Here is a 56,500-nt window from a genome sequence, read left to right on the forward strand (position 1 = left end):
TACGTCAAACTTACCTAGTCTAAAATCCCGTATTATCTCTACGCGCTCAACCGTATCAACATCCGAATGTAAGTAACGAGCTTTAATACCGTGCTCATCTAAATAATCCGTTAAATCTTCGGCCATACGTTTTGTTAACGTGGTCGCTAAGACTCGTTCATCTAAGGGTAAACGCTTGTGAATTTCTGATAACAAGTCATCTACTTGTGTCTCTACCGGTCGTACTTCTATTTCCGGGTCAAGTAGCCCTGTCGGCCTAACCACTTGCTCAGCGATATCACCCGCAGATTTTTCTATTTCATAATTACTTGGCGTAGCCGAGACATAAATTGTTTGTGGGGAAAGCGCTTCAAATTCCTCAAACTTCATCGGCCGGTTATCTAAAGCCGATGGTAGACGAAAGCCATATTCCACTAAATTTTCTTTACGTGATCTATCACCCTTATACATAGCGCCTATTTGTGGCACAGTAACATGAGATTCATCAATGATTAACAGGCCATCATCAGGTAAGTAATCAAATAACGTCGGTGGGGCGTCACCATGCTCTCTACCTGATAGATAGCGTGAATAATTTTCTATACCAGAACAATAGCCAAGCTCTGTCATCATTTCTATATCAAATTGAGTTCGCTGCGTAAGACGCTGCTCTTCAACTAACTTATTATTATCTTTGAGTTGCTGTGATCTCTGTTTAAGCTCAACTTTGATCTTTTCAACCGCCGATAGTATCTTTTCTCTCGGTGTCGCATAATGCGTTTTAGGGTAGACAGTAACACGTTGCAATGTTCTTTCTACTTGCCCAGTGAGCGGATCAAACTGACTGATACGTTCAACTTCTTCATCAAATAACTCAATACGTAAAGCTAAGCGGTCAGATTCTGCAGGGAAGATATCAATAACATCGCCGCGTACTCTGTAGGTTGCTCGAGCGAAAGCCATATCGTTTCGAGTGTATTGTAATTCAGCAAGACGACGTAAAATATCCCGCTGATTAATAATGTCCCCTTGGCTAATATGTAACATCATCTTCAAATATGAATCGGGATCACCTAAACCATAAATTGCAGACACCGAAGCAATAATAATCACGTCACGTCGCTCTAATAACGCCTTAGTGGCCGATAAACGCATTTGCTCTATATGTTCATTAACTGACGCATCTTTTTCTATAAAAGTATCCGTTGTTGGCATATAAGCTTCTGGCTGATAGTAATCATAATAAGAAACAAAATACTCAACGGCATTATTAGGAAAGAACTCTTTCATCTCGCCGTAAAGTTGTGCCGCTAAGGTTTTATTGGGTGCTAACATCATGGTCGGTCGATTGAGCTTTTCAATGACCTTAGCAATGGTAAAGGTTTTTCCTGAACCCGTTACGCCAAGCAGTGTTTGATAGGCAAGACCCGATTCAATACCCTCAAGAAGCTGTTTTATAGCGCTAGGTTGATCACCATTAGGGGTGTAATCAGAGCAAAGGGTAAAATTCCTCATTTCAGCTGCTCCGCTATTTTGGGCTCACTTTCAGTAAATTGTTTAGTAAATAGTCGGTACGAAATCATCGCCATTAATACATTGCCAAGTAAAGCCCCTGCAAACAGGCCTGGTAACCCGTAAACTAAACTGCCTAAATAGGCTAAAGGTAAATAACATACAAAGAGTCGTACTACACTTAATCCTAGAGCAATCATAGGTTTATGCAAAGCATTGAAGGATGAATTAGTTAAAATGATAATGCCTTGCAAGCCATATCCCAATGGCAGTATCCAAATGAAGAGTTTAATTAAGTCCGCCACTTCAGCATCGCTAGTAAACACACTTGCTATCCAATGTGCGCATAAAGCGAGTAGAACATAGATGAATACTTGCCATACTAAGATGAACTTAATGGCTACTTTATAAGCTTCTTCAACACGGTGTAATTGACCTGCTCCAAAATTTTGGCTAATAAAAGGCGGTAACGTCATTGAAAGCGCTAAGACAATCAAACAAGCAATAGATTCAAGTCTTGAGCCGACACCAAAAGCGGCAACGGCTGATTCACCGTAACTAGCGACGATGGCAGTCATAATAGCCGCGGCAATAGGGGTTAACATATTAGCCCCTGCTGCAGGCAAGCCAATCTTTAAAATCTCGCGACATGCACAGACTAGTTCTTTTATTGGCAGCATCGTGGTATGAATAAGATCAAGTTTCTTTGTCAGGATATAAAGTACAAAGGCTAAACCAAAAAGCCAAGAGATTAAGGTAGCAATTGCCGCACCTTGTATCCCCATCGCAGGAACTGGACCAAAACCAAAAATAAAAATGGGGTCAAGTATCGCGTTAATAAGACCTGCACTACCCATAATTATACTTGGTGTTTTAGTGTCCCCTGATGCGCGTAGCACAGCGTTACCTATCATAGGTCCGATTAAACAAACACTACCTATATACCAAATATCCATATACTGATGGATTAACGGTAATAATGATGGCTGTGCTCCTAATAACATAAACAGCGGGTCGGTAATGAAATACCCCACCGTTGATAAACATGCGACGATAATCGCGGCTAAATACATTGCCGCCGTAGCGGTATTTTTAGCCGACCTTGTATCCTTTTTACCTAAATATCTAGCGATAACGGCAGAGGTCCCTATTCCTAGGCCAATAGTTAAACTCAGTACAGTGAAGGTAACAGGAAAGGTAAAACTGATTGCTGCCAGGGGTTGTGTGCCGAGAAGGCTGACAAAAAATGTATCGACTAAGTTGAATGTCATCAACAGCACCATGCCATAAATCATGGGGATGGTCATACGTTTTAACGTGTTGGCAACAGGATCTTCAAGTAAATTAACTTGCTTGTTATTTTGTTGGACTGTATCTGTTTTAGTCATTTAATTACTATATGGTTCTTTTGGTAAGACAAGATAAATTATTAGCAGCGTAGCATTGTAAAAGATTAAGTTACTTTTACCTAGTTAGATTTAGTCGCTATTTATAAAATGAGTATTTAAAATGGCAATTTACTGCATCCTTGGCAAATAGTTTTAACCATCAGTCATATATAGACGTACAACGAAGGTAATAATAAACTTCCTCAACTATTAAAATAAAGTACCGCTATACCTTATTGATAAATGTATGGTCAAAAATCGCTCTGTTTTATAAAAAAACACGATATCGACATAACCCATTGAATTAAATACTTTTAATTATAAATTATTTTGTATTGACTTACCGCTAAGCCAATACAATCGGTTAAGTAAGATAAACTTACATATTAGCCCACAGAGTTATCCACAGGAACAGTGGATAACTCTAACTTTACCCCCAAGTTAGTTTAAAATAGACTCAAGAACAATGTCGTACAAAAAACGACCTTAAATTGATGTAAAAGCACCTCTTCTGAACACATCTTCAGCAAACAATATTTATTTCAATAATTTATTATTTTTGTGTTGACACTTAGGCCACAGGTCTTTAATATTCCGCCCCGTTAGCCACTGAGGTTAACCGAGATTCCCCAATAGCTCAGTTGGTAGAGCGATGGACTGTTAATCCATGTGTCACTGGTTCGAGCCCAGTTTGGGGAGCCACATTTTACAATTTGTGATATTTATAAGAGAATATGCTTTAACAAGCCATCTTATATAACCATCTATCATTCATTGGCTTTTTAATATTACGTAGAGCGATGGACTGTTAATCCATGTGTCACTGGTTCGAGCCCAGTTTGGGGAGCCACATTTTACAATTTGTGATATTTATAAGAGAATATGCTTTAACAAGCCATCTTATATAACCATCTATCATTCATTGGCTTTTTAATATTACTTAAAAAGCAAAAAGAACTTCATTATAAAGTGAAGTTAAAAGTTTATTCCCCAATAGCTCAGTTGGTAGAGCGATGGACTGTTAATCCATGTGTCACTGGTTCGAGCCCAGTTTGGGGAGCCACATTTTACAATTTGTGATATTTATAAGAGAATATGCTTTAACAAGCCATCTTATATAACCATCTATCATTCATTGGCTTTTTAATATTACTTAAAAAGCAAAAAGAACTTCATTATAAAGTGAAGTTCAAAGTTTATTCCCCAATAGCTCAGTTGGTAGAGCGATGGACTGTTAATCCATGTGTCACTGGTTCGAGCCCAGTTTGGGGAGCCACATAAGAAAAAGCCACGATGATTCGTGGCTTTTTTTTGTCCGTTAAAAAGCGCGTGCCTGCTTCTAAGTTGTAGAGCGATGGACTGTACTCTCGTCATCCTTTATAAATAAGAGCATGTGTTACTGGTTCGAGTCATTATGTTGAAAAGAGCTGGGAGCCATATCAAAACGAAAGAAACCTGCTTTATGCAGGTTTTTTTTCGCCTGTAGAAACCCCCCATAGCTCAATTGATAGAGCGAGGGACTGTACTCTCGTCATCCTTTATAAATAAGAGCATGTGTCACTGGTTCGAGCCATTATGTTGAAAAGAGCTGGGAGCCACATAAGAACGAAAGAAACCTGCTCTATGCAGGTTTTTTTTCGCCTGTAGAAAGCCCCCATAGCTCAATTGATAGAGCGATGGACTGTACTCTCGTCATCCTTTATAAATAAGAGCATGTGTCACTGGTTCGAGCCATTAGTTTGCAAAGAGCTGGGAGCCACATAAGAACGAAAGAAACCTGCTTCATGCAGGTTTTTTTTCGCCTGTAGAAAGCCCCCATAGCTCAATTGATAGAGCGATGGACTGTACTCTCGTCATCCTTTATAAATAAGAGCATGTGTCACTGGTTCGAGCCATTAGTTTGCAAAGAGCTGGGAGCCACATAAGAACGAAAGAAACCTGCTTCATGCAGGTTTTTTTCGCCTGTAGAAACTCCCCATAGCTCAATTGATAGAGCGATGGACTGTACTCTCGTCAAACAAGCATGTGTCACTGGTTCGAGCCATTATGTTGAAAAGAGCTGGGAGCCATATCAGAACGAAAGAAACCTGCTTCATGCAGGTTTTTTTTCGCCTGTAGAAAGCCCCCATAGCTCAATTGATAGAGCGATGGACTGTACTCTCTTCATCCTTTTTAAAATAAGAGCATGTATCACTGGTTCGAGCCATTATGTTGAAAAGAGCTGGGAGCCATATTAAAAGTGAAACTAGCATGTCACCCTCCCCCTCCTTTATTCTCTTGTCTTGTTTATGATAAGTTCTAACAGGAAATTTATGCCTTTTCATCGTTAAACATCAGATATAAAAAAGCCCTACTAAGCTATCTTGTAGGGCTTTTTGGATAATTAAGTGAATACTTATTTCACCGAAGATAATTCCTTTTTGTTTTCATAGTGAATGACAAGCTTATCTTTTTTCACATCAACCTTGGCGACACCACCGTGCGTTAATTCCCCGAAGAGTAATTCATTTGCCAGTGATTTCTTCAGATGCTCTTGAATTAGACGTGACATCGGTCTGGCCCCCATAGACTTATCATAACCATGATCAGCCAACCAAAGCCTAGCCTCCTTCGTAAGCTCAAGTGAAACCCCCTTATCATCTAGCTGCGCTTGTAGCTCAACAATAAATTTATCAACGACTTGTTGAATAACAATATGATCTAAGTGATTAAACCAAACAATATTATCTAAGCGGTTCCTGAATTCTGGTGAAAAAACCTTATTAATTTCATTAAGGGCATCAAGGCTGTGATCTTGTTGTTTAAAACCAATAGATTGGCGTACAGTCTCTTGTACACCCGCATTAGTAGTTAACACTAAAATGATATTCCTAAAATCTGCCTTACGACCATTATTATCGGTCAAGGTACCATGGTCCATCACTTGCAATAAGATGTTGTATACATCCTCATGAGCTTTTTCAATCTCATCAAGCAAGACTACTGCATGAGGGTGTTTTAACACCGCATCGGTAAGTAGGCCACCCTGCTCATAGCCGACATAGCCAGGAGGTGCACCAATAAGACGGCTAACGGCATGTTTCTCCATATATTCAGACATATCAAAACGGAGTAGCTCTATCCCTAAAATTTTAGCTAGTTGCTGGGTAACTTCTGTCTTGCCGACTCCGGTAGGCCCGGCAAATAAGAACGAGCCAACGGGTTTTTCTTCACTGCCTAAACCTGCTCGAGATAAACGAATCACCGATGATAGCTCTTCAATAGCTTTATCTTGACCAAAGACAACAAGCTTCAAATTACGATCAAGATTTTTCAAACTATCTTTTTCAGTGACTGATACCGATTTCTGTGGAATTCTCGCCATCTTAGCGACAATACTTTCGATATCACTATTGTTAATAACTTTTTTACGTTTATTCGGCGCAACAAGTTGCTGTTTAGCTCCTGCTTCATCAATAACATCAATGGCTTTATCAGGAAGAAACCGTTCATTAATATATTTGTCCGATAAATGTGCTGCCGCGTGCAAGGCTTTACTGGTATAACGGATCCCATGGTGATTTTCATATTTTTCTTTCAAACCATGTAATATCTTAGTGGTATCGGCAACGCTAGGTTCAATAATATCAATTTTTTGAAAGCGACGAGCTAAGGCTCGATCTTTTTCAAAAACACTGTGATATTCCTGATACGTGGTAGAGCCTAAGCAGCGAATTTTACCGGCAGATAGTAGGGGTTTTAATAAATTAGAAGCGTCCATCATGCCGCCTGAAGCTGCGCCCGCTCCTATGATGGTATGAATCTCATCAATAAATAAAACAGCGTTCTTATCTTCTTCAAGGTCTTTCAGTAAAGACTTGAAACGTTTTTCAAAGTCTCCTCTATATTTAGTTCCTGCAAGCAAGGCGCCCATATCAAGAGAATAAATAGTCGCATCCGCTAAAAACTCTGGTACCTGTTTATTGACAATCATATTGGCTAACCCTTCAGCAATAGCCGTTTTACCGACCCCTGCTTCGCCAACAAAAAGCGGGTTGTTTTTTCGGCGTCGACTTAATACTTGTAAAGTGCGTTCAAGTTCACTATCACGACCAATTAAAGGGTCGATATTTCCTTTTTTCGCTTCTTCGTTAAGATTAACTGAAAAATTTTCTATGGTGCGCGGCTCTTCTTCGGTTTTTTGCTCACCACCTAAAGCATGAGGCGTGCTTTCATCATCAATTTTTGCAATGCCGTGAGAGAGATAATTAACAATATCTAGGCGACTAATATCTGATTTTTTCAAAATATAAGCGGCTTGTGACTCTTGTTCACTAAAAATAGCAACTAAAACATTTGAACCACTGACTTCATTTTTACCTGAAGACTGCACATGAAAAACGGCTCTTTGTAACACCCGTTGAAAGCCTAAAGTAGGCTGAGTTTCCCGTTCCTCTTCACCAACAGGAATCATGGGTGTTGTTTCGGTGATAAAGTCTAATAGGCTTTTACGCAGTTTTGTTAAATCAGCGCCACAAGCTCCAAGTGCTTCAATAGCTGATGGGTTATCTAATAATGCCAGTAATAAATGCTCAACTGTCATAAATTCGTGGCGAGATTCTTTAGCTTGACGAAAGGCTAAATTAAGTGATATTTCTAAGTCTTTGTTTAGCATAGCTACTCCAATTTATAACTTTAGGCTTTTACCATGACGCACTTTAAGGGGTGCTCATTGTCAAAAGCGTACTGGACAACATGTTCTACTTTTGTCTCTGCTATTTCAGCAGTATATGTGCCACACAGGCCTTTTCCTTTATAGTGAATAGTTAACATAACATCTGTCGCTTGCTCTTCACTCTTATTAAAAAAGTTACACAAAACATCTACAACAAAGTCCATCGGGGTATAGTCATCGTTAAGTAAAAAAACATGGTATTTAGCTGGCTCTTCTAGTTGATCCTTAACTTCCTCTTCAACTATGTCTTGGGTGTCAAATAACTCTTTCCAATTGCTCATATATTTATCTTAGTCTCTACTTTTTACTTTTGCCGTAACTTTTCGAGTAATAAAGCTAAAAAAACGTAAAAAAAACAGTTTTTTAACTTGACTAATCTCATAACTTATCTACGATTCTATAAGTGGCTATTTATTGGTCGCTTAGTTTGTTGTCTATGGACATACTTATCATTTGCTTACGCTTTTAAAAGCTACTTAGCCAAAGGTAAGTTAAACATAATTAAATACTAAAGGAAATAGAAGGAAGTTGAAGTATGGCACACGGTACAGTTAAATGGTTTAATAATGCAAAGGGTTTTGGCTTTATTCGTCCAGATAGTGGGGGAGATGATATCTTCGCACACTATTCAACAATTGAAATGGATGGATACCGTACATTAAAGGCCGGACAAGATGTCAATTATGAACTAAATGAAGGCCCAAAAGGTCACCATGCAGCAAGTATCAAGTTAGCAGAAGGCGAAATAGAATAAAAAAGACTTTGCGCTAACGTTAAATAAACAAACACAGCTATTTAGCTGTGTTTTTTTATTCGCTTTTTCCGTGAACTAGCTATATTGAACAGCTATACCAATTCCAATAAATTCTTTTCCGCTCAGCGAGAGTTAAAAGGCTTAGAGGCAAGGCATTGCTTGTAGATAAGGGTTATTCAGGAGAATATGCTCCTGCATTCTCTAAGAAGCTACATCCATGTAGCGTCCTTCTCAAAAACAATAACGAAGCCTGTAAGGCTTTACCTTTTATTAGGTACTTGCCCTTCGGGAGCTTTCCAGCGATTCGATAACCGCACAGAATTTCTTTCATATAGAGTGACTATATACAAAAAAATCCTATTTGTTCTCAAACCACTGGTAAGCTCTGAGTGGGAACTAACTTAATGGACTTGGTATTACATATGCTCAATAATACAATCACCAAATGCAGAACAAGAGACTAAAGTGGCATCATCCATAAGTCGCTCAAAATCATAGGTTACAGTTTTCGCTTTAATGGCGCCCGACATCCCTTTAAGGAGTAAATCAGCCGCGTCAAGCCAGCCCATATGTCTTAGCATCATTTCCGCTGATAAAATAACCGAGCCAGGGTTTACCTTATTCTTACCGGCATATTTAGGGGCGGTACCATGGGTTGCTTCAAATACCGCAACTTCATCGCCTAAATTGGCCCCAGGCGCAATACCAATACCACCTACTTGAGCGGCAAGCGCATCAGATAAATAATCACCATTTAAGTTTAAAGTAGCAATAACACTGTATTCTGCAGGACGTAATAAAATTTGTTGTAACATGGAATCAGCAATCACATCTTTAATAATGATTTCTTTACCGGTATTTGGATTTTTTAGCGTGCACCAAGGTCCACCATCAATCAAACTAGCACCAAATTCATCTCGCGCCAATTCATAACCCCACTCTTTAAAAGCCCCCTCGGTAAACTTCATAATATTACCTTTGTGAACCAGAGTTACCGAGTCTTTATCATTATCAATTGCGTATTGAATTGCTTGTCTAACCAAACGTTGACTTCCTTCTTTTGATACCGGTTTTATACCGATACCACAATTGTCAGTAAAACGGATATTACTTACGCCCATTTCTTCAGTTAGAAACTTAATCATGGCTTTAGCTTTATCACTACCTGCTTGATACTCAATGCCGGCATAGATATCTTCGGTGTTTTCTCTAAAGATAACCATATCAACTTCAGCAGGTCTTTTTACTGGGCTAGGAACCCCCGTAAACCACTGCACTGGTCGTTGACATACATAAAGATCAAGCATTTGTCGGATAGCGACATTGAGTGAGCTCATACCACCACCTACCGGTGTTGTCAGTGGCCCTTTGATAGAGACTTTATATTCTTGAAGAATATTTAATGTCTCTTCCGGTAGCCACGTTTCACTATCATACATTTTAGTCGCTTTTTCACCTGCATAGACTTCTAGCCAAACAATTTTTCTATCGCCAGCATACGCCTTAGCAACAGCAGCATTGACAACTTTAAGCATAGTAGGTGTAACATCTACCCCTATACCATCACCTTCAATAAAAGGGATTATCGGATTATTGGGTACTGATAATTTACCGTCAATAAAAGTAATTTTATCGCCAGTAGTGGGAATGATGATTTGATTAGTCATAGGACGAGCTCCACATTAAACAAGTATATAGAATACCAAGTGCATTAATTGGTATAAGTTACTCTACTAAACTAATTCAAAAAAGCATAAGTCACTAATCACTATTTAGTGATATCCAATATCACTAAAATGAATAAATAACACTTAGACTAAAGTCTAATGAGCATATTAGCTAAAAAAAGATAAAAAAAAAGCTAAGTATTTCTACTTAGCTTTTGATTAATACCGTGCTATTGCGTAGCAGCTGATCTAATTGTATTACCTATAAAGCAATTAATTAGCTTAAAGTAGTGCCGATAAAATAGTGTTTAATGTTTCACTTGGACGCATCGCTTTTTCTACAAGCTTTGTATCAGCAAAATAATAACCATTAGTATCAATTGCAGGACCTTGAGCAGCATTTAGCTCAGCAACAATTTTTTCTTCTTGCTTTGTCAGTGCTTGTGCAATGCCTGTAAAGTTTTCTTTAAGTTCACTATCTTTTGTTTGCTCTGCTAATGCTTGAGCCCAGAACATTGCAAGGTAGAAGTGACTACCACGGTTATCTAATTCGCCTACTTTACGTGACGGAGATTTATTAGTATCTAAGAACTTACCTGTGGCTGCATCTAAAGTATCCGCTAAGATTTGAGCTTTAGCATTACCCGTCGTTACCGCAACATGCTCTAGTGAAGCAGCAAGTGCTAAAAATTCACCTAAAGAGTCCCAACGTAAATGGTTTTCTTTTTCAAATTGTTGGACATGCTTAGGTGCAGAGCCACCAGCGCCTGTTTCGAATAAACCACCACCGTTCATGAGTGGTACAATAGAAAGCATTTTAGCACTAGTACCAAGCTCTAAGATTGGGAATAAATCGGTTAAGTAATCACGTAATACATTACCAGTAACTGATATTGCATCTTCGCCTTTAGCAACACGGGCAAGGGTATATTGACACGCTTTTACCGGTTCTAGAATTTGGATATCTAAACCGCTAGTATCATGATCAGCTAAATAAGTATTAACTTTTTTGATCATTTGCGCGTCATGGCCACGATTTTCATCTAACCAAAATACCGTAGGAGTTCCCGTTGCTTTAGCACGAGTTACCGCTAATTTAACCCAGTCTTGAATAGGTGCATCTTTAACCTGACACATTCTAAAAATATCACCTTGAGCAACATTTTGCTCAATCAGGGTTTCACCTTTATCATTAACGACACGAACAACACCTGTACCTGACATGGTAAAAGTTTTATCGTGCGAGCCATATTCTTCAGCTTTTTGCGCCATTAAACCAACATTAGGTACAGTGCCCATTGTTGTTGGATCGAAAGCACCATTTTCACGACAGAAATCAACTACCGCTGAGAAAACACCAGCATAGTTACGATCAGGGATCATAAACTTGGTATCTTTTTGCTTACCATCTGGTCCCCACATCATACCAGAGGCACGAATTGCTGCCGGCATTGACGCATCAATAATGACATCACTTGGCACATGTAAGTTGGTAATGCCTTTATCAGAGTCTACCATGGCCATTTCTGGACGAGTGGCATAAACCGCTTGTATATCGGCTTCAATTTCAGCTTTTTGCTCCGCAGGTAAACGGGCTATTTTAGCGTAAACATCACCAATACCGTTATCCGCATCAACACCTAACTGTTCAAAAGTAGCAGCATGCTTAGCAAATACATCTTTATAGAACACTTTCACTGCGTGACCAAACATGATTGGATCTGAAACTTTCATCATGGTTGCTTTTAAATGCAATGATAATAAGACATCTTCTTCTTTGGCTTTATTTATTTCAGTTTCAAAGAACTCTACCAAGGCAGATTTACTCATCACTGAAGTATCAATAATTTCTTTATCAAGTAAAGGTAACTTTGATTTTAACAACGTTACCTCACCGTTTTGAGCAACAAATTCAATATTCACAGTGGTTGAACCATCAAGTGTTACTGATTTTTCACTACCATAAAAATCACCTGATGCCATATGAGCAACATGAGATTTTGATTCTTTAGACCAAGCACCCATTGAGTGAGGGTTATTACGCACGTATTGCTTAACTGAAGCCGGTGCACGTCTGTCAGAGTTACCTTCACGTAATACCGGGTTAACCGCAGAACCCAATACTTTCGCATAAGTTAACTTAATAGATTGTTCTGCTTCGTTTTGTGGCTCAGCGGGGTAATTTGGTAAGTCATAACCTTTTGCTTGTAATTCTTTAATCGCCGCTTCTAATTGTGGGATAGACGCTGAAACGTTTGGTAATTTGATAATATTGGCTTCTGGCATTTTCGCTAATTCACCTAACTCAGCCAAGGCATCATCAACGCGTTGATCGGGTGTTAAGTATTTTGGAAAGTTAGCTAAGATACGAGCTGCTAAAGAAATGTCACGTGTTTCAACGTTAATGCCTGAAGAAGCCGTATAGGCTTGAATAATTGGCAATAAAGAATACGTTGCTAAGGCAGGCGCTTCATCGGTAATAGTATAAATTATTTTTGAGTTATCAGTGCTCATTGAGATTCCTACTTTAATTAGCTAAATACTCAGGTGATTTGCATAAAAATTCATTTGAAATAAATTAAAATTCACCTAAGATAAAATTTATTTTTCGCGCGCATAGTATAGTAATTCAAAGCGTATTAATATAGCCAAGCGAAAAGGCATACATTTTTTTAAAGGAAGTTCAGTCTAAAAATGAAGCAGAACAACGGCTATACAAGACATCACGAGAAAAAGCATCAAAAGGTCCGACCACTGAGTGAAAAGCGAAAAGTTGTGCTCTTCAACAAACCCTTTGATGTTTTATGTCAATTTACCGATGAGAATAATCGTCGGACATTAAAAGACTTTATCAACATACCTGGCATCTATGCCGCAGGTCGACTTGATAGAGATAGTGAAGGTTTATTGCTATTAACCAATGATGGTAAGTTACAACATCAAATAGCCAATCCGGTAAAAAAAACCGAGAAAACTTATTGGGTTCAAGTTGAGGGAGCACCCACAGAGTGTGATTTAGCGAAGTTACGACAAGGCGTTGAATTAAAAGATGGTATGACTAAGCCCGCTAAAGTGGCGGTTATGGTTGAACCTAACGTTTGGCCTCGTGTTCCGCCAATAAGAGAACGTGCCAGTATTCCAACCACTTGGCTAGAAATTACCATCACTGAAGGTCGTAATAGGCAAGTTAGACGCATGACCGCTAATATAGGCTTTCCGACGCTACGACTGATTAGATATCGAATCGGTAACTGGACTCTAGATAATATAACCAGTGGGGAATATAAAATTGAAGCGTAACATCGCTACACCCATAAACATGGCTCACGGTAGCAAACAATTTAAACCAAACACTACAGTGGCCGCCGTTATCCATTACCGGGGTAAGTTCTTGTTTGTTGAAGAGCGAGAAAACAATCAGGTAGTTTTCAATCAACCTGCAGGTCACTTAGAAGAAAATGAAAGTCTCACTACCGCAATTGAGCGAGAAATACTTGAAGAAACTGGTTTAGCCTTAGTGCCCGATTACCTTTGTGGTATTTATTACTTTCATCGTGCGGATCTATACCCGTACCACTTGAAGATGCTCGTTTCAGGAAACCTGAGCGAATCATAATCGAGGCACATTTTATGTTAATGGTTATTCCCTTAAAAACAAATGTAACGACGAGTATGTTTTGCTCAGTTTTCCCCCAAGGGCTGGTTTATAAACGCTTTATGCTACGTTATTGATTTCGACAAGGGAATAACCATTCTCTTCAATCAATGCCTTGCCTAAAGACGTTTATAATTCCAGCTGAATCCTGCATCTTCAGGTGGAACGGGTATAAGCCTCTATTTCTTGCGCTTTTGTTTCGTTATCGAATTAAAGGAATGGCTAAAAGGCCAACCACAAGATAGCGAAATTATCGATACCCATTGGTTTACGTTTGAACAAATAAAGGCTAAAAAACAACAATTACGTAGTTCTATGGTGCTAGAGTGCATTGAAGATTACTTAGCAGGCAATAAAATCCCCTTATCACAACTAAAATCTAATCTTTAATCTATATCCTGTTAGATGTGCGTGTTATAATTTTGCGCCTCTTATATCAGTCTGTATAAGAAAGTGCTCATTAAGCGATAATTTAACACTCGTCTTTGCAACGTATAGCCACCATGCTAGCGGCACACTACATGTTTGAAATAGAATCACTATATTCCACACATGTCTTATTTGCTCTACTGGCCCAACGTTGTGCTAAGAGAACACTTCTTTATGCAGAATGGTATTATTAGTACATTAATTTTTAGTTATATTTAGTACGCTTATTTTTAAAAGTCTATTGGTCAATATATATGTTAACAGCCACAAATAATAAATCCCCTGAGCAAACCAAAGTTATCGTTGGTATGTCTGGTGGTGTCGACTCTTCTGTTTCTGCTTACTTGCTTAAAGAGCAAGGCTATCAAGTAGAAGGTTTGTTTATGAAAAACTGGGAAGAAGATGATACTGATGAGTATTGTGCTGCTGCCCAAGATTTAGAAGATGCTCAAGCTATTTGTGACAAATTAGAGATAAAATTACACACTATCAATTTCGCTACCGAATATTGGGACAATGTTTTTGAGTACTTTCTTGAAGAGTACAAGGCGGGTCGAACGCCTAACCCCGATATCATGTGTAATAAAGAAATAAAATTCAAAGCATTTTTAGAATTTGCTTGTGAAGATTTAGGTGCCGACTATATTGCTACCGGACACTACGTTCAACGTGAGTTTCGTGATAATGCTTGGCAGATGATACGTGGTCTTGATAATAATAAAGATCAAAGCTACTTCCTTTACACGTTAGACGAAAAGCAATTATCTCAAACGTTATTTCCTGTCGGTCATATTGAAAAACCTGAAGTACGCGCTATTGCTGAAAAAGCCGGCTTAGTAACCCATGATAAAAAAGACAGTACCGGTATTTGTTTTATTGGTGAACGAAAATTTAAAGACTTTTTAGGTCAGTATTTACCCGCCAAACCCGGCATAATTGAATCCGCTGAAGGTGTAGCTGTCGGCCATCACGATGGTTTGATGTATCACACTTTGGGACAACGCAAAGGCCTACGTATTGGCGGTTTAGCCGATGCAGGTGAAGCGCCTTGGTACGTTGTTGAAAAAGATTTGTTACGTAATGTCTTAATTGTTGGTCAAGGTCACAACCACCCTCGCCTATTTTCTAAAGGTTTGATTGCCAATCAATTACACTGGGTTGATAGAAAAGCACTAGATAAAAGCATTCAATGCACGGTTAAGACTCGTTATCGCCAAGAAGATGTTTCTTGTACGGTAACCCCTTTACCGCATGACGCAAACAAAAGTGCAGAAAAACAAGAATACCAAATTGATTTTAATGAAGCACAAAGCTCAGTTACCCCTGGACAATCAGTGGTATTTTATCAAGGTGATGTCTGTTTAGGTGGCGGTATTATTGATACCCTCATTCGTTAACGTTTAACATCGCCTAAGCCTATATAAGCCAGAAGCCAGAGACATAATGAAAGATCAAACGATTACCTTTGCTGTTATTTGTCAAGTTGCTTTTCAAGTTCAACAAGTATCACGTACCGGCAAAATCACTGATGAAGAATTCAGTGTGTTATTACAAAGTATTATAGAAACCTCACCAGACAATACCTTAGCGGTTTACGGCGGGCAACTTAGTAATATTAAAAAAGGTCTTGAGTTGCTAATCCGCCATTTAGGTAGTGATAATGAGGCAACAAGTAGCAACAAACAAAAAGACCCTGAATTTACCCGCTATATCATTAGCTTAATTAATTTAGAAAGACGCCTTGCTAAACAACCTAAACAGCTTAATGCCTTGGGTGAGCGTATACACGCCACTGAACGACAACTTGAGCATTACGCCATAACAAGCGAGACATTAATTTCAAGTTTCGCCAGTATTTATAGCGATATTATTAGTCCCTTAGGTCATAAAATTCAAGTCACTGGCGACCCCAGTATTTTAAAGCAAAGCGCAAATCAATATAAAGTAAGAGCGTTATTATTAGCCGGCATACGTGCGGCGGTATTATGGCGCCAAGTGGGCGGTAAAAGGCGTCATATATTGTTTAGTCGCAAAAAAATAGTCGATACCGCTAAAGCATTACTCAATAGAATTTAGTAAAAACTTAATAACAATTTAAACACTATTTAACTCTACAACTTAATATTTTGTCGTAGAGAATATTAATATAACCTATGTACCCATGTTATTTCAAAATGCAGGATTCAGCTGGAATTAGAAGCGCCTTTAGGTAAGGCATTGATTGAAGAGAATAGTTATTCTATTGTCGAGGTCAATAACGTAGCATAAAGCGTTTCTAAACCAGCCCTGCGGGGATGCCTGAACAAACCATGGTCATCGTTACCTCTCTTTTTAAGGGAACAACCCTTAATAAAAAGAGGTGCCTTGAACATGAATCGCTCAGATATCCTGAAACAGGCATTTTGATGTATCATGGGTATATATAACCTAGGAAAAAATATGGAACTTTCAGCATTAAGTGCAATATCACCAGTAGATGGTCGTTATGGCAGCAAAGTAAAATCATTACGCCCTATTTTTAGTGAATTTGGCCTAATAAAATACCGCGTAACGGTAGAAGTACGTTGGTTACAAAAGCTTGCTGCAACAGATGCTATTGCTGAAGTTCCTGCATTTTCAACACAAGCTACTGCTGCTTTAGATGCAATTATCACTGACTTTAGTGAAGAAGATGCTTTAAGCATTAAAAAGATTGAAGCGATAACTAACCATGATGTTAAAGCGGTTGAGTACTTCTTAAAAGATAAAATTGCCGATAACGCTGAATTACACGCAGTAACTGAATTTATTCACTTTGCTTGTACTTCTGAAGACATCAACAACTTATCACACGGTCTAATGTTAAATGACTGTCGTGAAAGTGTACTATTACCAGAAATGGACACAGTTTTAGCGGCAATTAAAGCATTAGCCATTGAATACAAAACTATTCCGATGATGTGTCGTACTCATGGTCAACCAGCATCACCTAGTACACTAGGTAAAGAAATGGCTAACGTTTATGTTCGATTACAACGCCAACGTGAACAAATTGCCAAAGTTGAATTGTTAGGTAAAATTAACGGTGCTGTAGGTAACTATAATGCTCACCTTAGTGCTTATCCTGAAATTGATTGGCATGAATACGCTGAAGAGTTTGTGACTTCATTAGGTTTATCATTTAACCCGTTTACCACCCAAATCGAACCACATGACTACATTGCTGAGCTATTTGATGCTATCGCTCGTTTTAATACCATTTTAATCGATTTTGATCGTGATATCTGGGGTTACATTGCTATGGGTCACTTCAAGCAAAAAACGATTGCCGGTGAAATTGGTTCATCAACTATGCCACATAAAGTTAACCCGATAGATTTTGAAAACTCAGAAGGTAACTTAGGTATTGCTAACGCACTATTCAACCACCTAGCACAGAAATTACCTATTTCTCGCTGGCAACGTGATTTAACTGACTCAACTGTTTTACGTAATTTAGGTGTTGGTTTTGCTCATGCGATGATCGCTTACGGCGCAACCTTAAAAGGTATTAGCAAGTTACAAGTAAACGAAGCAAACTTAGCGGCAGAATTAGACAGTAACTGGGAAGTGTTAGCAGAGCCAGTACAAACGGTCATGCGTCGTTACGGTATTGAGAAGCCATACGAAAAATTAAAAGAGTTAACTCGCGGTAAGCGTGTAAACGGTGATTCAATGCGTAAGTTCATCATGACACTTGAATTACCTGATCATGCTAAAGCACAGTTATGTGAAATGACACCAGCGAGCTACATTGGCCGTGCAGTTGCTTTTATTGATGAGCTAAAGTAATCATCACTTAAATAAATACATAAACTTAAAAAAAGAAGGCCTTGCGCCTAATGCCGTTCACTTAAGGTGAACGGCATTTTTTTGTACTGCTTTCTTGATCGGGTATCTATTTTTAGAACACTTTAATGCCCTGGGGTATTTCCTTTCTCTTCTCGATGGTAAAATAAACTGTTTTGCAGCTTTAGTTATATCCATTACAAACTTGGGAATATTACCTGGTGAGATGAATGGTAACTGAGTTAAATGATGAATAATATGCAGCGAAGCTCCATGAAAACTAAGCTGATTTGGGTGGATGTTTTTAAGCGACTTTGCCATTAAAACCATCTGGTAACGAATTAAATTATAAGCTAACAAAATCCCCCATAACTCTTGCTTTATAAGGTCTGGCTGATTACTTCTAAGCGTAAACCTGTTATCTAACATGTATTGTTTCATTTCTCGAAAGCCAAGTTCTATCTCCCAGCGATGTGAATATAAATCAACAATATCGCTTTTAGGAAATCGCATTGGGTCGACCATTGAAGTTAATATTTCTACCTCTTTATCTTTAACCGTCTTTGTTACTAATCTAGCGACTATTGAATCACCTAAATCATCAAATTTCTTTTTAGACTGTGGTGTTGTTTCTATCTTTACTAAATAATCTTTATTCCCCAGCTTTCGAATAACCTTATACTGAGTATTCTTTTTTAAAGGGATAAGCCAGTGCCTCATTTCACCGGTATTGTGCCAGTGATTTAATAAACCCAATGAATAAAAACCACGATCAAAAATAGTTAAGCTGTTGTCAGGTGTCGTATCAATTAAACCTTCAGCAAGTTTCATTTCATTGACATCGTAGCTATCAAAGGCACTATTAATAAGCATATGGCTTGTTAGCTCCATTTGGCAAACCATCCTTACTTGTGGATAAGCACCAACAGTTTTTTTGTTACTTGCTCTAGAAAAAGATTCACTATTTTCTTTCGTATCAGGAGTTCTCCAGACCACTCCGTCAACACCATACAGGTTTAAGCCGCACCAGTGCGGGTGTTCAGATTTTTCATTCCATTGCAATTGGGTTTGCTCGAAAATGGTTTTAATAACTTCACTTCCAAGTTTTTTTCTAGCTTGAGTTACGGCACTTGGTGCAACAAAAGGCGTACCATTAGGCAGAAGTATATCTAATTGGTTGAGTAATTGACGCATAGAAAAATTACGGAATAAGGCCATACCGATGACAGCCCAAATCATACTTTCCATTGGTAGCTTTCGTTTTCTAATGGTTGCTATGCCGTGTGTACTCAAACCTTGTTCGATAATTTCTGGTGATAAAATATCGGTGAGGTTTTTAAATTCAGTTAAAGTATTTGAAGAAATTTGAGATAAAGCTGTTGAGAATTGCATAAAAAATCCGTACTTAGAAAACTAAGTACGGATTTTGCACTTTCTGCTAGATCGGTCAATGGATCGTTTTATTTATTTGAAAGAACGTTTTCTTAACTGATCGGCATTAGGCCTTGCGCCTTCTTTTTTTATATCTGCGTTTTCATTTTCTGGGCGATGGAATATTCATACCAATTTGATTAAATTTCTTCCCAGCTCAGAGCTGTGTTCAATGTTCAATAACAAGGCAAATTTGTTTAGGTCTAGTCATTCTAAACCAAATAAATTTAACGATGTTAGTGGGCATCGAGTAAGCTCCCAAAGGGCGAGTTTAAAGGGTTCATATACGGCGTTATTGATTTTGACAAGGACGCTACATGGATGTAGCTTCTTAGAGAATGCAGGAGCTTATTCTCCTGAATAACCATTCTCTTCAATCAATGCCTTGCCTCTAAACCCTTTAACTCTCGCTGAGTGGGAAAGAACTTAATCAACTTGGTATCACTAGAATCACATCAATAAAATTCAAAATAAAAAGCAAAATAAAAAACAAAATAAAAAACAAAAAAACACTCATATCTATTGGCAATACTATTACTTATTTACTAGTCTCAATGTAGTTCTAATTTCATCTCTCCGTTCATTTTGGATAAATAAATGTCTTACAGTATCAGTCAAGTAAAATGGCAACAAGCGGCACCACTGCTTAAAAATATTCGTGAAAAAGTATTTGTTTGTGAAAGGCGCATTCCTAAAAATATTGAGTTTGATCATGGTGATCGAACGGCTTACCATATGTTGGTCTGTGACGACAAAAGCCAAGAGCCTATTGCTACGGGTCGTATTTCCCCACAGGGCGAAATAAGCCGTATTGCCGTGGTGATGGGTTATCGCAGTGAAGAAATAGACAAGTTTATCATACAGGGCTTATTTCGTATCGCACGAGAGCTTGCCTTAAAAGAAGTTTTCATCTCAAGTCCGCTTGATAAAGTAGATTACTTCGCCAACCATGATTTTTATCCTATCGGCTCCGTGTATATGGTAGCGGGCATGCCAAAACAACGCATGGCATGCACGATAACTAAAGCGGCTTTACACGCTAAAAAAGCAAAGTACTACTTTACTCATTAGTCATTAGTCTACTTTTACTTCCATAAAGCCTCATCTTCACACAGCTTATGCAAGCCCTCAGCTCGGCTTATTAATAAGTTAGCAAAATTAGTTTGCTCTGCTGTTTTGGCTTGTAATAAGTTTTCAGCTTGCATTTGCCACTTTAAAGAAAAGTGTTTGAGTGCCTCACGAGCATTTTGAGCGACATCAATACTACTATGATCACTCGGTAAATCACCGCATATAACCCAAAAGCTTTTACCCTCTAGTGAGTTTAATTTCCATACTGCGAGTATGGGGACTAAATAACGGCTATCTTCAGCCTTAACACTATTGGTGACAATGCCCTTTTCTGCTAGATATTTAGTCGCAACTTGATACTGCTCCTTGATCCATTGCTGTCGCTGTACTTCTGTCATTGCTGCTACTTCGCTCATATTTATTCTCTAATTAGGCTAATTCGGTTTATAAATGATGTCTATACCCGTTACCATTCAAAGTGCTCGATTTCAGTGGGAGTTAAAAACGATTTAGGCAAGGCGTTAATTTTAGAGAATGGTTGTTCCATTGTTCAAATTAATAACGCGGAATAAATCGTTTTTAAACCCATCAAAGAAGCGCTTGAGCAACATCACTTCATCGTTGCTATGACTTATAATGGAACAACCATTATTTCATAACAGCGCCTTGAATTGAAATAGCTCAAGCACTCTGAAACAAGAATATTGAGTGGTAATGGGTATAGCACCGCTAACGTAGTCAGGATTATTCGCTAAGTTGTAGCTTATCGCTTACAACTTGCGCCTTATTACTAAAGACTTAATTTTGTTCCTGACTAGCTTGGCTATTTTCTAGGTGCTATCGTTCGATTTAAACATTACAACACATTTAAATTGCCTTTTCTAGCAAGAAAAAATGGAGAAACCCAATGGCTTTATTTGATTTACCTGATTTTGATGACCACGAGCAAGTTGTATATTGCAGTGATGACGCCAGTGGCCTAAAAGCCATTATTGCGGTGCATAGTACTAAATTAGGAGCTGCCGTAGGCGGTTGTAGAATGTGGGACTATGCTAGCGATGAGGAGGCCCTTATTGATGTATTACGATTATCTAAAGGCATGACCTATAAAAATGCTATGGCCGGACTTAAAATGGGCGGTGGTAAATCGGTAATCATTGGTGATGCAAAAACGCTCAAATCTGAAGCTTTATTTAAAGCGTTTGGCGAAGCTTTAAATGGCTTGAACGGCCGTTATTTTAGTGCCGAAGATGTCAATATCACCACCAGTGATATTGCTATCGCAAACACCGTTACTCCTTTTGTGACCGGCACTGAAGGTAAAAGTGGTAACCCTGCCCCATTCACTGCCCTTGGTACTTTCCTTGGGATAAAAGCATCGGTTAAGCATAAATTTAATAGAGACGATTTGACCGGGCTCAAGGTTGCCGTACAAGGTCTTGGAAGTGTTGGTTATCTTTTATGCGAACACTTACATAATGCCGGTGTTGAACTTGTTATCACTGATATCAATCAAAGTACTTTAGATAATGCTGCCAATGAATTTAATGCCAAAGTGGTTGGTTTAGATGAAATCTATGATCAAGATGTTGATATTTATGCCCCTTGTGCATTAGGTGCCACCATTAATGATCAAACGTTACCTCGCATCAAAGCAAGTATTATTGCGGGTTGTGCTAATAATCAATTAGCCGAACAGCGTCATGATCAAGCCCTGCTCCAGCGAGGAATCTTATATGCGCCCGATTATGTTATAAATGCCGGGGGGATAATCAATGTCTCATTTGAAAATAATTATGATATGGAAAAATCTCGTCAAAAGGTATCAAATATCTATGATACTTTATTAGATATTTACGTTAAGGCTGATATTCAAAATAGACCAACTGGCATCATTGCCGATGAGATGGCGCGTGAAATAATCAAAAATGGTGGTAAATAACGGTACATATATCCTCAGCAACCAACAAAATTATCGATGCTAAACTATAATTTACTATAAGATCCCTTATGGGAAGTGACAATGAAAACGTTGATAATTTTGTTGTTTCTTATATCAGCTCAATGCTTATCGGTTACTACGGTGACAACCACAGGTAAACAAAAAGCAGATGATGCTAGCCATGACTATTTTATTGGTCTGCTGCGACTTGCATTAATAGAAACCTCTGAAGAATATGGCTATGCCGTATTACAAACAGTTCCCTATCCAGGGCAAGAAAGAATGTTAAAACTATTAGCATTAGGGGAATTCTACGATGTAGTGTGGGCTGGTAATTCACATATTCGTGAGGCAGAACTTCACAAAGTCCCTTTTCCATTATTTCGAGGGGGCTTAGGCTGGCGAGGCATGATCATACGCCAACAAGACAGCGAAAGTTTTTCTAGCTTTACCTCAGCCAAAGATCTCAATGAGCTCATTGCCTGCCAAGGATTACATTGGCCAGATGCTGATATTTTAGAGCACGCTGGTTTACCCATTGCGCGTATTGGTTATTTTGATGCCATGCTACAAATGGTAACGTTGAAGCGTTGTGATTATTTACCTTTAAGTATATTTGAAGGCCAAGCTGAGCTTGATGTAGTTCAAAGTAGTTTTCCAAACCTTATATTCTATCAAGACCTCATCATTCAATATCCACTTAGTATGCATTTTTTTGTCAATAGCAATAATAAACTATTAGCCGATAGACTCAACTTAGGCTTGCAGCGCTTATTTAAATCCGGTAGCTATTTCAAATACATGAAAGATCATCCTTTAACCCATCATGCCTTTCCGCTCAGCAAATTTAAAAATTCAAGAGTGATCAAATTAGATAACCCCAATAATAAGAATCAAGCTGAATTAGATAAATATGGTTTGACTTGGCCAAGTAAAAAACAATAAAAACCCAGCATATAGCTGGGTTTTTATTTGCTGCCGTAATAAAGAAATCAGCTGTCTAACTGTTAATTTTCGTCACTAGCAAAGTAATCGAGAGACTAAAATCTTCAGCTTGCTATATTGCTCTCAATATCATTTTATCAATTGACTTTATCTAGAATTAACCGCCCCTCATGTGGTTCAAGTTCATTCCCATAGTCTGTATCATTAGGCGTTCCATATCAGCTAAATCTGTTGAATTACAACTAATCATATCTGCACAAGATTTACCAATAATACGAGTCCCCGTAGTACCCGCAGATTTAGGTGGGTTATTCTTTAATTCCTGAATGGCATCATCAAAAATATCCTCTACACTCGGTGCCGATACAGTGATGACTTCAGTATCGCTATCTTCTGGCCATTGAATTTCGTTTTTATCTTCTAAAGTCACATGAGTCGAACTAGTGCTTTCACTTGGAGTTACAACTGTTAAGTCAGCAATCATGCTTGATACCATTGGGTAATCTTTATGCTGTATTTTGTTATTCTTATGAAGAAAATTAGCATAACTTTGTGCTTTACTATTCTTGGCTAAAATTGCTTTTTCCAACCACTTATCGGACTCTTCTATATCTTTATCGCCAAACTCGCCACTACCGTAACCTAGGGCTAATATAAAAGCCGACTCCCCATGACCTCTGCGAGCTGCTTTTTTCAAATACTTAACACCGTCATCATAATCAATAAAGTCTGGCTCATATAAATAAAATAGCCCCGTGCGATACTGAGCATAAGTAAACTGATATTTTGCCGCCCTACGAAAATATTTTAATGACTTCGACAGATCTTTTTCAGTGCCATAACCTTGATAGTATAGCTCTCCCATAACTGATGAAGCTAAATTAAACTTTCGACTTGCCAACACTTTCCATTTATTAAAATAGTCAACGCACTTAGGCTCTAAGCAAGCTTGAATATTTGAGGCAGAAACTGAATTACTGATACTTAGCACAAAGGCTAGCAGTATTATTTTTAGATAAATCAAAGTAAAATTCCTTTTTATTTTCTTGTGTAATTAAGGTGCAGTCAATAACACTACTCATTATTGTTCGAAAAATCAACAGTACAGATGATTTCACTGATAATCTTTAATAACAGATTGCTTTATTTAACCTTTTTACGTTAGATCTCAGAATCGAGCCAATAAAAAACCAGCATAAAGCTGGTTTTTATAATGCTTAAGACTGAGTGATAAACTCAATCGATTAACTGATATTGCTCACGTAAGATTGACACAATTTCAGCTTTTGGATTATCTGACAAAACAATCTTCTTACCGGTAATTTTTTCAGCGATATCAATATAGGTTTTTGAAACATCCATCAATACTGACAATGGCAGTTTATTGTCACGCGCTAATGCTTCACGTTCATCCATACGGTCTTTATTTAATAAGATATCAGGATCTGGGAAGGTATTTAATAATAGTTGGCGGAAGCCTTCTTTCGAGTTCTCAACGACTTTACCTGCTCGGTATTGTTCGCCATCCCATATACGGGATGAATCAGGAGTGCCAACTTCATCCATATAAATGAGTTTGTCATTACCTGCAGCATCTTTGACATAACCAAACTCAAACTTAGTATCAACAAATACTTGGTCGATGTTAGCTAAAGCGGTCGAGATCACTTCAAAACCTTCGGTCAGTAATTTTTCATATAGGCTAATATCATCAACCGATTTGAAATTAAAGGCCGCAAAGTTATCTTCAATATTTTTACGGGTAATATTTACATCATCAACGGCTGGAACACCGGGAATACCTTCTAAGATACCCTTAGTGGACGGTGTTTGTAATAACTCTGGCAACTTAGTATCTTTCGCTAGCCCTTCAGGCAATTTAATACCACAGAAGTCTCTCTCACCTTTAGTGTATGCACGCCACATTGAACCGGTAATGTATTGACGACAAATAGCTTCAATCATCACTGGCTTTGCTTTTTGTACAATCCATACAAATGGATGAGGAATATCTAAAATATGGCTATCGGCAAGCCCTTTTTCTTTAAATAAATTGAACCAATGATTTGAAATAGCATTAAGTGCCGCGCCTTTACCAGGAACACCACGCATATCATTTTCACCAGACCAGATACAATCAAATGCTGAAATTCTATCGCTAATCACCATAATGGCTAAAGAAGTATCACTGGGGACATCATAGCCCTTCTCTTCGATAAGTCGTTTACTATCCGTTTCGGTTAACCAATAAACAGAACGTACTTTACCGCTGTGTACCGGGGCATCAGTACGGATAGGAAGGTCATTATTAACGGCTAAAACTTTATCAGCTAAGTTCATTATTTATTCTCTTGTATATTCACAGTTGTTTTCAGCTCTTCTGAAAACTTACTGTTTATTAAAGGTATTGTTTAAATAGGATACTGTTTAGTTAATACCAAGTTGATTAAGTTCTTTCCCACTCAGCGAGAGTTAAAGGGTTTAGAGGCAAGGCATTGATTGAAGAGAATGGTTATTCCCTTGTCAAAATCAATAACGCCGCATATGAACCCTTTAAACTCGCCCAAAGGGAGCTTACTCAATGACCACTAACATCGTTAAATTTATGTGGTTTAGAATGACTAGACCTAAACAAATTCGCCTTGTTATTGAACATTGAGTACAGCTCTGAGTTGGGAAGAATTTAATCAAATTGGTATAACATTACTCTTAGCGCTTTCACCGCAATGGTATTTGCCCCTTGTTTTAAATAGGCAATTAAGCTGACATTAAAAGGGCCATCAAATAAGTTTAAATAAAAGGTATGCGCTTAAAAGTAAAAAGGACGCTAAAAAGCGTCCTTTTCTCAAGCTTAACTAAATTTTAGCTAAGCTTACATTCTTTTACTTAAGCAGCTAAAGAAGCTTGCGCTTTTTCAACTAAGAAAGTGAATGCTGCTTTATCGTATACTGCGATGTCAGCTAGGATCTTACGATCAATTTCAATAGAAGCCTTTTTAAGACCATTAATGAACTTGCTGTAAGATAAACCATTTTGACGAGCTGCTGCGTTAATACGAGCGATCCAAAGCTGACGGAATTGACGTTTACGTTGACGACGATCGCGGTAAGCGTATTGACCTGCTTTAGTTACTGCTTGGAAAGCAACACGATAAACACGACTACGTGCACCGTAATAACCTTTAGCTTGCTTTAGAACCTTTTTGTGACGTGCACGAGCTTGTACACCACGTTTTACTCTAGCCATTTTCTATATCTCCTAATTAACCGTGACGTAAAAGTTTTTTAACTGACTTAATGTCAGCTGCGGCGATCATGCTTTTAGCACGAAGATGACGCTTAACTTTAGTACGACGCTTAGTCAAGATATGACGAAGGCCAGCTTGTTTGAACTTGTAGCCATTGGCTGTTTTTTTAAAGCGCTTTGCAGCACCTTTATTCGTTTTCATTTTAGGCATGTGAATAACTCCGCATTTATACCATCTAGGTATATGCCAAATATTAAGTAGCGAGGGCGAAAGTAACCAAGTGAACTTAAATAAGTCTACTAAGCTATTTTACTTGCAAGCCTTTACTACCAGCGTAAAGATAAAGTTGGTGAATAGAAAATCCGAAAATCTTCTATTACTTGTCAAACCAAGTTTTATCTATTTTTAGGGGCTAAGACCATCACCATTTGTCGTCCTTCCGCTCTACGAGGGAAAAACTCAAGTACAGTTAGCTCTGCTAAATCGTTTTTAACACGCGTTAACAAGTCTAAACCGAGTTGTTGATGGGCCATTTCACGGCCACGGAAACGTAATGTTACCTTGACCTTATCGCCGCCTTCTAAAAAGCGTTTCAGGTTGCGTAGTTTTACCTGATAATCGCCTTCATCTGTACCAGGACGGAATTTAATTTCCTTAACCTGTATTTGTTTCTGATTTTTACGTTGTTCTTTTTGTTCTTTAGCTTTTTCATAGATAAACTTGCCGTAATCCATCACACGACAAACCGGTGGTTTAGCGGTAGGGCTAATTTCAACAAGATCAACACCAGCGTCGTCCGCTTGGTCCATTGCTTCATCTAATGTAACGATGCCACCTGGCTCTCCGTCAAATTTAATTAGACGAACTTCATTGCCTAGGATATCTGTAATTAACTCATTTAAACGATGAGCTGGCTCTTTACGCCCGCCTCGTTGTCCACCTTTAATAGCCATGTTCCTCCAAAGAACTTTTTTTTGATTAACTTATATAGTGATATAGTGATATTTCATTCTATTTCGTTGTTGTCAGTGCTTATTAACATTCGTCAATTCTGTGCATCTGCCTAGAAATAAGAAGAAATCTTGGTTATTTAACTTACAAATTGATGTAATTAAATAACCTTAACTTATTTTAACTGTACCAAGTCATTACTGACTTGGTGTTTTTGCATTTATGCCCGTGTTTTTACTTCATCAGATAACTTAGCGATAAAGTCTTCAACCGACATTTTTCCTAAATCTTCACCACTTCGAGTTCGAACAGAAATTTCACCTGATTCCATTTCTTTGTCACCGACAACTAAAAGGTAAGGAACTCTCTTCAAAGTGTGCTCGCGGATTTTAAAGCCTATCTTCTCATTTCTCAAGTCTTGTTTTGCTCTAAAGCCATTTTCTTTTAGTTTTTTAACAATTTGTTCACAATATGGCGCTTGTTTATCAGTAATGTTCATAATTACGGCATGAGTTGGCGATAACCATGTTGGAAACTTACCCGAGAACTCTTCAATTAAAATACCAATAAAGCGCTCTAATGATCCTAATATTGCTCTGTGAATCATCACTGGAGTATATCTTTCGTTGTCTTCACCAACATAAGTGGCGCCTAAACGCTCTGGTAAAGCAAAATCAAGTTGCACTGTACCACATTGCCAAGCTCTTCCTAAACAGTCCATTAACGTAAATTCAATCTTAGGACCGTAAAAAGCACCTTCACCGGGTAAGTATTCGAACTCAATATTACTGTCGGTTAAAGCTTGTGCTAAACCTGCTTCGGCTTTATCCCAAATTTCATCACTACCAATACGATTTTCTGGACGCGTTGATAATTTAACAATGATATCTTTAAAACCAAATGAACTATAAACATCATAAACCATCTCGATACATTTTTTCACTTCATCTTGAACTTGAGATTCCATACAAAAAATATGGGCATCATCTTGAGTGAAACCACGTACGCGCATTAAACCATGTAACGAGCCTGAAGGTTCATTACGATGACAACAACCAAATTCTGCAATACGCAATGGTAAATCACGGTATGATTTCAAACCTTGGTTAAAGATTTGTACATGACCTGGACAGTTCATTGGCTTAATTGCGTACTCACGCTTTTCAGAGGTAGTAGTAAACATACCATCTTTATACTTATCCCAATGACCAGATTTTTCCCAAAGACTTCTGTCCATCATCATTGGTGCTTTCACTTCGTCGTAATCATATTCGTGTAACTTTTCACGAATAAACTTTTCCAATTCCGTGTAGATTGTCCAACCATCGTTATGCCAAAACACCATGCCCGGCGCTTCTTCTTGCCAATGGAATAAATCTAATGTTTTACCTATTTTACGGTGATCGCGTTTTTCAGCTTCCGCTAAACGAACAATGTAAGCTTTTAATTGTTTTTTATCAGCCCATGCTGTGCCATAGATACGTTGCAACATTTTGTTGTCTGAATTGCCACGCCAATAAGCACCGGCAACTTTCATCAATTTAAAATGATGACAATGGCGCATGCTTGGTACATGAGGACCACGACACATATCAACGTATTCTTCATGATGATATAAAGCAGGAGTATCCGTTTTCTCGATGTTTTCATCAAGGATCTGTAATTTATAGCTTTCACCACGTTCAGTGAAGGCGTCATACGCATCTTGCCAAGTACCAGTTTTCTTAACAACTTGATAAGCTGTACGCGCAAGTTCAGTCATGCGTTTTTCAATTTTTACTAAGTCGTCTTCGGTAATTGACTCATCAAGATCAATGTCATAATAAAAGCCATTATCGATCGTAGGACCGATAGCCATTTTAGCATTCGGATATAGTTGTTTTATCGCATGCCCTAATAAATGCGCACATGAGTGACGAATGATTTCAAGGCCTTCACTATCTTTACTGGTGATAAGTTGCAAAGAAACATCTTGAGTAATTAATTCACATGCATCAACAAGGTTTCCATCAATTCGACCTGCAATGGTTGCTTTAGCAAGACCAGGGCCGATATCAAGGGCAACATCCATTACGGATATCGCTTGTTCAAAAGAGCGTTGAGAACCATCAGGGAGAGTAATTACAGGCATGTTTTTCCTTATCAGTGGCGGCGCACACAAAGCGTCGCTTGAATTTTTAATAGTTAAATAAATAAGTGGCATCAGCACTCGCATCAAGCAAATGCTTATAAGTTTTCAATTTGAACAAACCGCACTTATGCTCTTGCATGTGCTTAGCTAACGTTTAAATAGCCCAGTTCATCCTGAACAGAAAAAAGAGCATGTAGCTCTTTTTTGTAAAATTTTATTTTCTAGGCGCAATTGTAAAAGCCTTGTTCTCTTTAAACAAGAGTTTTCAACAACATTAAGTCACTTTTCACAATCTGCTAATAAAAAATAAAATCTAAGCTAGCTTTGAAATAACAGACTTATATTAAAATTGAGGTGATTAATTTTATTTGCCCGTGAAGATAGTATGAAAAACAAACCATTTTTGACCATTCAAATGAAGTCTTTAAAGCTTAACAGAGCAGTCAGTACAAGGCATAGGAACGCAGCAACAATTTGAGCAATTAAAAGGGTTAAATTGTTATTACCGGTAAGGTTTTTGATTTAGTAAAACCATTTTTTCTGAAGTCATAACACAATGATTACCAACAAGTCGGCATAGCTCTTTATCGATAAATCAGTAATAATATTAAACAAACTTCTCGCATAATAGCCAACTAACTAGTGAAAACTCTCTTATTTATTAGTGTAATGCTAGTTTATACTGGCCACCTCCCTGCTTATGCGGAGCAAGCGCCATGGCAGTTATGGAAAAAAAACAGCCTGCAGAGTGTTAGTTTTCGCCCTGTTTTATTAGCTAAAAATCCAATAGATAACAGCGTTGATAAACCCTTAATAGAAATTAAAGCTACCGTGACGGTAAATTCAAGCATTGCTGGCTTCCTGCTTTTTATGGAAAATGTCAGTAATACACCTAATTGGTTAAGTAATGCGAGCGAGAGTGAATTACTTGAGCAGTTTTCTATCAGTGAAAGTATTTTTTATGTGAAAATAGATCACATTTGGCCGCTAAGCCCTAGAATTTTAATACTGCACTCTACTTACAGGCAAAATGAAGATTTGAGTGTTGATATATTTATCAGGGATGCCGTTCTAGAGGTTGGAGGTAGTGCCAAAACATTAAAGATAGAAAATTTAGCACGTTTTTTACGGGTGAAAATTCATAGTGCCTACTGGAAAATCACTCCCAAATTGGCGCTAGGGAAAGACGGCCAGAAAAATATAAATAATTTGCTCATAGAATATCACGTTATCGCTGATGGCCGTGGTGATATACCAAAATGGTTAGCTGATCATTTAGCTTTAAAATCAATTTGGCAGACTATGGGGAATATTAGGCAACAGTTGCCGGCACAAAAGTGGCAACAGCAAAGTATTAACGGCATTACCGAATTAATAAAGACCCCAAAAGCACCGTTGAAAAAATAGGCCTTTAGCCTCACAAAATATTAAGTTACCGGGCAGGCGTATCGAGCTGATGTATCGATAAGCTGCCCGGTAATATTATTGCTCTTGCTCAGCCGTTATCGCTAACGCCATTGCTTCGGCTATTTTGATACCATCGATACCCGCTGACAAAATACCTCCTGCATAACCTGCACCCTCACCTGCCGGATATAAACCTTGGCTGTTAAGACTTTGCAGTGACTCTTTATCACGGGTAATTTGAATCGGTGATGAGGTGCGTGTTTCTACCGCCGTTAATACGGCTTCTGCCATTGAAAAACCGTTAATTTTTTTATCAAAAGCAGGTAATGCTTCCCTTATGGCGTTAATAGCAAATTCAGGTAAGGTTTCGCTTAAATCACAATAAGTAACGCCGGGCTTATAAGACGGAGAAACGCTGCCATGTTGACCGCTTTGTCGCCCTGCAAGAAAGTCACCGACAAGCTGCACCGGCGCGTCATAATTTTCGCCACCCAGTTTAAAGGCCTTTTCTTCTAATTTACGTTGAAAATCCATACCGGCAAGAACGTGATCGCGATCACTGGCAAACTCACCACTGATGGTCTTGTCACTAAAGTCTGACGGTTCAATACCAACCACAATTGCGCTATTAGCATTACGTTCATGGCGTGAGTATTGACTCATGCCATTGGTAACGAGACGACCCGCTTCTGATGCCGCCGCAACAACCGTACCACCTGGGCACATACAAAAACTATAAACCGAGCGGCCATTACTACAATGATGCACTAGTTTATAATCTGCAGAGCCTAAAATTTCATTGCCGGCATTGTTACCAAAACGCGCTTCATCAATCACCGATTGTTCATGTTCAATACGAAAACCAACAGAGAAAGGTTTAGCTTTCATGTAAACACCTTCATCAAATATCATTTTAAAGGTATCACGCGCACTGTGACCGATTGCTAAAGCGATATGATTGGTTTCAATATGCTCGCCACTTGATAATGTTAGCCCCGTTACTTTTTGATTTTGGTAACCTTCAATCCCTTGGGTAGTACATTCATTACCATCGACATCGGTAAAATGAATAGTATCAACGCGCTGATTAAATCGAACTTCTCCGCCCAATTCGAAAATTTTAGCGCGCATTTTCTCAACCATAGTGACTAATTTAAAAGTACCTATATGAGGCTTACTAACATATAAAATCTCTTCAGGTGCACCTGCAGTAACGAATTCATGCAATACTTTACGACTATAATGTTTAGGGTCTTTAACCTGACTATAAAGCTTACCATCTGAAAAAGTTCCCGCGCCACCTTCACCAAACTGTACATTAGACTCAGTGTTTAATATTTTTTTACGCCAGAAACCAAAGGTATCCTTAGTGCGCTGTCTTACTTCTTGACCACGCTCTAAAATAATTGGGTTAAAGCCCATTTGAGCTAATACAAGTCCAACAAACAAACCACAAGGACCCATACCAATAACGACCGGACGATTTTTAAGACTTTTGGGCGCTTGGCAAACAAATTTATAGGCCATATCAGGCGTAACTTTTACTTGCGTATCATCCTCAAATTTTATCAACAATTCCTCATTGATATTCGTTTCAACATCTAAGGTATATATGAGGACTATTTTATTTTTCTTACGTGCATCATAACCGCGTTTAAAAACGGTAAAGTTTATCACTTGGGTATTTTCAATAGATAATTTAGTTAAAATCGCTTGTTCAAGTTCATGCTCTTGATGATCAAGGGCGAGTTTAATATTAGTTAAACGAATCATTCTTTAAGATCCAGCGTAGGAAGAGTAATATTTTCCACTATTTTACCTGTACGTCACCATTTTAGAAACAAGAGATTGAAATTGCGCTCAACAAAGGTATGATCCACCCTACTGTTCAGACAATAATTAACAAATTTTAGATAACACTATGGCATTTGTAGTAACCGATAACTGTATCTTATGTAAATACACTGACTGTGTCGCAGTGTGTCCTGTTGATGCTTTTTATGAAGGACCTAATTTTTTAGTTATTAGCCCTGATGATTGCATTGATTGTGATTTATGTCCCGTTGAATGTCCTGCCGATGCTATTTTTCAAGAAGATGAAGTACCTAAAGATCAGCAAGAGTTTATTGAACTTAATGCCGAATTATCAAAACACTGGCCTAGAATAACCGAAATTAAAGCGCCTTTAAGCCAAGCAAAAAAATGGGATGGCGTAACAGATAAGATCCAGTATTTGGATACGCAAACAGATGACTAACCCTGAGCCTTGTCAACCAAACACAATCTAAAGGAAAGCAGCTATACTGAAATAATTACCCTTTGGAGATAACTATGTGGCAATGCATTGAACAAGCCATTGGCATTGAAACTGGTAAGCCATTTTATATTTCTCAAAAACAAGAAATATCAACCAGGGGTGCTAATGCCTCTTCATTCACCAACTTGCTTGATAATAATGAGCCGCCATTAAATTTATCCTTTAAAATATCTGATGGTAAACAAAGTTATTTTTTAAAGATAAATAACAAAGAGCATTTAGATAACTTTCACGCCGAAGCTTATTCATTAAAGCAACTAAATGCCCTAGCAAATATAGCAACGCCAAAAGTAACCACCATTGGAACGAGCTTAGATAAAAGTTTTTTAGTACTCGACTATGTAGACTTTAGTAAAGCAAAGCCAATGCTCTGGTACCAACTGGGTCAACAACTCGCTCAAATGCATTATGAAACTCGCCATGGACAGTTTGGTTGGCAACATGATAATTTCATTGGTAACACCATTCAACCCAATCATTGGAGCAGTAACTGGACCACTTTTTTTGCTGAACAACGAATTGGTTGGCAATTACAATTACTGTCCGAGCGAGCCATTGTGTTAGGCAACATCGACCATATCAGCCAAGTTTGTCATGACGCATTGCTTCATCATCAAGCAACGCCATGTTTAGTGCACGGCGATTTATGGCAAGGTAATACCGGGTTTAGCGGTGAACAAGTGATGTTCTTTGACCCTGCCTGCTATTATGGTGACCGAGAAGTTGATATTGCCATGACCGAATTATTTGGTCATTTTCCTGCGGAATTCTATCGTGGTTACCAAGCAGAATACCCGCTGGATGATGGCTATGGTCAAAGAAAGTTAGTCTATAATTTTTATCATATTCTAAACCACGCCAATATTTTCGGTGGTATTTATATTGAGCAAGCAAAAGCGACGCTATCTCGTATTATGTCACTGCCTTTGCACTAGAGCCTTTGATTTAAGATACCTTGTAGATCAAAGGACTGTAGATTAACACCCGAAAGCCGGCACTATTTTTGGTAATTTAATTAAAAATAGTCATACTCAATGAAGAAGACAAGATACTTCAAAACATTTGTTATTATCGTCGTGGAGGCTGTATGACCAATAAGCTCAGTGAAAAACGAATTACTTGCCCTCACTGTGGCCACCATTTGCAGGTCACGTTAGACTCATCAGGGGGTGATCAAGACTATTATGATGAATGCCCTGCTTGCTGCATGGAAATTCATTACAATCTACATGTTGACGAATACCGAAAGAAGATACAATTGACAGTAGACAGTGATGATGAACAAGTCTTTTAGTTTATCTATACTCCCCCTCAATACGCCTAGCTAAACTCGCCTTTACACAGCTAGGTTAACTTTACTTTAAGACATTTTTTGCCTTGTTTGCTTAAGCTATCTCATCTATGATGCTTGCCGTTAAACGAGAGTCTATATTCGTTACCCCCCCTTCTTCTTATTAAAGTTACCGATGACATGAACTTAGCTGATTTTCGCACCCATAGTAAGAGTTTATTAAAACTCACTTACCCCATTTTAATCGCGCAATTAATCCAAAATTTAATGGGTTTTGTCGATATTGTAATGGCGGGACGTGTCAGTGCTACCGATTTGGCCGCTGTTGCCGTAGCGAACAGTATTTGGCTACCGCTGATACTGACCATTTACGGATTAATTATGGCCCTTGCTGCCATTGTTTCTCAACTTTCCGGAGCAAAAAAATATACCGATATAGTAGAGCAAACCTATCAAACCGCTTGGATAGCTTTAGCTCTGGGCATATCACTAATCGCGCTTTACTACCTTTTAACCCCCATTATCAGCCCCTTAATTACCTTAGAAGATAATCTTGATGTATTAATGTTTGACTATCTAGGCTTTATTGTTTGGGGTGCGCCTGGTTATTGTATCTATTTAGTGCTGAGAAACTACTCTGAAGGCCTTTCATATACCAAGCCCACTATGATTATTAGCATCATTGGTTTATTGGTTAATATTCCAGCAAATTATATATTTATCTATGGTAAATTCGGTATGCCTGCCCTTGGTGGCGCTGGCTGCGGATTAGCAACCGCGTTAGTTTACTGGTCAATGTGTATCAGCATGCTTATTTATTGCTTTTATTCGCAAGTATTGAAAAAAGCTAACTTATTCAGTGCTTTTTATTGGCCAGTATGGGCTGAAATAAAAGCTATTCTTGCGCTTGGTATTCCTATCGCCTTGTCATTACTTTTTGAAGTAAGTCTCTTTGCTATAGTTGCAATCATTCTCGTGCCCTTTGGCGCCCAAGTTGTCGCCAGTCATCAAGTTGCTTTAAACTTTACTGGTTTGGTGTTTATGGTGCCATTAAGCATCGCTATGGCAACAACCATTAAAGTAGGCTTTGCTATTGGTAATAAAAACTACCAACAAGCAAGAGACTATACTTTGTACTCAATTATACTTGGTTTGTCGCTCGCTTGTTTTACCGCGCTAATTACCGTGCTATTTAGAACGCAAATTGCAGGTATTTACAGTACCGAGGCTCCAGTGATAGAACTCGCTGCGAGTTTAATGTTACTGGCTACTATTTATCAATTTTCAGATACCATTCAAGTTGTCTCCGCCGGTGCATTACGGGGTTACAAAGACACCAAGTCAATATTATATATTACCTTCGTATCTTATTGGGTCGTTGGTTTGTCGGCAGGTTTAATGCTAGGTGTCACCGACTGGATTGTTCCTAAAATGGGACCCTACGGTTTTTGGATAGGATTTATTGTTGGTTTAACCACGGCAGCCATATTACTTGCTTGGCGTTTACACGTTATTCAACAACGTATTCAAAAGCGTGAGTTATTGCAGGAAGATGAAAATCAAGAAGTGCAAATTTAATACAATGGCCTCATATTCAAGCACTTTGTTTATTTAACAAACAAGTAGAACTTATTTATCAATGAATTAAGCAAAACTACTTGCAAGGCGATTAAGCAAAAGCTAACATAGCGCTCGTTGAGTTATCAACATCTGCTCGCTTAGCTCAGTTGGTTAGAGTACTTGCATGACATGCAAGGTGTCACAGGTTCGAGTCCCGTAGCGAGCACCAAATTAGGGTTTAATAACCCTCTAAAAGAACCCGTAAAGCCCATAACCAAAGGTTTCACGGGTTTTTTTATGTCCTAAGCTATTTTATGCTGTTCTTTGAAATCCACACTTTTTAGTAGTACTGTTAGTAGTACCAGTTGAAAATACAACAAAGCGGTACTACTAAAATGGCTAGAGGCGTTACCCCACTTACTAACACCGAAGTAAAACAAGCAAAACCTAAAGATAAGCTTTATAAGCTTGCAGACGGTGGCGGCTTACAATTAAGAGTTAAGCCAACAGGCGCTAAATCTTGGTTATTTGATTACTTTAAGCCTATAACTAAAAAACGTACTTCAATAGGCTTTGGTATTTACCCTGAAGTTTCTTTAGCTGAAGCCAGAAAAAAACGTGTAGCCGCAAGAGAGCTTTTAGCTAAAGATATTGATCCCAAAGAACATAAAGACGATAAACACCGCGAACAATTACTTTCCGCCAGCAATACCTTTAAAAGTGTAGCGACTGATTGGTTTGCTATAAAGCAAACGACCATTGCAGAAAATACCGCTAAAAGCTTATGGCGCAAGTTTGAAAACCACGTATTCCCCAAACTAGGCCACAGGCCAATAGATAAAATATTAGCGCCTGAGGCCATTGAAGCGTTAAAACCCTTAGCGGCTAAAGGTAACTTAGAAACAACTGGTAAAATCATCGGTCATTTAAACAATGTAATGACTCATGCGGTTAATACGGGGATATTACACCACAACCCTTTATCGGGTATCCGTAGCGCCTTTCAAGCCCCTAAAGTAACTAATATGGCAACCATTAGACCTAATGAGCTTGGTAAACTAATGAGTGATATAAGCTACGCCAGCATTAAACTAATAACTCGATGTTTACTTGAATGGCAATTGCATACCATGACACGTCCTAGTGAAAGTGCAAAAGCACAGTGGTCAGAAATAGACTTTGAAAATATGCTTTGGACTATACCTGCTGAGCGAATGAAAATGAGGCTTGAACATAAAGTCCCATTAACACCTCAAACTATTGAGATTTTAACTCGATTAAAACCGATCAGTGGTGACAGAACACACCTATTCCCTTCTTATATAAACCATCACAAACATTGTAATGTTGAATCAGCTAACAAAGCATTGAGCCGTATGGGCTATAAAAATAGGCTCGTTGCACATGGTTTACGTGCTTTAGCTAGTACAACCTTAAATGAACTAGGCCATGATCCTGATGTGATTGAAGCCGCCCTAGCCCATGTTGATAAAAATGAAGTACGCCGCGCATATAACCGCGCGGAATATCTTGAACGTAGACGGGTGTTAATGTGTTGGTGGTCACAACACATTGAAAATGCTGCAACGGGTAAAATCAGCAATCAGGATAATATTAAGCGCTTCAATGTAGTTTGATGAAGAGGCTACCCTTTACCAACCAATACACTGTTAACTATTAGATACAACCTTGATAAGGTTTCTGTCCGCGAATACAAATAATTAATGATATTATAAATTACTAAATGTGATTTAATATTAAAGTGGTATAAAATTAAGAATGACACCACAGTTATTTGTTCGTATCACAAAACCAATGACGGTAAATCTAATTCCTCATATTGCTTTTTATACTTTTCAGCTAATGATGGATTCACCGAATATACAAAAGAAATCATACCGTTCATATGATTTGAAAAACCAACTATTGAATTATATTTATTTTTTTCGCAATGATTAACAACTCCATATTTTTTACAATAATATAAATCTGCTTTAATTTTGTCCCTTAACTCTCTTGTTAATGATGGCTTATTTCCATTAACATTTAAACCAGTCACGATTTTCCTTGCGCCAGGAGGGATAATCCTTGTTTTCTTTTTGTTTATTTCAAAGCCGAATTTTTTCAATTCATTTGAAACTTGGCATTTAAAACCCAAAACTTTTGCTCGAGATGAGTTGTTGAAGGAAAAGGTTAAATCATCCGCGTACCTTGTATAACAGGCCGAGTATTTCAAAGATAACATGAATAATATTTCATCTAACTTTTCGCATATTAGATTCGATAAGGCAGGACTGGTAGGGGCTCCCTGAGGCAAACTACCAACACGGAATGAACCATACTCTTCAATTTTGTATTGTTTATTTGTGTTATTCCACCTACGTAGGGGTCTCTTGTCATCAATTTTTGTACACAATCTTGCTAGTTCAAATGACAGCAGTGAAGAATAGTTCATATATTTAAAAACATAATAAACTTGACGTTCAGAACAGTTATGAAAAAAGTCACAAATATCTAACTTTAATAACCACTCTGACTCACAATGAGGTAAAGCATTATCAACAATTGATTCCCCTCTTTTATATGCTTTAGCTGCTTCATGAACATCTGCATCAGCCAAAATATTTCTAGCAATCCATGATTGAACTTTTTTCAATACAGGGTGAGGTGCGTGAATAGTTCTATGCCCTCCAGTTCTTTTTTTTATGCTAAATGTTCGATAATGAGGCTCAATATTAGAAAAATATCCTTTTCTCGATACAAATTCATGAAGAGTAGAGTATTGAGTGTCAGTAACGTTTGCTAGATGAGATAGTGTGAATATAACAGGCTTATGTTTTGAATTTATGGCTTTACCACTTTGAACCAACGTTAATAGGTAATCAGGTTCAAAGCCTTTATCTACTCCATTACGGTGGTAGATATTAGGGTTCCATCGATTCATCTACTTAACCTCACGAAGTGAGGGTGATGCAAAAGGTTTGGAATGAAGGCTACGCATGAACAAAGTTTTTGTATTACCCTTACGCAATAGTAGACATTTCCATTGAGAAGTGGAATCCACTCTCTGCTGAAGTCAGACCAGCTAACACTAAATTTCACGATGAAACCCTAAGTAGCTAGAAGGATAGAAGTTTTCATATTCTTTATCAACAAATATTTTTTTATTTTTACGGTTTTTTTCTAACACATCATCACCAAATTTCGATAGTTTCATATTCTCATCAATTAGACCAAACTTTATTAATGTATTGATAGCTTCACCAGATTTATCTTTAATCGGTAATAAGACTTCTTCGATTTTATTTCTGGTATATTTACTGGATGATAATGCGAGAATTAAATTATAAACCTTTGTATTTTCATCCGCTTTTTCACAAAACTTTAAAGCCAACTGATATTGTCCAGCCGACCATAGCAACTCAGGGTATGTCAGATAGGAAATACTATTTTCAAACAGTGGATAAAGTTTTGTATCCACTGAGCGTTCACTAAATAGAGAATCCCAGCCCTCATCTGAAATACAATTTGCTTGTTTTCTTGACTTTCCATTTGCCCATAAAATAGCTGGTGAATTATTTGGACAGCCATATTGAAATATAATAGGTGAACAATTGTCTCCGTATCCTAATGCAGCATCATTTTTATTGGTTCTTACACCATATTTTATTAGTAGCTCTTTTATTTTTTTATTACGTAATAACGGTGAAGATTCGATTAAGTTCTGACTTTTCACTCTAGATCTATCAATAGCGCTAATATTTTTAATTATTTTTTCTAATCCAGTTTTATGAATAGTGTGAGAAACTATCCATATTCTACAATAGCCCCCAGAAACCCAACTTTTAACTGTCCTTGAGACATCTTTCCTCCAGAAATCAATAAACCTTTTTCCAGAGCCGATAAAGTCATCAACATAAATTATATGACGCACTTTTTTTTGCGACATAGATGCTATTCGAGGAGAAAGCTCAACCCGTTTCCCTAATTTTCTTTCTAAGTTTTTCAGTGCATGACCAATACGACCTGAGCTATCATTCTCTGATTTTCGCTCCTTATCTTTGTTGAATTTATTTTGTAAATTTTTTGAAACTGTAAAAATTGCTACACATGAATTATTGGTTTTTTGAACACTTTTAACTATGTCTTCAACCTGATTTTGTATGCATTTTTCAAAATCAGAAAAGCTTACATAATTGAGCGATTGTAATAATAATTCTGCAGTATATTTATCAACAAGATCGAACTGCTTTAGCCATTTATTTACCAATGGGATTTCTTTTATGTCGAACGCCATGCGTAATTCCCTATTCCTCAGTGATGGTACGCCTTATTAAGGGCAAAACATAGTTGACTGAAATGTTGAATTAAACTAAAAAGGCCAACTACTTATTCTCTCTCTTCAACGACTTTTAGGTATAAACCAATCAGCTTTATGCCAGTCACCTACAACTTCATGGCAAGTGGGATGAACATGTGTAGATTTGACATTTTTAGTTTTAACTTTTTTTAATAATACTTCCCTAGCATCGGCTAAGTCTTGTAATTTTTTATTACTTTTTTTTATTTCCGAAGTTGTACGAGATAAGTCGAATCGAATAATAGATATATTGGTATTTTGTTGGCTAATAAGCTTGGCGATTTCTCTTAAGCATTCTTCTCCATCAACATTTTGGTCTTCAACCTTCGACTTATCAAAGGCAAAGTGAAATATTTTCAATATATGATTATCAACGTCTAGTATACTTGTTAAAGTAAACTCAAAAGTACAAACTTCTTTACCATTCACTACACCAGTACATTGGGCAAGAGATTGGATTTGATAATTATTACCAAATTGGTCATAAAAAGTAATGCCTTCGTATTCGTATGTATCTTTTTTTCTTTTAAAGAACCACATAACTAAATTAACCCTTGAAAAATAACTGTTCATAACAGCATGAAAAAACCAATAATAACAATCAGTTATGACGACGTAACATCTCGTAATATTAATGTATTAAATACCACCAAAACTCAATGTTTTGTAATCAGTGAATAGTACCAATAATACACTTAACCATGCATACGTATATAACTTTATTTTTCAAATACTTAACAGTATACATTACTATTTATAGGGTGTTAATAAGACATATCCTTAAATTGAAATGGTTTCATCATTAAAATATATTCCAATTATTTCGAGGTTATCCTCCTCAATTCTAGAAAAGACTGTACGGCTGAATACAGTCTTTTCTGGAAATGAACAATTCATTTATGAATAGACTAATTTGTCATTTACCCATCATCTTCATAATCTTAGCCTCAATTAGTGCTTCGATTTCTGCCCCTTGCTCTTTTCGAGGTTGATTCAATTTTTTAATCAACTCAGCTTGTCGATAATCAGGTACATCACCATAACTATACAAAGTGGTTAATACGCCAGCATGACCAAGATTTTGACTCCATGCTTTAAACTCTTCAGGGCTTTGGCATAATTTCTCCCCTATCCTAACTAAAGTATCTCTAAAGCTATGAGGGTTAAAGTATTGAAGCCCTGCGGCTTTAAATGAACGTTTGAATATATCGCGTATTGGATTAGCTGTAGACCAATGTTCTTTTAATACACCACAGGCACTAAACTTCTTGTCTTTGGTATTAGCTACTTTCGTTTTGGGGAATAGCGGATCGTCATGGCTAAATAATAACTCCTTTTTTAAGTGCTCTACCCATTCAGTTAATATTTGAACAGGTAATTCACCCACTGGAAAAAAGTAAGTGGTAAAGGTTTTACTAAACTTGGTTTTTACCTCCCTAGCATCTTGAAATACTGAACCAATAGTTAAGTCCACATGCTTAATTTTAAATGATGCTATCGCGCTATCTCTTGCACCAGTCAATATAGTAAATGCCATTAACGCCCTATTCCGTTTTTCAATATCCGTATTGCTAGCCATACCATTTAGCACGTGAGTTATTTGCTCTAATGTTGCTACAGGCTTTTTACGTTTAGCGCCAGCAATACGCGTATCTTTTTCTGACAAATTAAAATAATCAGCATCGGTATAATTAAAACGAGATTTATACCCAGTTTGTTGCGCCAGCCATTGAAAGAAAACCTTTAAGTGGTTACATGTTCCGTTGATTGTCGACTTACTTAAGTTTCCTCCTGTTTTTAGGCTTTTTTGAGTAAGGAGTGTATTTTTAAAACCTACCGCTTGGTTAAAATGAAAAGCCTTAAAATCTTTATATCTGTTGTACTCTTCAAATCGGTTTATAGCTTTAGCAATACAATCTAATGACGCTTCACTATGACGCATTGCCTCTTTCTTAAAAGTAAGATATTTACGTTTAATTCTTTCGTTATTAATATTATGTTTGTTCATGGTGACACCTCTACTATTAAAAGCACTGTTTAGGGGGAGCTTAAACAACTAACTTAATCGTTTTTGTTGCAACGGTAATATCACGGCGAAATGTCGTTGTAATACAGCTAAATCAGCTAAGCGAAAGTATCTATTCATAGTTGAATCACACACATTACAACTGCCTTTTAATCGTCCATAAGTTGATGATTCAGATTCAAATACTATCGAGTCTTGTAAAGGCTCCCTTGGCGCTCGACACTTCAGGCAATATATTTCACCTAGTTCACACGGTCGTTTATTAATACCTCTGAGATCCTTTAAAAACTGCCTTAAATCACCTCCTAATATCAAATAAGGCCGTTTGTTATCTATTTTTATTAACCCCTTTCTAAGCCAAGCTTTGACCGTACTTTTATGAACTTCATACAATAGAGCTATTTCACTAATCGTATAATTTCTATTTATTTTGCACTTATTCGGGTTGTATCGTTTAGCCATACATTACCCCTTACCTTGATTAGACTTTGCTAACAATATTTTTTCTTCAATCCATTGTTCTATATCACTTTCAAGCCATGCTATAGCCCTATCACCTAAAGAAATGGATTGTGGGAATACTTTATTTTTCATGCGTAAGTAGATACTACTGCGCGATAGACCAGTTAGTTCAATAACACTTGGTAGACGTAACATTTTATGAGCCATGATGGATTCTCTTAGTCGTGTAATAAATTCAACTAGAGATTAAGTGGGCGTTTTGGGCGATAAAAGGTATTAACTTTAAGGGGTAGTGTTCTATTTTAGTGGGGGATATCGATGGTGATATAATATGGGGCTTAAGGAAGTTGCGTTTAAATCATTTAAAATTAGTGGCTTAGGCTTGATATTTCGGGCGAAAAAATTCCGCCCAACTTTATCTAAATATCTATGCTTTTTCGTATGGTTTCGGCATTTCTTCCCTGTGCTATCGGCAATTTAGCTATCTGTTTAGATATCCAAGTTTTGTTATATTGTGGAAATTTCTTTTTAAGCTTTATCGCTGCATCTTGCCAATCTTGATGCATAGCTTGAGTCTTGGATCTTTGTTTCTCTCGTTGATTTACACTAGGTAAATAACCTTTTACGTGGGCAGGTTGTTTAAGATTTAAGGCATAGCTTACTCTATCCATATCTAATGTCAGCGAATCACCATCAAAATACAATATTTCCTCAAGTGGCAAAATAATTTGATTGATTTCAAGTGCTAAGGGGTTATGAATTAACGTCACCCATTTACGTCCAGCTTCTTTTGCTAACATGCCTAAACGTGTTTGTTCTGTGTTTACAGAAAAAGTAATCTCATTATCAATATTAAGTAAACGCGCAATAATCTTTAACAGTTGCTTAGTACTACATTGCCATTGTTGAAGTTGCTCTGGAGGAATAGTCATACGCCCTACTTGTTCATGCATATAGTCATCCACACAAACAGCATAATAACGTATTTTATTGTTGGGATAATCATGTCGTGTTACATCAACTGTGCAATATTTTTCACACGTTTGGCATCGAATATTTGTCGCTTTATATGTAGCTTTCATTACGTGGTTTTTAAGTAGTAATTCAAAAGCTTTAGGTTGCCATAATTGTATAGCAGCCCAGTTTAATACAAGCTTTTTATGTTTTGATAAGTGATTAAATAACAATAATAAAACTTGGTCTATAGCCATGGCAAACTCAAGTTAGTTGATTGTGGTTCAATACCTGATGCTTTAAGAACGTTACGTATCAATAAATCTTCACCAAACATAGATAAATTGCATTTATCAGGTGCTGTTATTGAAAATTGCTTAAACCGTAATTCTTTCCCTTTGGAAGGTTTAAGTACTGCCTTTAAAACAACTTGGCTAATATAGACACCTTCAAGATTTAATTTAGCCAAACGCTCATGAACAGCATTAATATTTTTATCAGGGCAGCTTGTTACCGTTATTTTTTCTTTAGGGTTTAACCTAACGGTAGCTGTTGCTTGCAGTATTTTTATCGAATAAATATCAGAGTCTTCTGCAATAACAAAATTAAAATCCTTTTCAACTAAAAACTCAAGATCGTATACCTTATTTTCAACCATGGGGGTAAAGGTAGTGAGTTGTTGTTTAAGAATATGCAATGCAAACAATTGTTGAAGTTTTAGAATGTTTTTGGCGTTCTTTCTAGCATAAATAGACAGAGTATCTTTCTCTTGGCAATATACAAAAATAATCTCGAAAGCCATTGTATGCGGAAGATCTTGTAACGTATCTTTTATCCATTCGACCTCTGACTTAGCAAAGTCTTCGGGAAATGCATAAAAAAAGTCCATTTTACCACGGTTATAGTGTTCTATCTTACAACGTTTACCCCGCCCTTCTTTATCAAAAAAATACTCACCTATGGCTTTAGATAATAATTTTATATCAATATCAGTAAACGTTTTTTGAAATTTAGGTAGGTTATTAATTGTTCGCCATGAAGATGCTGTAAGCCTTTTGGCTTGAAAAATTAATGACGCGGCTTGCCAATACTCAGGGCTGTCTAAATACGCAAACATAGCTTTATCATGAAAGCTATGTAGTCTTATCTTAAACATGTCAATAAAGTTAAAGTTATCCAATAGCGTAGCTTCTTCAAGAAGTGCAATAACGCCTATTTCATTAGCCATAGCATGAACACGTTGAAAGTCAGATTCAATGTTGTGACGTGTTATCTCATCAAGCTTTTTAAAAGCTGTAAATATAGTTTTTCCGTCATTCTCCTCAACAGCGTAAAGGTCTATATCCAAATGGATATTTTTCTTTTCAAAGTAATCAATTAGATATTTATTAGATACTTTTCTAAAAAACTGTATTGGTGAGTACTGACCAGCCATTTAACATCTTCGCCTGTTTTTCATACAACTTTAACAGGTTAGACGTTATAGACCAATATAAGGAATTAAATACATATTGTTAAACCTTATAGCACCGTATAGAACAAATATTAAAATGAATATCCTTAAACAAAGTGCTAGTATATTTCACATTAAATTTCATGTAGTTATATTTAGGTTTCCCGTTTATGTCATTACCAAACTCTTTAATTGAAGCTCTTTCAAGTAAAAATATTTTACCCTTAGTTGGCGCAGGTGTTTCAATGTCAATAACAAATAAAGGTGGAGATCCAGTTTTCCCTAGCTGGGGTGGGTTACTGCAAAGTGCTGCGGATAAATTAAAAACTGAAAATGATGACATTAATTCTGGTTTAATAGAGCTTTTCCTACAAAGTAATAATTATCATGAAGCAGCTAAGTATGCCTATCAAGGGTTAAAGAAAGGGTTGTGGCATGATTTTATAGCCGAGAACTTTGATCCTAACTTAGATGATTTAGACGTAACAAGCTCAGATCTACCAAAAGCTATTTGGGGGTTAAGTAACGAGATAATAACACTAAATTATGACCGAATATTATCATGGGCTTACCCTAAAGAGTCTGCTCAAGTAGCTTTAATAAAAAACACCGATACTGCAAACTTAGCTAATATAATTAACACTAACGAAAAACCTCTTGTTTGGCATTTACATGGTCATATTGATGATACTGCAAACCTTGTTTTAACACCTGATAGTTATTCCAATTTATATTCAATATCAGACAAAGCTAAGGGAGACTATCAAACAGCCATTAAGGTTTTAGAGTCAATTTCAACATCTCGCAGTTTACTATTTATAGGGTGTAGCTTAGATGATGTTGAATTATTGGCTGAAATAGATAAACAAAACAAACTTTTTTCAGGTAATACAAAACCTCACTTCGCCTTAGTAAAAAAATCAAATGAAACAGCGATAAAAGAAAAGCTAAAAGACACTTGTATAAACATAATTACTTTTGAAGATTATGGTATTCCTCTTGTTGATAAAATAAATGAAATGGCATTGCATGTGGGTGTAAATAATACTGAGACTCCACAATCTATAATAGAACCAGCAACAATTATTGAAATACAAACAGAGCTAAAAATTGCATTTTTGTCAGCAAACCCTTTCGGACAAAACGTTGACTACCAGCCTATTTTAAAAGAACTAAAAAAACTCCCATATACTATTAATTGTTTACCTCTCACTGAAAATAACCTGCAAAACTTAGCTAACTACGACTACGTGTTTATTGCTACTAAAATTATAAAAGACCGTTTAGTAATTGAAGATGAAAATGCATGCTTTGATAAGATTGATATTATTGATTTACAAAATAATGCTGACCTTGATAATAAAAAAGGTGTATTTCTTTTTACAGATAGTCTTTTAGAGCAAAGCAAATTTGAAGATATTAAATTACCTATTCTTCTGATACCTTTGATTGAAAATAAAGCATTAACTAAAAGCTTATCAAGTTTTAGTTTCCAAATATTCAAAAAGCATAATTTGAAGCATTATCAAAACGATGCTCTGCTACTTAATATAAACAACTTCTTATTTCCCCTTCCCCCAAATAACAGCCTAAATAAAATAAATAAAAATGAAACGACCTTACCTAAAAGTATCGATAAGTCCGTTGTTAAAAGCTTTATCGGTCGAAATGAAGATTTAGTTTCTTTAAGTAGAGAGATATCGAAGTTAGAATACGATAATGGCTTCATCACAATCAAAGGCAGTGGTGGACTAGGTAAAACAACCATAGCAAAATTATTAGCAATAAAATTAGCCGAAAGAGGAAAATTCAAAGCTGGTATAGAATTTGTTGACTGCGAACATTTATTGAATATCCAACAATTTAAATTTAATATTGCCGCTGTATTTAATTTAGAGCAAGCACAGAATTTAGAAGAGCATTTAGAAGATAATTATGATCATAAACCAAGATTAATTATATTAGATAACTTTGAAACCTTATTACATCTAGAAGATAAAGACAAAATATTAACACTTTTAAGTTTTATGTCTGAATACGCCAGTATTATTGTCACCTCACGGGAATATCTTAAAATTGAAGGTGAAATTCCACATACCTTAAGACAAATGACATTAGATGAAGCCTATGAACTTTTCATTAATAACCTAGGTAAACGAAAAATATCTAAACAAGATAAAGCAATAATACGTGATGAAATCATAGATCGTTTATTAGACAAAAATCCTCTTGCGATAAAAATCATAACCTCCAATATATTACCCTCTAAAGATATAGCTTTACTACGTGATGAATTACAAAATGATTTTTTCAACATATCTGAAGAAGATTTAAGCCTATTCGATAATGCAACTGATATACATATAGATAGAAAGAAATCTCTATATGGCTCAATTTTATATTCATACGACACGTTACATGATAGTGAGAAAAAGGCATTCGAAAAGCTTTCTTTATTTCCTGATGGTATAGATATAGAAAATTTTAAAAAACTAAGTAAAAATTCTAAAAATAAAGACAGTAAGAAAAGCTTAATAAGTGACAAAATAATAATAAAATTAAAAAATAAATCTTTAATCGAAGAAAGCCATGGGAATATTAAATTACAATCGATTATAGGACGCTTTGCAGAAAAAAAACTCAATGAAACAGAAAAACAAATCGATTTTTTTGATTCTGTATTTGATTACAATTACTTTATTATTGATCTTTTAACTGACTTAGAAGTGAAATCTCATGAGAAGCAAACACTCGCTTTAAATTTATTTGAAAAAAATCAAAATAACATATTAAAGACAATATCTTATATAGCAGAATATTCTTTAGAAAATGATGACAAAATAGCTTTTTTAGAGATAGCTTCTTCTTTATTTCAAGGAATAAGTTCATTGACTAATATTATTGAACTTATCGATAAAAATATAAACATATTTTCAGACAATCATTTAACGGCTGCAAAAACAAGATTATCTACTTTGCAATATTTTAATGGTGAATTCAATAATGCTTACCAAGAATTAAGATCCACAGTTCCGTTTAAAGATTTAAATTATTTTATACAAAGAGGTGAAATAGATAGTGTAGATTTTAAAACGGCACGTAATGCTTTAACCTTGTATGGGATGGAAGGTAATCAAGCCAGCATTTACAAAATGCTAAACACGGAGTTCTATTCTGAAACCAAAGCAAATTTTGGTATTGATATAGGAATCTTTGATATTGATATTGATACTTTTCAAAGATATGGTTTTGGATATTATGAATATCAATACTTAACTAACACCTTAGTTATAGATGATTTAACTGTATATTTGACTAAACTTCATAAAAAATCACACCTAGAAAGAATACAAGTATCTTATATTGCAGCAAAAATCATCCCATATCCAAAAGATTATATCAATCAACTAGTCGTGGTTAATCCTTATTCATTAGGTTTAAAATTTCTAATGCTTGCTTTTTGTGAGGAAGATATAGAAAAAGCAAAAGATTTATATAGAAAAGCAATAAAAAACTTAAAGCATATTAAATATTATTATGTTGAAGCTATATATTTTTATGCCAAATTTTTAAAGCTTGTGCAGTTAGAAGATTATAATGAAATATTCACAGACGGACATTCATTAGCTAAAAAACACTGCTATCGTTATTTAGAATATCTTTTTGATGAATTGGCTATACCAACTGGTTTAGAATATACCACTGAAAAGTACCCATTGCCTGACTTTGATTCATTAGAAGAAATTATATAATCGAAACTATCATGAGACTTATAAAGCACATAAAATAGCGTTAATGTGCTTTGCATTATTATTTATAGGTTAAGCCGTCTATTTTGTAAACATTAATAAACACTGAAAAATTATTATAAAAAGGGCTGACTTTTTATTTTAGTAGTACCACAAGTAGTACCAGCAAAAGAACCAAGCAACTTACTTTTTATTTATCAACAACATAAACACTACAGAAGAGTCCCGTAGCGACCAAATAAAACAGATAAGCCGCTTTATTTAAGCGGCTTTTTTGTGTCTAAAAATCAAGGTGTTATTTACTAATCCCCTGTTCTCAAATAGTTAAACAGCTAATAACCTATAACTGAATACTTAAGAAAATTCTCTCAAAGAAACTCTAATTTACTACGGACGTTTTATTTATGAAGTATTAATTGAAAATTATATATTGGTGGGTGTCGCAAGCTTGCTAATTTTAGCAAAAAACTGAATGCGCATTCCTATTGGCCTTCCAAAGAAAAACACCGTAGAAAAGGTCAGGTATTACCACAAATGAGACATTAGCTATTACAGCTAATTGGACAGCTTGGATTAGATTTTGTATTGATAACGCCTTGCTTAGCGGCAGTTTAAAGTGGCACGTTTTTTCGTAAGAATAACAAGTAATACTTAAAACTGTCAGCTGGAGCTAATTGTTAGGCTTTATCTATACCCCATATTCCTGCACCACGTGAGGCAATAAGCAAAAAACTAAAACAAAACATTATTGCCAGCTCTCCACCGTTTGTAATAGGGAAGATGTCTTTTAATCCATGTGCCATCCAGTAAGCAGCCGCCATCGTGCCGCTAGCAATGAATGCTGCTGGGCGCGTGAAAAAACCAACCATAATAAGAATACCGGCGACTAATTCAATTGCACCTGCCGCATATAACATAGGGTTGAGTGGCCAAGGGAATTCTAAAGGGAAGTTGAAAAACTTTTGTGTACCATGCCATAAAAATAAAAATCCAATTACTATCCTGAAAAGTGCATAGATTTGTTCTTGAAAATTGTCTAAAAATTTCATGTAGTTGCTCCAGTCTTATTCATGGGTTTAAATTTATCATTACTGAATTAATGCAGCCTAACAGCTTATGTATGGAGACTTTTCAGTAATACCCACTCCATACTTGTGATTAGTTATAGCTCAATATCCCTAAATTTCAATGAATTAGAACTGTTAGATTAGTCAAACCTCTGTGTTTAACTATTTCTAAGAAGCCTCAGAAATATGATAGGAGTTCAGTAAGCGCACTAAGAAGACAATAGAGACCAGCCAAGCGAGTTTAACCAATGGTAATCAAACCATCACTACCTTGAATATTATCAACCGTGAACTACGGTTGCTTGGTAGCTATTAACTATCAAGGATCGAATAAAATGGACCAACTCCCTCCGACGGCACTTGTCACAATTTGGCTTGATATAATACGCAAAGCTGAACTTAACATTCTAGAATTTTCACGAAAATTTTGTGTATGTTTTGATCTACAGCGGACATGGATGAATAACCACATTACGCTAGCCGTTTCCTGATAGCAGACGTTCCCCGCAGATGAGTACATGGTTTTTTTTGATGTAAATGAGTAGCTCAACTGGCAGACGCAAAAGCCGCCAGTCACGAAGTCGCAGTGCATGACTTCAAAGTGCGCTTGAAGAAGCAAATTGCACCCAAATTTAAACTTCTGCTTTTGACTACAAAACACTCAAAACAAGTAAGCTGTAAAAAGTTAACAGTTGGAACTTAAAAATCATCAGTACCTTCAGTTTACTATCTTGTAAGACTATTCTATAGAAATAACCAACTAGCCTAAGTACTTTCTTTAACCTGAGTTAACTCTTCTGCTGACCAATTAACTTGGTCATGCTCTAAAATAGAGGTTTGCATTTCAAGTTCATTGGCTTGAAGAAGTATTTGTGTCTGTTCAATTACCGCTGTAAATGAATCATCACCGCGACTATCGGTTTTATTATAAAGCCCCACCCAGGCATTTCGGCTCGACTTTTTGGCGGCATACATACAGTGGTCAGCAACATCAACTACTTGATTCCATGTTAACGCTTCGGTATCTTGGGTAGAAAATGGGTAGCAGGCAAAACCAATAGAACAGGTTTTTTTCAGGACTTTGTTTTCTCCCGCACTATCTTCGCTAATAACAAATTCATGACTTTCGACTGTCTTCCTCAATCGCTCTGCAAGTTCAGGGGCATTGCTACGATCGGTAAAACGGGCAATAACCAAAAACTCTTCTCCCCCCCATCGGACTAAATAATCTGTTTCACGAAATACTTGTTCTAGAATCTCTTTAATTTGCACTAATACCGCATCGCCAGCGGTATGGCCGTGAATGTCATTGACCAACTTAAAATGGTCTAAATCGATAAGAAAGAAAATGAGATCTGCTGCTTCTGGCTTATCTTTGTTTTTACTTGCACTACCACTTTGATATTTACGGTGTACTAGCGCAATGTCATTCTCAATATTATGGATTAAAAAACGACGGTTTTTTAGCCCCGTTAATTGATCCGTTAAACTCATTTGTTCTAGCACCGAATTCGCCTCTTGTAATTCTTCGGTCTTGCTCTGTAATTGCTCGGTTCGCTCTAATACCTTATTTTCTAAGTTACGGTTGATGTCGAGTAATTTCAGTTGGGTTTCTACTCGTGCTAATAGCTCAAGCTTAGATACCGGTTTACTCAAGTAGTCATTAGCACCTACTGCAAAGCTGTGTACTAAGTCATTCACTTGGTTTTTTGCGGTGAGAAAAATCACCGGTAAGTCGTTAATACCATGGCTTAATCGTAAAATTTTACAAACTTCATAACCTGATACTTTTGGCATCATAATATCAAGTAGCACTAAATCAAATGGCCCTTGCTCACTAATCGCCTGCAAAGCTTGTTCGCCACCACTCACTTCAACTAACTGGTAATCTTGCATGGAAAGGTGATTATGTAATACCTGACGATTGATTGGTTCGTCATCCACCAATAAAATCTTAAAGCCTTTATTGTTGGTCGTTGAATTTTCTTGTTCTTGCTCTGGTATCGCTTCATCCTCTATCCAATGCAAGCGGGTAATATTGCTATTATCTTTATCTTTGTTAAGTGCTGGTTCATTGGCAATCGGTAAGGTGAAACTAAAGGAAGACCCCTTACCTAAAATGGATTCAACGGCAAGCACACCGCCATGTAATTCAACTAACTTTTTACTTACCGCAAGCCCTAAGCCCGTGCCGCCATATACTCGGCTTCCTACCCCTTCACCTTGCTCAAATGATGCAAAGATACTGGTTAACCTATCTTCGGGGATCCCTATACCTGTATCGGTCACTTTTACTTTGATCCAGCCATTTTCTGTTGTCGCTGAAACGGTAATAAGCCCTTGTTCGGTAAACTTTATCGCATTGCCGACTAAGTTATGTAATGTTTGTTGGATCCTATTTTCATCGGCTTGAGCGGCAGAAAAATCAATCATCACATCATTGACCAGAACTAACTTCTTATCTCCTAAAAGTGGCCGTGATAATGCCAGTACTACTTCGGTAATGGTGTATAAATCAATCGGTTTTGCATGGAGTTCGAGGTGGTGGTTTTTCAGTTTAGAAAAGTCGAGAATATCATTCACCAAATTCGCCAGTCGTTTACCACTGGCCACCACCATGGCAAGATCTTTATTGGCTTTATTGGGCAGTTGCCCAGCAACACCATCCATCAAGGATTCAGCTAAACCAATAATACCGTTTAGCGGGGTGCGTAATTCATGTGAAGTATTAGCCAGAAATTCATCTTTGAGGGTATCAACTTGTTTAAGTTGACGCACAACCGAGCGTTCATAATGGACTTTTTTCCTTTGAGCTCGGACAAAGACTAAAACTAAACTGAACATTACTAATGTGTAGAGGCTATACGCCCACCACGTTTTCCATGGTGGTGGCAGTATAATGAGTTTTAAACTCGTTCCGGTCTTATTCCATACTCCATTAGAATTGCTGGCTTTTACTGTTAAGTTATATTCACCAGCCGGTAGATTAGTATAGGTGGCACGCCTATTTTTATAATCAGTTGTTATCCATTGGTTATCCCATCCGTTCCCTTCCAATTGATACTTATATTGATGGTTTTTGGGGTTCGTAAAATGTAAGGCACTAAACTCAAATGTCACCATGTTTTGTTGGTGGCTTAAAGTCAGTATCTTGGTCAAATGAATCGATTTTTCTAAAATGAAAACATTTTCTGTGAAATTTGATTTACTGTTGTTAATACTAACAGGTACCGATTGGTTCGCTAGTAATAGTTCAGTAAGCACCACCGTGGGTGGCTCCATATCATCAATTATTTTATTGGTAGTGAAACTATGGAAGCCACTATTTCCGCCAAAATACAGCTCGCCACTGCGACTCTTAAAGGAAGTTCCAATAGCAAATTTATTGCTTTGCAGACCATCACCAACATAATAGTTTTTGAAACTTCCTGTTTTAGGATTAAAACGGGATAAACCGCGGTTTGTACTTATCCATAACCGTAGTTCATCATCTTCTTCTATACCGTAAATACTATCATTGGGAAGGCCATTTTTTATGTCAAAGCGCTTGAACTTATCAGATTGTTTGTCCAATAGGTTTAAACCATTATTTGTACCCACCCAAAGATTTCCTTGATGGTCTTCAGTTATGGCCAAGACTACATCATCACTTAAACTATCAAATATATTGGGGTCATAACGGTAATGTTTAAAAGTTTCTGTCTGGGGATTAAACCGATTGAGACCACGGTGAGCTGTACCCACCCAAATATTGCCATTAATATCTTCAGTAATGGCTGTGACATAATCATCACTCAAACTATCAAATATATTAGGGTCATAACGGTAATGTTTAAAAGATTCTGTTTGGGGATTAAACCGATTAAGGCCATCACTAGTACCCACCCAAAGAATGCCTTGATGATCTTCGGTAATGGCTGTGACACTATCATCACTCAAACTATTGAGGTTGTTGGGATCATGCCGGTAATGTTTAAAAGATTCTGTTTGGGGATTAAACCGATTAAGGCCATCACTAGTACCCACCCAAAGATTTCCTTGTTGATCAACAGTGATGGCAGAGACATTATTATCACTTAAACTATTAAGATTATTGGCATCGTAACGGTAAAGCTGAAATGATTTTGTCTTAGGATCAAATCTATTAAGACCGACTCGTGTACCGACCCAAAGGTTTCCCTGTTTGTCTTCAGTAATGGCCTGAACAAAGTCATCGCCCAAGCTACTCGGATTGTTGGTATCATGACTATAATGCTGAAAAATTACCGTTTGGGGGGTAAACCTATTGAGTCCTTTTCCAGTAGCTACCCAAAGGTTGCCTTGACGGTCTGCTGTAATGGCATATATATGGTTATCACTCAAAGTATGAGGGTTATGGTCATCATGACTGTAAAGGTGAAAGATTTTGGTTTTAGGGTTAAACCTATATAGACTGTCTCTTGTACCCATCCATAGAACACCTTGGCGGTCTTCCGTAATGGATGTGATACCAGCATTTTTCGGGTTATAAAGATTGATGGTATCAGGTCTATATAACTGAAAGCTTTCTGTCTGGGGGGTAAACCGATTGAGGCCGCCTCTAGTGCCCAGCCAAAGATTTCCTTGTCTGTCTATTGTAATAGTCGAGACACTATCATGACTCAAACTATTGAGATTATCGGGGTCATGACGATAGTGTTGAAAGGTGTCAGTCTGTGGATTAAATAGATTAAGACCATTTTCGGTGCCCACCCAAAGGTTTCCTTGTCGGTCTTCAGTGATGGCAAAGACATTGTTATCACTCAAACTATTAAGGTTATCGGGGTCATGACGATACTCCTTAAAGGATTCAGTTTGGGGATTAAATCGATTGAGTCCATTTACGGTACCCACCCAAAGATTTCCTTGTCGGTCTTCGGTGATGGCAAAGACATTGTTATCACTCAAACTATTAAGATTATCGGGGTCATGAGAATACTGTTTAAAAGATTCAGTCGTGGGATTAAATCGATTAAGACCGCCGCCAATTGTCCCCAGCCACAAATTACCTTGTCGGTCTTCAGTGATGGCTGTGATATATTTAGCAGATAGTGATATAGGCCCTTGGGAGGTGTTTTTAAAAGATTTAAACGAATAACCATCGTAACGAGCTAGCCCATCTTCGGTACCAATCCATAAAAAACCCCGACTATCTTGTAAAATACTCCTAACTGAATAATGCGGTAAACCGTCTTCGATTGACAAATGGTCAAATCGAATAGAGGGCTCTGCAGCCAAAGTACTGCCTATTGGCAGAACAATTATCAATAGAGCAAGAAAAAGATTGTTTATTATTTTTATAGTTGAGGAGTTCATCAATCGTCCTTAATCGTTATAAACATCGCCTTGGATTAATTATTAATAGCACAGAATGTTCGTCTTCTCTAGGGTACCTGTTAACAGTATCTTCAAGCTAACGATTTTGGTGAAGTAGAACTATGGTCAAATTTTTAGAGAATTAAGCTTAAAGAGCAGAGTGTAAATAGTTTTTCAAATAGTTATGTCCACATATTTTCACGTAGTAAGCCTTATTTTGAGTGATTTCAGCTAACAGATTAAGTCCATTTTGTGGAAAAAGTTAGCGTTAAAAACATAATTCCACTGTCTATAATGAGCTTGCAGCGGTCATAGATATTGTTCACATTCTATAACTGTATTTTGTTTTTTTGATAATGAAATTAGTCTCAAAACTGATTTTGTGAACGTCCGCTATGCCAATATTTTTCAATTCAGCTATCGACTTGCTTAGGTCAACTAACAGGCAATACAGCTGACCTAGATAAACATTCATAATTTCAAAATATTTCTTCCGCTTTGCGCACCAAGAAGTTATTAGCAGTGACCTGTTTTTAGTGGGTCATTTGATTACGAGCTAAGGCTAACTGTTACCACAATATAGTCTTTTACACCTGATTCAGATTAGATTTTGGGCTCTTCTCCGGTTATGTGAGGTTGATTTTTGGATAAAAGATAGAATGCGTTGCTGGAACTGATGTTTGCCTTATTTTTAATTTGAAGTATTCGGTATCCCTTACTCCTCTGGCTCGCCTCCTAATCATCCCAATAGAAACATTTCCTGCCTCAATACGGGCACTGGTCAACTTATATTTGGCATAGTTACAAATGCCTACCTTGTGCATTCTTAGTCCGACTGCAAAATTATGTAAGGCCAATATATTAGTTGATTCTGCTAGACGGCACCAAGCTTCAAGT

43 protein-coding genes and 4 tRNA genes (1 of these 47 only partly in view) are annotated in these 56,500 nt (G+C 37.1%); 21 read left to right on the forward strand and 26 right to left on the reverse strand.

Translation table 11 applies throughout. The annotated features are described in order from the left end of the window. Both uvrB and F580_RS0117845 read right to left on the reverse strand, forming a co-directional pair. On the reverse strand, positions 1 to 1,494 hold the 5' portion of the coding sequence (gene uvrB / locus F580_RS0117840) for an excinuclease ABC subunit UvrB (RefSeq protein ID WP_019029113.1). The gene continues 528 nt to the left of window position 1, outside the view; the window shows 1,494 of its 2,022 coding nt (coding positions 1-1,494); it begins with the start codon at positions 1,492 to 1,494; its stop codon lies beyond the left edge, outside the window. Further along, positions 1,491 to 2,879, reverse strand: coding sequence for an MATE family efflux transporter (locus F580_RS0117845; protein WP_019029114.1), 1,389 nt, complete (start codon positions 2,877 to 2,879; stop codon positions 1,491 to 1,493). The genes uvrB and F580_RS0117845 overlap by 4 nt, the downstream gene beginning before the upstream one ends. A gap of 626 nt (positions 2,880 to 3,505) precedes the next feature. On the opposite strand from F580_RS0117845, the gene F580_RS0117850 reads away from it, so the two are divergent. The 3 genes from F580_RS0117850 to F580_RS0117865 all read left to right on the forward strand — a co-directional run bounded on the left by F580_RS0117850 (position 3,506) and on the right by F580_RS0117865 (position 4,155). Further along, positions 3,506 to 3,581: transfer RNA gene (locus tag F580_RS0117850), tRNA-Asn, on the forward strand. Between the two features lie 285 nt (positions 3,582 to 3,866). Continuing rightward, positions 3,867 to 3,942, forward strand: a tRNA-Asn gene (locus F580_RS0117860). Between the two features lie 137 nt (positions 3,943 to 4,079). After that, positions 4,080 to 4,155 (forward strand) — tRNA-Asn (locus F580_RS0117865). A gap of 1,119 nt (positions 4,156 to 5,274) precedes the next feature. Here F580_RS0117865 and clpA read toward each other — a convergent pair. Further along, entirely contained in the window at positions 5,275 to 7,533 is a 2,259-nt protein-coding gene (gene clpA / locus F580_RS0117875; protein WP_019029116.1) for an ATP-dependent Clp protease ATP-binding subunit ClpA, read from the reverse strand. Positions 7,534 to 7,553: 20 nt separating this feature from the next. Further along, positions 7,554 to 7,874, reverse strand: a complete 321-nt coding sequence (clpS, locus tag F580_RS0117880) for an ATP-dependent Clp protease adapter ClpS (protein WP_019029117.1) — start codon at positions 7,872 to 7,874, stop codon at positions 7,554 to 7,556. A gap of 254 nt (positions 7,875 to 8,128) precedes the next feature. Here clpS and cspD point away from each other — a divergent pair, with 254 nt between their 5' ends. Then, positions 8,129 to 8,347, forward strand: coding sequence for a cold shock domain-containing protein CspD (cspD, locus tag F580_RS0117885; RefSeq protein WP_019029118.1), 219 nt, complete (start codon positions 8,129 to 8,131; stop codon positions 8,345 to 8,347). 416 nt (positions 8,348 to 8,763) lie between these two features. Here cspD and icd read toward each other — a convergent pair whose 3' ends face one another. Further along, on the reverse strand, positions 8,764 to 10,014 hold the full coding sequence (gene icd / locus F580_RS0117890; RefSeq protein WP_019029119.1) for an NADP-dependent isocitrate dehydrogenase: 1,251 nt from the start codon (positions 10,012 to 10,014) through the stop codon (positions 8,764 to 8,766). Between the two features lie 282 nt (positions 10,015 to 10,296). After that, entirely contained in the window at positions 10,297 to 12,528 is a 2,232-nt protein-coding gene (locus F580_RS0117895; RefSeq protein ID WP_019029120.1) for an NADP-dependent isocitrate dehydrogenase, read from the reverse strand. Positions 12,529 to 12,708: 180 nt separating this feature from the next. On the opposite strand from F580_RS0117895, the gene F580_RS0117900 reads away from it, so the two are divergent. The 6 genes from F580_RS0117900 to purB all read left to right on the forward strand — a co-directional run bounded on the left by F580_RS0117900 (position 12,709) and on the right by purB (position 17,908). Continuing rightward, positions 12,709 to 13,314, forward strand: a complete 606-nt coding sequence (locus F580_RS0117900; protein ID WP_019029121.1) for a pseudouridine synthase — start codon at positions 12,709 to 12,711, stop codon at positions 13,312 to 13,314. Beyond that, the gene (locus F580_RS24910) at positions 13,304 to 13,630 is read left to right on the forward strand and encodes an NUDIX domain-containing protein (protein ID WP_019029122.1); all 327 of its coding nucleotides are present in this window, start codon (positions 13,304 to 13,306) and stop codon (positions 13,628 to 13,630) included. The genes F580_RS0117900 and F580_RS24910 overlap by 11 nt, the downstream gene beginning before the upstream one ends. Positions 13,631 to 13,855: 225 nt before the next feature. Further along, positions 13,856 to 14,059, forward strand: coding sequence for an NUDIX hydrolase (locus F580_RS0117910; RefSeq protein WP_019029123.1), 204 nt, complete (start codon positions 13,856 to 13,858; stop codon positions 14,057 to 14,059). Positions 14,060 to 14,352: 293 nt separating this feature from the next. After that, positions 14,353 to 15,495: a tRNA 2-thiouridine(34) synthase MnmA gene (gene mnmA, locus F580_RS0117915; RefSeq protein WP_019029124.1), complete on the forward strand. Its 1,143-nt coding sequence runs from the start codon at positions 14,353 to 14,355 to the stop codon at positions 15,493 to 15,495. Positions 15,496 to 15,541: 46 nt separating this feature from the next. Continuing rightward, the gene (gene hflD / locus F580_RS0117920) at positions 15,542 to 16,174 is read left to right on the forward strand and encodes a high frequency lysogenization protein HflD (RefSeq protein ID WP_019029125.1); all 633 of its coding nucleotides are present in this window, start codon (positions 15,542 to 15,544) and stop codon (positions 16,172 to 16,174) included. A gap of 363 nt (positions 16,175 to 16,537) precedes the next feature. Continuing rightward, positions 16,538 to 17,908 carry an adenylosuccinate lyase gene (gene purB / locus F580_RS0117925; RefSeq protein WP_019029126.1) on the forward strand — a complete coding sequence of 457 codons (1,371 nt, stop codon included), beginning with the start codon at positions 16,538 to 16,540 and terminating at the stop codon, positions 17,906 to 17,908. A gap of 57 nt (positions 17,909 to 17,965) precedes the next feature. Here the strand turns inward: purB and F580_RS0117930 are convergent, their stop codons facing one another. Then, the gene (locus F580_RS0117930; protein ID WP_019029127.1) at positions 17,966 to 19,297 is read right to left on the reverse strand and encodes an IS4 family transposase; all 1,332 of its coding nucleotides are present in this window, start codon (positions 19,295 to 19,297) and stop codon (positions 17,966 to 17,968) included. 636 nt (positions 19,298 to 19,933) lie between these two features. On the opposite strand from F580_RS0117930, the gene F580_RS24915 reads away from it, so the two are divergent. Next, positions 19,934 to 20,407, forward strand: coding sequence for a GNAT family N-acetyltransferase (locus F580_RS24915; RefSeq protein ID WP_019029128.1), 474 nt, complete (start codon positions 19,934 to 19,936; stop codon positions 20,405 to 20,407). 14 nt (positions 20,408 to 20,421) lie between these two features. Here the strand turns inward: F580_RS24915 and F580_RS0117940 are convergent, their stop codons facing one another. Beyond that, the gene (locus F580_RS0117940) at positions 20,422 to 20,823 is read right to left on the reverse strand and encodes a DUF4826 family protein (protein WP_019029129.1); all 402 of its coding nucleotides are present in this window, start codon (positions 20,821 to 20,823) and stop codon (positions 20,422 to 20,424) included. A 491-nt stretch (positions 20,824 to 21,314) separates the two neighbouring features. On the opposite strand from F580_RS0117940, the gene F580_RS0117945 reads away from it, so the two are divergent. Together F580_RS0117945 and F580_RS0117950 are read left to right on the forward strand one after the other, a co-directional pair. Then, on the forward strand, positions 21,315 to 22,349 hold the full coding sequence (locus F580_RS0117945) for a Leu/Phe/Val dehydrogenase (protein WP_019029130.1): 1,035 nt from the start codon (positions 21,315 to 21,317) through the stop codon (positions 22,347 to 22,349). An 81-nt stretch (positions 22,350 to 22,430) separates the two neighbouring features. Beyond that, complete coding sequence (locus tag F580_RS0117950; protein WP_019029131.1) at positions 22,431 to 23,294, forward strand: type 2 periplasmic-binding domain-containing protein; 864 nt, start codon at positions 22,431 to 22,433, stop codon at positions 23,292 to 23,294. A gap of 157 nt (positions 23,295 to 23,451) precedes the next feature. Here the strand turns inward: F580_RS0117950 and F580_RS0117955 are convergent, their stop codons facing one another. The 6 genes from F580_RS0117955 to thrS form a co-directional block, all read right to left on the reverse strand. Further along, positions 23,452 to 24,318, reverse strand: a complete 867-nt coding sequence (locus tag F580_RS0117955) for a tetratricopeptide repeat protein (RefSeq protein WP_019029132.1) — start codon at positions 24,316 to 24,318, stop codon at positions 23,452 to 23,454. Between the two features lie 212 nt (positions 24,319 to 24,530). Beyond that, positions 24,531 to 25,634, reverse strand: coding sequence for a phosphoribosylaminoimidazolesuccinocarboxamide synthase (locus F580_RS0117960; protein WP_019029133.1), 1,104 nt, complete (start codon positions 25,632 to 25,634; stop codon positions 24,531 to 24,533). 546 nt (positions 25,635 to 26,180) lie between these two features. Next, positions 26,181 to 26,540, reverse strand: a complete 360-nt coding sequence (gene rplT / locus F580_RS0117965) for a 50S ribosomal protein L20 (RefSeq protein WP_019029134.1) — start codon at positions 26,538 to 26,540, stop codon at positions 26,181 to 26,183. A 16-nt stretch (positions 26,541 to 26,556) separates the two neighbouring features. Continuing rightward, complete coding sequence (gene rpmI / locus F580_RS0117970; RefSeq protein WP_019029135.1) at positions 26,557 to 26,751, reverse strand: 50S ribosomal protein L35; 195 nt, start codon at positions 26,749 to 26,751, stop codon at positions 26,557 to 26,559. Positions 26,752 to 26,936: 185 nt separating this feature from the next. Continuing rightward, the gene (infC, locus tag F580_RS0117975; RefSeq protein WP_019029136.1) at positions 26,937 to 27,494 is read right to left on the reverse strand and encodes a translation initiation factor IF-3; all 558 of its coding nucleotides are present in this window, start codon (positions 27,492 to 27,494) and stop codon (positions 26,937 to 26,939) included. 218 nt (positions 27,495 to 27,712) lie between these two features. Next, positions 27,713 to 29,623, reverse strand: coding sequence for a threonine--tRNA ligase (gene thrS / locus F580_RS0117980; protein ID WP_019029137.1), 1,911 nt, complete (start codon positions 29,621 to 29,623; stop codon positions 27,713 to 27,715). A 642-nt stretch (positions 29,624 to 30,265) separates the two neighbouring features. Between thrS and F580_RS0117990 the strand changes: the two genes are divergently transcribed. Next, positions 30,266 to 31,030, forward strand: coding sequence for an SRPBCC family protein (locus tag F580_RS0117990; RefSeq protein ID WP_019029139.1), 765 nt, complete (start codon positions 30,266 to 30,268; stop codon positions 31,028 to 31,030). Between the two features lie 75 nt (positions 31,031 to 31,105). Here F580_RS0117990 and F580_RS0117995 read toward each other — a convergent pair whose 3' ends face one another. Next, positions 31,106 to 32,803 carry an NAD(P)/FAD-dependent oxidoreductase gene (locus F580_RS0117995; protein WP_019029140.1) on the reverse strand — a complete coding sequence of 566 codons (1,698 nt, stop codon included), beginning with the start codon at positions 32,801 to 32,803 and terminating at the stop codon, positions 31,106 to 31,108. A gap of 148 nt (positions 32,804 to 32,951) precedes the next feature. Between F580_RS0117995 and fdxA the strand changes: the two genes are divergently transcribed. The 6 genes from fdxA (at position 32,952) to F580_RS0118020 (ending at position 37,835) form a co-directional block, all read left to right on the forward strand. Then, positions 32,952 to 33,287 carry a ferredoxin FdxA gene (gene fdxA / locus F580_RS0118000; RefSeq protein ID WP_019029141.1) on the forward strand — a complete coding sequence of 112 codons (336 nt, stop codon included), beginning with the start codon at positions 32,952 to 32,954 and terminating at the stop codon, positions 33,285 to 33,287. Between the two features lie 74 nt (positions 33,288 to 33,361). After that, positions 33,362 to 34,282 carry a fructosamine kinase family protein gene (locus F580_RS0118005; protein ID WP_019029142.1) on the forward strand — a complete coding sequence of 307 codons (921 nt, stop codon included), beginning with the start codon at positions 33,362 to 33,364 and terminating at the stop codon, positions 34,280 to 34,282. A 152-nt stretch (positions 34,283 to 34,434) separates the two neighbouring features. Continuing rightward, positions 34,435 to 34,641, forward strand: a complete 207-nt coding sequence (locus tag F580_RS26075) for a CPXCG motif-containing cysteine-rich protein (protein WP_083927016.1) — start codon at positions 34,435 to 34,437, stop codon at positions 34,639 to 34,641. Positions 34,642 to 34,818: 177 nt separating this feature from the next. Further along, positions 34,819 to 36,216, forward strand: a complete 1,398-nt coding sequence (locus tag F580_RS24920; RefSeq protein WP_019029143.1) for an MATE family efflux transporter — start codon at positions 34,819 to 34,821, stop codon at positions 36,214 to 36,216. A 134-nt stretch (positions 36,217 to 36,350) separates the two neighbouring features. Further along, a tRNA-Val gene (locus F580_RS0118015) sits at positions 36,351 to 36,427 on the forward strand. 166 nt (positions 36,428 to 36,593) lie between these two features. Beyond that, positions 36,594 to 37,835: an integrase domain-containing protein gene (locus tag F580_RS0118020; protein ID WP_019029144.1), complete on the forward strand. Its 1,242-nt coding sequence runs from the start codon at positions 36,594 to 36,596 to the stop codon at positions 37,833 to 37,835. A gap of 167 nt (positions 37,836 to 38,002) precedes the next feature. Here the strand turns inward: F580_RS0118020 and F580_RS0118025 are convergent, their stop codons facing one another. The 8 genes from F580_RS0118025 to F580_RS0118060 all read right to left on the reverse strand — a co-directional run bounded on the left by F580_RS0118025 (position 38,003) and on the right by F580_RS0118060 (position 45,435). Further along, on the reverse strand, positions 38,003 to 39,142 hold the full coding sequence (locus F580_RS0118025; RefSeq protein ID WP_019029145.1) for a reverse transcriptase family protein: 1,140 nt from the start codon (positions 39,140 to 39,142) through the stop codon (positions 38,003 to 38,005). 147 nt (positions 39,143 to 39,289) lie between these two features. After that, a complete protein-coding gene (locus F580_RS0118030; RefSeq protein ID WP_019029146.1) occupies positions 39,290 to 40,495 on the reverse strand; it encodes a phosphoribosyltransferase-like protein in 1,206 nt (401 codons plus the stop codon). 105 nt (positions 40,496 to 40,600) lie between these two features. Beyond that, positions 40,601 to 41,098 (reverse strand): hypothetical protein, encoded by a 498-nt coding sequence (locus F580_RS0118035; protein ID WP_019029147.1) that lies wholly within the window; start codon positions 41,096 to 41,098, stop codon positions 40,601 to 40,603. A gap of 376 nt (positions 41,099 to 41,474) precedes the next feature. Continuing rightward, positions 41,475 to 42,566: a tyrosine-type recombinase/integrase gene (locus tag F580_RS0118040; RefSeq protein WP_019029148.1), complete on the reverse strand. Its 1,092-nt coding sequence runs from the start codon at positions 42,564 to 42,566 to the stop codon at positions 41,475 to 41,477. A gap of 48 nt (positions 42,567 to 42,614) precedes the next feature. After that, complete coding sequence (locus tag F580_RS24925; RefSeq protein WP_019029149.1) at positions 42,615 to 43,046, reverse strand: helix-turn-helix domain-containing protein; 432 nt, start codon at positions 43,044 to 43,046, stop codon at positions 42,615 to 42,617. Between the two features lie 3 nt (positions 43,047 to 43,049). Further along, complete coding sequence (locus F580_RS0118050) at positions 43,050 to 43,253, reverse strand: helix-turn-helix transcriptional regulator (RefSeq protein ID WP_019029150.1); 204 nt, start codon at positions 43,251 to 43,253, stop codon at positions 43,050 to 43,052. A gap of 212 nt (positions 43,254 to 43,465) precedes the next feature. Further along, complete coding sequence (locus tag F580_RS0118055) at positions 43,466 to 44,257, reverse strand: hypothetical protein (protein ID WP_019029151.1); 792 nt, start codon at positions 44,255 to 44,257, stop codon at positions 43,466 to 43,468. Then, complete coding sequence (locus F580_RS0118060; protein ID WP_019029152.1) at positions 44,248 to 45,435, reverse strand: hypothetical protein; 1,188 nt, start codon at positions 45,433 to 45,435, stop codon at positions 44,248 to 44,250. Before F580_RS0118060 ends, F580_RS0118055 begins: the two co-directional genes overlap by 10 nt. Before the next feature lie 188 nt (positions 45,436 to 45,623). Between F580_RS0118060 and F580_RS0118065 the strand changes: the two genes are divergently transcribed. Further along, the gene (locus tag F580_RS0118065) at positions 45,624 to 49,205 is read left to right on the forward strand and encodes an SIR2 family protein (protein WP_019029153.1); all 3,582 of its coding nucleotides are present in this window, start codon (positions 45,624 to 45,626) and stop codon (positions 49,203 to 49,205) included. A 674-nt stretch (positions 49,206 to 49,879) separates the two neighbouring features. Here the strand turns inward: F580_RS0118065 and F580_RS0118070 are convergent. The 3 genes from F580_RS0118070 to F580_RS26080 form a co-directional block, all read right to left on the reverse strand. Then, on the reverse strand, positions 49,880 to 50,251 hold the full coding sequence (locus tag F580_RS0118070; protein ID WP_019029154.1) for a DoxX family protein: 372 nt from the start codon (positions 50,249 to 50,251) through the stop codon (positions 49,880 to 49,882). A gap of 783 nt (positions 50,252 to 51,034) precedes the next feature. Further along, positions 51,035 to 55,525, reverse strand: coding sequence for a two-component regulator propeller domain-containing protein (locus tag F580_RS25670; RefSeq protein WP_019029155.1), 4,491 nt, complete (start codon positions 55,523 to 55,525; stop codon positions 51,035 to 51,037). 704 nt (positions 55,526 to 56,229) lie between these two features. Continuing rightward, positions 56,230 to 56,500 (reverse strand): transposase (locus tag F580_RS26080; RefSeq protein WP_019026269.1); only part of this gene is annotated, 271 nt, incomplete at its 5' end.

Origin of the sequence: Colwellia piezophila ATCC BAA-637, from assembly GCF_000378625.1 — a bacterium.
Classification (GTDB): Bacteria; Pseudomonadota; Gammaproteobacteria; order Enterobacterales; family Alteromonadaceae; genus Colwellia; species Colwellia piezophila.

Bases quoted from the DNA above. Each gene is read 5' to 3' on its own strand.
- F580_RS0117845 (WP_019029114.1), bottom strand. From the start codon at position 2,879: ATGACTAAAACAGATACAGTCCAACAAAATAACAAGCAAGTTAATTTA.
- clpA (WP_019029116.1), bottom strand. From the start codon at position 7,533: ATGCTAAACAAAGACTTAGAAATATCACTTAATTTAGCCTTTCGTCAA.
- clpS (WP_019029117.1), bottom strand. From the start codon at position 7,874: ATGAGCAATTGGAAAGAGTTATTTGACACCCAAGACATAGTTGAAGAG.
- cspD (WP_019029118.1), top strand. From the start codon at position 8,129: ATGGCACACGGTACAGTTAAATGGTTTAATAATGCAAAGGGTTTTGGC.
- icd (WP_019029119.1), bottom strand. From the start codon at position 10,014: ATGACTAATCAAATCATCATTCCCACTACTGGCGATAAAATTACTTTT.
- F580_RS0117895 (WP_019029120.1), bottom strand. From the start codon at position 12,528: ATGAGCACTGATAACTCAAAAATAATTTATACTATTACCGATGAAGCG.
- F580_RS0117900 (WP_019029121.1), top strand. From the start codon at position 12,709: ATGAAGCAGAACAACGGCTATACAAGACATCACGAGAAAAAGCATCAA.
- mnmA (WP_019029124.1), top strand. From the start codon at position 14,353: ATGTTAACAGCCACAAATAATAAATCCCCTGAGCAAACCAAAGTTATC.
- hflD (WP_019029125.1), top strand. From the start codon at position 15,542: ATGAAAGATCAAACGATTACCTTTGCTGTTATTTGTCAAGTTGCTTTT.
- purB (WP_019029126.1), top strand. From the start codon at position 16,538: ATGGAACTTTCAGCATTAAGTGCAATATCACCAGTAGATGGTCGTTAT.
- F580_RS0117930 (WP_019029127.1), bottom strand. From the start codon at position 19,297: ATGCAATTCTCAACAGCTTTATCTCAAATTTCTTCAAATACTTTAACT.
- F580_RS24915 (WP_019029128.1), top strand. From the start codon at position 19,934: ATGTCTTACAGTATCAGTCAAGTAAAATGGCAACAAGCGGCACCACTG.
- F580_RS0117940 (WP_019029129.1), bottom strand. From the start codon at position 20,823: ATGAGCGAAGTAGCAGCAATGACAGAAGTACAGCGACAGCAATGGATC.
- F580_RS0117945 (WP_019029130.1), top strand. From the start codon at position 21,315: ATGGCTTTATTTGATTTACCTGATTTTGATGACCACGAGCAAGTTGTA.
- F580_RS0117950 (WP_019029131.1), top strand. From the start codon at position 22,431: ATGAAAACGTTGATAATTTTGTTGTTTCTTATATCAGCTCAATGCTTA.
- F580_RS0117960 (WP_019029133.1), bottom strand. From the start codon at position 25,634: ATGAACTTAGCTGATAAAGTTTTAGCCGTTAATAATGACCTTCCTATC.
- rplT (WP_019029134.1), bottom strand. From the start codon at position 26,540: ATGGCTAGAGTAAAACGTGGTGTACAAGCTCGTGCACGTCACAAAAAG.
- rpmI (WP_019029135.1), bottom strand. From the start codon at position 26,751: ATGCCTAAAATGAAAACGAATAAAGGTGCTGCAAAGCGCTTTAAAAAA.
- infC (WP_019029136.1), bottom strand. From the start codon at position 27,494: ATGGCTATTAAAGGTGGACAACGAGGCGGGCGTAAAGAGCCAGCTCAT.
- thrS (WP_019029137.1), bottom strand. From the start codon at position 29,623: ATGCCTGTAATTACTCTCCCTGATGGTTCTCAACGCTCTTTTGAACAA.
- F580_RS0117995 (WP_019029140.1), bottom strand. From the start codon at position 32,803: ATGATTCGTTTAACTAATATTAAACTCGCCCTTGATCATCAAGAGCAT.
- fdxA (WP_019029141.1), top strand. From the start codon at position 32,952: ATGGCATTTGTAGTAACCGATAACTGTATCTTATGTAAATACACTGAC.
- F580_RS0118005 (WP_019029142.1), top strand. From the start codon at position 33,362: ATGTGGCAATGCATTGAACAAGCCATTGGCATTGAAACTGGTAAGCCA.
- F580_RS26075 (WP_083927016.1), top strand. From the start codon at position 34,435: ATGACCAATAAGCTCAGTGAAAAACGAATTACTTGCCCTCACTGTGGC.
- F580_RS24920 (WP_019029143.1), top strand. From the start codon at position 34,819: ATGAACTTAGCTGATTTTCGCACCCATAGTAAGAGTTTATTAAAACTC.
- F580_RS0118020 (WP_019029144.1), top strand. From the start codon at position 36,594: ATGGCTAGAGGCGTTACCCCACTTACTAACACCGAAGTAAAACAAGCA.
- F580_RS0118025 (WP_019029145.1), bottom strand. From the start codon at position 39,142: ATGAATCGATGGAACCCTAATATCTACCACCGTAATGGAGTAGATAAA.
- F580_RS0118030 (WP_019029146.1), bottom strand. From the start codon at position 40,495: ATGGCGTTCGACATAAAAGAAATCCCATTGGTAAATAAATGGCTAAAG.
- F580_RS0118035 (WP_019029147.1), bottom strand. From the start codon at position 41,098: ATGTGGTTCTTTAAAAGAAAAAAAGATACATACGAATACGAAGGCATT.
- F580_RS0118040 (WP_019029148.1), bottom strand. From the start codon at position 42,566: ATGAACAAACATAATATTAATAACGAAAGAATTAAACGTAAATATCTT.
- F580_RS24925 (WP_019029149.1), bottom strand. From the start codon at position 43,046: ATGGCTAAACGATACAACCCGAATAAGTGCAAAATAAATAGAAATTAT.
- F580_RS0118050 (WP_019029150.1), bottom strand. From the start codon at position 43,253: ATGGCTCATAAAATGTTACGTCTACCAAGTGTTATTGAACTAACTGGT.
- F580_RS0118055 (WP_019029151.1), bottom strand. From the start codon at position 44,257: ATGGCTATAGACCAAGTTTTATTATTGTTATTTAATCACTTATCAAAA.
- F580_RS0118060 (WP_019029152.1), bottom strand. From the start codon at position 45,435: ATGGCTGGTCAGTACTCACCAATACAGTTTTTTAGAAAAGTATCTAAT.
- F580_RS0118065 (WP_019029153.1), top strand. From the start codon at position 45,624: ATGTCATTACCAAACTCTTTAATTGAAGCTCTTTCAAGTAAAAATATT.
- F580_RS0118070 (WP_019029154.1), bottom strand. From the start codon at position 50,251: ATGAAATTTTTAGACAATTTTCAAGAACAAATCTATGCACTTTTCAGG.